This is a genomic window from Pseudomonas fluorescens, assembly GCF_002837185.1.
Taxonomy (GTDB): Bacteria; Pseudomonadota; Gammaproteobacteria; order Pseudomonadales; family Pseudomonadaceae; genus Aquipseudomonas; species Aquipseudomonas fluorescens_AM.
This window is the reverse complement of record NZ_KZ478003.1, coordinates 57,672-104,282: the sequence shown is the minus strand read 5'-3', so window position 1 is coordinate 104,282 and position 46,611 is coordinate 57,672. Positions and strand designations below refer to the sequence as shown.

Here is a 46,611-nt window from a genome sequence, read left to right as displayed (position 1 = left end):
TTTTGGTTACTTTTGGGGCTCTTTTCCAAAAGTGACCCGCTGTAAAAGCGGAACCCATAGCAGCCGTTACCGCAGAAACGGATATGTACTCGGTCTGATCCAGCATCCTGGTCGACCCTGAGACCGCCATCGGGGGGCAAGCCCCCTCCCACATTAGGGCGGTGTACATCCATGGATGGTCATACTCAGGGCTTATGCTTGAAACCCGGCACGCAAATTCCGCCCACTAACCTTTCGATCTGTTCCAAGTGCGGGCACAATGCGTGTCCTTTTTTGGCAGGCACCGCCGCAGGCTCTCAAAAATGATCAAAACGCCGTACTACCTCATCGATAAACAGAAGCTTCTGGTCAACATGCAGAAGATTGCCTACGTGCGCGAGCAGTCCGGCGCCAAGGCTCTGCTGGCACTCAAGTGCTTTGCCACCTGGTCGGTGTTCGACCTGATGCAGCAATACATGGACGGCACCACCTCGTCGTCGCTGTACGAGTTGAAGCTCGGCCGCCAGAAGTTCGAAGGTGAGGCGCATGCCTACAGCGTGGCCTGGGCCGATGATGAAATCGAAGAGATGCTGGACAACTGCGACAAGATCATCTTCAACTCCATCAGCCAGCTGCAGCGCTTTGCCGAGCGCAGCGAAGGCAAGACCCGTGGCCTGCGGGTCAACCCGCAAGTGAGCAGCTCCGATTACCTGCTGGCCGACCCGGCGCGTCCGTTCAGCCGCCTGGGCGAATGGGACCCGGTGAAGATCGAAGGGGTGATCGAGCAGATCTCCGGCTTCATGTTCCACAACAACTGTGAAAACGGCGATTTCAGTCTGTTCGACAAGATGCTCGGCACCATCGAAGAACGCTTCGGCGCGCTGCTGCACAAGGTCCAGTGGGTCAGCCTCGGCGGCGGCATCCATTTCACCGGTGAAGGCTATGCGTTGGACGCGTTTTGCGCACGCTTGAAAGCATTCTCCGAGAAGTACGGCGTGCAGGTGTACCTGGAACCGGGGGAAGCGGCGATCACCAACAGTGCGTCGCTCGAAGTCACCGTGCTCGACACCCTCTACAACGGCAAGAACCTCGCCGTGGTCGACAGTTCCATCGAAGCCCACCTGCTGGACCTGCTGATCTATCGCCTCAACGCCAAGCTGGCGCCAAGCGAGGGCGAACACACCGTAATGGTGTGCGGCAAATCCTGCCTGGCCGGGGACATCTTCGGCGAGTACCAATTTGATCGTCCGCTGGCCATCGGCGATCGGCTGTCGTTCATCGACACCGCAGGCTACACCATGGTCAAGAAAAACTGGTTCAACGGCCTGAAAATGCCGTCCATCGTAGTGAAACAACTCGACGGTACAGTCGAAGTGGTTCGTGAATTTGGTTACGACGACTACCTGTCCAGCCTTTCGTAAGCTGGCGGATAAAGGAGAGATAAAGCAATTGAAAAAGAACGTTCTTATCATTGGTGCAGGAGGTGTCGCCAAGGTGGTGGCCCACAAGTGCGCGCAGCACAACGACGAACTTGGTCGTATTGCTATCGCGTCGCGCAACATCTCCAAATGCCAGGCCATCATCGACAGCGTCAAGGCCAAGGGTAGCCTCAAGGTTCCCGCCGACATCCAGGCCTTCGCGCTGAACGCCCTGGACGTGGAAGCGACCAAGGCCCTGATCCGCGAGACCGACTCGCAGATCGTCATCAACGTGGGTTCCGCGTTCCTCAACATGTCGGTGCTGCGCGCCTGCATCGACACGGGCGTGGCGTACCTCGACACCGCCATCCACGAAGAGCCGGGCAAGGTCTGCGAGACCCCGCCGTGGTACGGCAACTACGAATGGAACCACCTGGAAGAGTGCAAACAGAAGAACATCACCGCCATCCTTGGCGTGGGCTTCGACCCGGGTGTCGTCAACGCATACGCCGCGCTGGCGCAGCAACAGCATTTCGACCGCATTGATTCGATCGATATTCTCGACGTCAATGCCGGCTCCCATGGCAAATACTTCGCCACCAATTTCGACCCGGAAATCAACTTCCGCGAGTTCACCGGACAGGTGTGGAGCTGGCAGAACAGCCAGTGGACCAGCAACACCATGTTCGAAGTCAAACGCACCGACGACCTGCCGGTCGTCGGCTCGCAGAACCTCTACCTCACCGGCCACGATGAAGTGCACTCGCTGTCGAAAAACCTCGACGTGCCCAACGTGCGCTTCTGGATGAGCTTCGGCGAACACTACATCAATGTGTTCACCGTGCTGAAAAACCTCGGCCTGCTCTCCGAGAAACCGGTCAAGACCGCCGAAGGCCTGGAAGTGGTACCGTTGAAAGTGGTCAAGGCCGTCCTGCCCGACCCTTCTTCGCTCGCCCCCGGCTACACCGGCAAGACCTGCATCGGTGACCTGGTCAAAGGCACCAAGGATGGCCAGCCGCGCGAGATGTTCATCTACAACGTGGCCGACCACGAAGAAGCCTTTGCCGAGACCGACAGCCAGGGCATCTCCTACACCGCCGGCGTGCCACCGGTCGCCGCCGCGCTGCTGGTAGCGCGTGGTGAGTGGGATGTGAAACACATGGCCAACGTCGAGGAACTGCCGGCCGAACCGTTCCTGAAAGCGCTGGACGTGATGGGCTTGCCGACCCGTATCAAGGACGCGCACGGTGATCGGACCTGGAATGCGCCTGCCTGACGGGTGATCGCTGGCCGAACAAAGAAATGCGCCCTCAGGGGCGCATTTTTTGTTGGGGCGCGGATACCCAATAAAGCAACGCGATCGCTGTGGGAGGGGGCTTGCCCCCGATAGCGGTACGTCAGATTCAGGTAAGCAGGCTGACCCACCGCTATCGAGGGCAAGCCCTCTCCCACATTGGATCCGGGCCTACCTGCAGGCACCCCGTGTGCTTTTACAGGTAAACTCCCCTCCTTTCCCTCTTCTGCACGGAGTTCGCCTTGCGTCTGTTCCACACCTCCGACTGGCACCTTGGGCAAAACCTGCACGGCCAGGAACGCGACTTCGAACACGCCTGTTTCCTTGAATGGCTGCTGGACCAGTTGAAGGTCCATCGCCCGGATGCGCTGTTGATCGCCGGCGATATTTTCGACACGGTCAACCCGCCGCTCAAGGCACAGGAGCGCCTGTATGACTTCATCATCAGCGCCCACGAACAAAATCCGACACTGACGATTGTGATGATTGCCGGCAACCATGATTCCGGTTCGCGCATCGAACTGCCCGCACCGTTGATGCGCCGCCTGCGCACCCACGCCCTGGGCCGGGTGTTGTGGCTCGATGATGGCCAGTTGGATGCCGAACGCCTGTTGATCCCGTTGCCGGATGCCAAAGGCAAGATCGCCGCCTGGTGCCTGGCGCTGCCGTTCCTGCGCCCGGCGGAAGTCACGGGCGCGCAGTTGGGCGATGATTACCTGCAGGGCATCGGCCAGGTGCATGAATGGCTGATCGCCGCCGCCAATGCCAAACGCAAAAAAGGCCAGGCGCTGATTGCCATCAGCCATGCGCACATGGCCGGTGGGTCGGTGTCGGAAGACTCCGAGCGCAGCCTGATCATCGGCAATGCCGAGGCGCTGCCGGCCAAACTATTCGATAGAAGTGTCGGCTATGTCGCCCTCGGCCATTTGCACAAGCCGCAGAAGGTGAATGGCGAAGAGCGCATCCGCTACAGCGGCTCGCCGATTCCGCTGTCTTTTTCCGAAATCGGCTACAAGCACCAGGTGCTCGACGTGACGTTCCAGGGCGAAAGACTGGTCAGCGTCGAACCGCTGCCGATTCCGCGTTCGGTCAACCTGCAACGCCTGGAAGCCGCGCCTCTGGCAGAGATCCTCAAACAGCTGGCCGACTTGCCCGATGTGGATTTGCTGGCCGAAACCCAACGGCACCCGTGGCTTGAAGTCCGGGTACGCCTTGACGAACCCCAGCCGGACCTGCGCCAGCAGATCGAAACCGCCCTGCAAGGCAAGGCCGTGCGCCTGGTGCGCATCGCCGCCGAATACGCAGGCATTGGCCCGCGCGAAGACGGTGACGAAGAGCGTCTGGTCGAACTCGACCAACTCACCCCTCAGCAATTGTTCAGCCGCGCCTGGCAGGACAGCTATGGCAGCGAAGTGGATGAACAGACCTTGAAGGACTTCGCCGTGCTGCTCCAGGAAGTGCAACAGGAGGCTGAACAGCCATGAAGATCCTCGCCATCCGCCTGAAAAACCTGGCGTCCCTGGCCGGGCCGTTCGAAATCGACTTCACCGCCGAGCCGCTGGCCAGTGCCGGTCTGTTTGCGATCACCGGGCCGACCGGCGCCGGCAAGAGCACCTTGCTCGATGCGCTGTGCCTGGCGCTGTTTGGCGCGGTGCCGCGCCTGGGTGATACCGGCCAGGCCAAGATGCCGGATGCCGACAGCGACATTTCCATCGGCGACCCGCGCACCCTGCTCAGGCGGGGCACCGGCGGCGGCTATGCCGAGGTGGATTTCGTCGGCGTCAGCGGCCGCCGCTACCGTGCACGCTGGGAAGCCAATCGCGCGCGCGACAAGGCCAGCGGCAAGTTGCAGAACAGCCGCCAGAGCCTGATCGACCTGGACAGCGAACAGCTGCTGGCCAGTCAGAAAACCGAATACAAGACCCAGCTGGAACTGGCCCTGGGCCTGAACTTCGAACAATTCACCCGCGCGGTGCTGCTGGCGCAAAGCGAGTTCAGCGCCTTTCTCAAGGCCAACGACAACGAGCGCAGCGAACTGCTGGAAAAACTTACCGACACCGCGCTGTATACCCAACTGGGTCGCCGTGCGTTCGATAAGGCCAAGGATGCCAGGGACGTTCACAAACAGTTGCAGGACCAGGCCAGCGGCGTGGTGCCTCTGTCTGGCGAAGCGCGCGCCGAGCTGGATCAACAGCTGGGCCAGGCACAACAGCAACTCAAAACCCAGCAGGCCCAACTCAAGCAGTTGGAGTTGCAGCACACCTGGCTCAAGGAGTTGCGCGAGTGGCAGGAGCGCCAGCAAAGCGCCGCCGAGCAGCTGCAGCAAGCCCAACAATTGTGGGACAGCCAAGGCCAGCAGCGCCAGGACCTGACGCGCCTGGACCAGCTCGCGCCGCAGCGCCATCACTTCGTGCGGCGCGCTGAACTCGACGCATTGCTGGCCCCGCTCGCCGCGCAGATTCAACAGCACCTTGAGCAACAAACCGCGCTGCACAGTCGCCAGGAACAGGCACAACAACAGCAGGCCGCCGCTCAATCGGCCCTGACCCAAGCCCAGCAGAACCAGGCACACGCCGCGCCCTTGCTGCGCCAGGCCTTCGAAGAACAGACCACCCTCACCCACTTGACCAAAGACCTGGCCAAGCGCACCGAGGACAAACAGCAGCATGAAAGCGCCTGCCGCGAAGGCCAAGCCTTGCTCAAGGGCCTGCAGGACAAGCAGGCCCAGGTCGCCGAGCGTCTGCAAAGCCTGGCCACCGAACTGGAGCGCAGCGCCACCCTCGCGCCATTGAGCGATGCCTGGACGGCCTACCGCGACCGCCTGCAACAACTGATGATAATCGGCAATCGCCTGAAACAGGGCGAGGCCGAACTGCCGCAACTTGAACAGCGCGTCAACGCCGCCGTCGAGCAATTTACCCAGCAACGCGAAGCCCTGGACCTGCTGTACCAGGAGGCCGGCGCCGAACCGCACGCGGTGGCCGAACAGATTCAATTGCTCGCCAGCCTCCTGCAGGACAATCGCAAGCAACAACGCGCCTTCGAAGACCTCGCCCGCTTGTGGGGCAGTCAGCAGCAGCTCGACACACAGGCCGGCGCCCTGGCGCAAAAACTCACCGACGCGGCGCAGCAACGCGAGCAACTGAACCAGACCGGCCTGCAAACCAAAGCCGAACTGACGGTGGCCGAGCAAACCCTGACGGTGACCAAACAACTGCTGGAGCGCCAGCGCCTGGCCCGCAGTGCCAGCGTCGAGGAACTGCGCGAACAGTTGCAGGATGACCAGCCCTGCCCGGTGTGCGGCAGCCACGAACATCCATATCACCAGCCCGAAGCGCTGTTGCAGAGCCTGGGTCGCCACGATGAAAGCGAAGAGGCCGCAGCGCAGCAAGCCGTCGAGCGCCTCAAGGAAACACTCACCGAGCTACGCGGCGAAGTGGGTGGGCTGATCGCTCAACAAAAGGAATTTTTGGCACAACAGGAACAGCTGGCGCTGCAGCAGCAGGCGTTGGCGCCGAGCCTTGAAGCGCACCCACTGTACGCGACGCTGTTGCATCAGGACGCCGTCAAACGCACCGACTGGCTGGCCCAGCAACTGGCCCAACTGACGCAAAGCATCGCCCAGGACGAACAGCGCCAGGGCGCCCTGCTCAACCTGCAACAAAACGCCGGCCGTTTGCAGCAGCAGTTGCAGACCGCCCAGGACGCCAGCCAGCAGGCCCGCCAAGTGTTGCTCGACCAGCAGCGCGCCCTGGCCAGTGACCGCGAGCGCCTCGATACGGAGCTCGCCAGCTTCGCCAGCCTGTTGCCCGCCGCAACCCTGGAAGGCTTGCGCAGTGAGCCGGCGGCGACCTTCCTGCAGCTTGACCAGCAGGTCAGCCAGCGTCTCGAACAACTGGCCCATCAGCGCGATGAACTGGCGGAACAGCAAGCGCGCCAGCAGGCCATTGAAAAACAACAGACCCATCAGCAGCATCGCCAGCAGCAGTTGGAAGCACTGAATCTGCAGGTCGCGCAGCTCTGCACCCAGCAACACGACGCCGAGGCCAAACTCAGCGCCCTGCTCGGCGAGCACAAGAGTGCCGAACAGTGGCAACAGCAGCTGGACCAGGCCGTCACCCAGGCGCGGCAAAGCGAAGCCGACGCCAGCCAGGAGTTGCACGCGGTGCACACGGCGCTGGTGCAACTGGTCGCCGATCTCAAGGCCCTGCTTGAACGTCAGCAAGCGCTCGAGACGGAGCAACAGGCCCTGGACACGCGTATCAATGCGTGGCGCGCCGCGCACCCCGAGCTCGATGATGAAGGCCTGGCCCGTCTGCTGGCCTTCGACGAGGCCCAGGTCACAGACCTGCGCCAGCAGCTGCACACCCGCGAAAAAGCCGTCGAGCAGGCCAAGGTTTTGCTGCAGGAGCGCGAACAGCGCCTCGCCGAGCATCAGGCCTTGCACACCGGCAACCTGGACGCCGAACAGCTGGACACCAGCCTCGCCGCGCTCAACCAGCAACTGGCCGAGGGCGAGAAACACTGCGCCGAACTGCGCGCCCGCCAGGCCGAAGACCAGCGACGCCAGGACGCCAACCACGCCCTGGCCGAACAGATCGCCAAGGCCTATGACCAATGGCAGCGTTGGGCCCGCCTGAATGCGCTGATCGGCTCGGCCACCGGCGACACGTTCCGCAAAATCGCCCAGGCCTACAACCTCGACCTGCTGGTGCACCATGCCAACGTGCAATTGCGCCAACTGGTGCGCCGCTACCGCCTTAAACGCGGCGGCAGCATGCTTGGCCTGCTGGTGATGGACACCGAGATGGGCGACGAGCTGCGCTCGGTGCACTCGCTGTCAGGCGGCGAAACCTTCCTCGTCTCCCTGGCGCTCGCCCTCGGCCTGGCCTCGATGGCTTCCAGTACCTTGAAGATCGAGTCGCTGTTTATCGACGAAGGTTTCGGCAGCCTCGACCCCGAATCCCTGCAACTGGCCATGGATGCCCTGGACGGTTTGCAGGCCCAGGGGCGCAAAGTGGCGGTGATCTCCCACGTGCAGGAAATGCACGAACGCATCCCGGTGCAGATCCAGGTCAAGCGCCAGGGCAACGGCTTGAGCACCCTGGAGGTCAAGTGAGCGAGGCGCTGCTGTATTCGTTCCGGCGCTGCCCCTATGCCATGCGCGCGCGGTTGGCGCTGCGCTATTCAGGCGTACCGGTCGAGATCATCGAGGTGAGCCTCAAGGCCAAACCGGCGCAAATGCTGGCGTTGTCGCCCAAGGGCACCGTGCCGGTGTTGAGCCTTGACGGCCGGGTGATCGAGGAAAGCCTGGAGATCATGCAATGGGCGCTGGCGCAGCACGATCCCGATGATTGGCTGCTGCAAGGCGACCCTGCGGTGCTGGCGTTGATTGCCGAGAATGACCAGGTGTTCAAACATCACTTGAATCGATACAAGTACGCCGAGCGCTACCCCGAACAACCAATGGAACATTATCGGGCCGAGGGTGAGGTGTTCCTGCAGAAGCTGGAGGACTTGCTGGCGGACCGTGAGTACTTGCTCGCCGGGCACCTGAGCCTGGCGGACGCGGCGGTGGTGCCGTTCGTGCGACAGTTCGCTCATGTGGATCGTGAATGGTTTGCGGGGGCGCCGTATCGGCGGCTTCAGGCGTGGCTGCAGCGGATTCTGGAGTCACCGCTGTTTATGGCGGTGATGGCAAAACCCTGAAACCAACATCAATCAACCTGTGGGAGGGGGCTTGCCCCCGATTGCGGTCTATCAGTCATCGGTGCGTTGTCTGACAGATTGCTATCGGGGGCAAGCCCCCTCCCACAGGTTGATCTGTGTCAGCCCTGGGTCTTGTGATCCAGTGCGGCATAGAAGTTGGCGCTTTGTTGCAGGTACTTCTGGGTATAGGCAGTGGTGCCGGATTTTTTGCTGGTGACGTCCACGCTGGCTGCCGCAGGCAGGGCTACGGTCGCGGAAACAGCGGAAGCGGCGATGATCGAGAAAAGATTGAAGTTCATAGCGGTAACCCTCGTGTGCGTTCGTTTTGGTGGCCGGGGAGGCCTTGGAACCCAACTTACGCCCGAGGGTTGAACCTTAGAAATGCTTTGAAACAGTAGCCGTCATCAATAAAATTAATAGTAAAGCTCAGGCCCCGCGTTTTGGGGCCTGTGGCTTATTGACGCACCAGGAACTTGAGGTCACTCGGCGCATCGATCGGCAATTTCTGCACGGTTTTACCCAGCAGGCCGGTCTTGGGGTCGCGCTCGACCACCACGATTTCATTGCTTTTCTGGTTGGCGATCAGCAGGAACTTGCCGCTCGGGTCCAGGCTGAACTCGCGCGGGTGGTCGCCTTCGACCGAGCGACGCTGGATTTCCTTGAGGTGCGCGGTGGCCGGGTCGATGCTGAAGACGACAAGTTGATTGGCCGTGCCACGGTTGCTGACGTAGAGAAACTTGCCATCGCTGGAGGCGTGCAGCGCAGCGCCGGCTTTATCGGACACCGGTTGGCCGGCGGCGAAATCCACCAACTGGGTTTGCGCAAGCTTGCCATCGTTGTAGTCGAAGACCGCCACCTGGGCGCTCATCTCGGTGGTCAGCCAGGCATGCTTGCCATCGGCGCTGAACAGCAAGTGGCGCGGGCCGCTGCCCGGTGGCAGTTGCACGGCGGCCGGCTCGGCCGGGGTCAGCGGCAGCTCGTGGTTGGCCTTGGGGTCGTAGCGGTAGGCAAACACTTTGTCCGCACCCAGGTCCTGCACGAATACATACTTGCCGTCCGGCGACGACACCACCGAATGCACGTGGTTGGAAGCCTGGCGTTCAGGGTTCACACCGCTGGCCGGGTGCCCGCTCAACTGCACCGGCGCCGACAGCTTGCCGCGGGTGTCCAGCGGCAAAATCGCCAGGCTTCCGCCCGGGTCTTCCACCACCGAATAGTTGGCGACAAACAGATAACGCCCGTCGGCGGCCACACTGGAGTGGGTCGGCTCATTGCCCAGGCTCTGCACCTGATTGATCAGGGTAAGCTGATGGTTCTGCGGATCGATGCGGTAGCTGCTGACGCGACCGACCACATCGTCCTGACCCGGACCGTTTTCGTTGACCACAAACAGCTGCGTCTGGTCCTTGGAAAGCGTCAGCCAGGACGGGTTGGCGGTTTTCGCCGCCAGCACCGGCTTGCCGCTGAACTGCCCGGTACGGCTGTCGAATTGCAGGCGATAGATCCCTTCGCTGCTGCCGGCGGTATAGCTGCCGACCAACAGTGCATGGGTATCGGCCGGTGCGGCCTGCACCGACATCGCGCCAACACTGCCGGCCATCAGCAGGGGCCAGAATTTACGCATCATCATCCGCTTCGTCCTCGTCGTTATTGTTGCCGGTGACACCACTCATGCAAACCAGGCGATGCTCGCCCGAGTCACCGGTAAGGGTCCAGCTTTGCAAGGTTTGATCAAACACCGCCGCATTGACTTGCTCCAGACTGAAGCTCCAGCGTTTCTCAGCGCGGCCATCCATGCAGGTGATCAGCAGCAGTTGGTCATCCAGGCTGAAATCAAAGGTATGCAACCCATCAATTTCGACCATCTGGCAATCTTTAAACGCATCGAGCAAAGTAGCGGTGTCGGCAGTCATGACATCAATCATCAAGGGGAAAGACCTCATGATAGGGCAAATTGCTGCATCAACCTAAGCCCCTGACCAGCATGGGGTAACCGTCTACCCCTTCTTCACCGAGAGATCAGCGTTAAGTAGTCGAGCATCACTGTGATGTTTGATCGACAAACGTGGAGTCTCTCTTAATGCAACCGTCCCCCTCCAACGCACCACCCACTGACAGCGCCAGCATGGCCGGCGCCGTCAGCGTTGTGTTTGCAGACAGGCCGAACCTTGAAAGCGTTGTACTGAAAACACTGGCCGCAACTATTGACGAAAAATATCCGGGCCTGGCGCTGAATCTATCCCGTACGCAACTGGCCATGCCCGCTGCCGACGGCAGTTATACGTTCGAGCGGCTCACGACAAAAGCCCTCGACTATTTGGCAACGGGAGCACCGATAGACTTCAGCGACGTTGGCTCACACGCATTTTTCCTCACCGAGAACGTCCCCCACCCCGTCAAGACACCCGCGGGCGAGACGCCGGACATCAAACAAATCGAGAAACTGATTCACGAATTGGCCTGGTCGCTGCCGATCGGGCTACAGGACGCAATGACCGATTACTGGAACCCGATCAGCGAACAACCCAGTCGTTGGAGCTTGCTCAGCGATGCCCTCACGCAAGCGCTGCAAATCAGCACTCTGAGACAACCGGGGCTGACCGATTTCGAGCGCGAGTCTGTGCAACAAATCATCGACCTTCCTGACAATGGTCAGCGCGTTACAAAATACGTAGAAGAAAGAACACGGGTCTACGAGCTGGAAACCTACTTGAGCAGCAGCACCGGCAACGCGGTTCTATTTTCCCCTGAGCTGCTGCTCAGGCGCACCGTCGGGACACGTACCACCGTGCTGTTATGCCATCCCGGAGGGAAAATCGAACCCTTTGCCTCGATGGATGCGTTCAACCAGCACTGGAGCGCCCGGATCAACGACCACTACCTCGTCGACTCAATACGCTGTAAGCGTTACGAATTTCAGAACCATGTGTTCGGGCATCAGGCAGAACTCATCCTGAATCAGCAGTTGAACAACGTCCAAGCCGTGCGCCTGCCCTGTAACCTTGGCCAGACCACTGCGCAAGCGCTTTACCATGAACTCAGCAACCCAGCGTCTTGTTTTACCAGCACAACCCACGTCAATTCGCAGTATCAGCGTTTCCTGAACCCGCAATTACCGCAGTGGCTGCACGGCACCTCCGAGGCTCAGAAAAAAGACTACTGCCGTTATAGTTTCGGGGTAAGCAGCAGCAAATTGCTCAATAAGGGCCGTACCTTTCTCAGCGATATCCTGGATCTTCAGGCCTTTACCGTTGATGCGTTGACAAGGGCCCTGAGTGCAGAACAACAACGCGCACAACCGGGCGCCGAGCAAGCTCCGTCACCCGATGCCTATGCCCCCGACAAAGTGCTGCTCACCTTTACCCACAATGCCACCACCTCCGGCACAACGCAGTCGGTGGCGGGCACGCCAATGAGCCTGACCGAACTGGCCATAACCAATCTGAAGGAATGCCCTCGTGCGCCCTTCACGCTGACACATCGTGACGGTCTGGCCTTACCCGACTGGTTGACGGCGGACTTCATCACCCGCACCGATGGTTTGATCAAAACGATCAACATCGGCAAGACTTACCCCGAATACCTCAAATCGCGCCTGTTGAGCCCCGCCCCGGAAGTGACCGAGCGCAAGCGCCTGTTCGCCGAGCAGTTGCGCTACCAACTACCGTTGGTGGCGCTTGAGCTGCACCTGAAAAATGAGGGCGGTATCAGCGCCTTGGGCGTCCGCTACGTCGCCACGCTATTGCTGGAAGATCAGGGCGAACGCTTTGTAGACAACCAGTCGATCGTCATGCGTAAGTTGGCGCTGTTGCGCCAAGCGGGAGCAGCACCGGACGTGGTCAACGCCATGTTCATCATTGAAGCGTGGGACGTTACGAAAGGCCCGCATGTGCTTTACCGCCCGCTATACGCTGAGTCCTTACGCGAATTTGCGACCCGTGAAGCCCTGTTGGAGGCGATCGCACAACCCACAGACCTGCAACAGAGCGTGCTGGCGTGGCTACCCATCGAAGCACGTGCAATCTATGACAAGGGTGGTTTCCAAACGCCGCACATTCCGCCGGGTGGCCTGGATGACGAGCCTGTCCCGGATGATCCTCCCACCCCCGCACAATTGGCGGTGCCTGCAGGTAACGAGCGGCTGCCCTATTTATATTATGAACAGTTGCTGCCTTACTTTTACGACTGCAACGTCAAGGCCTTGGTCGATGAGGCCGATGGCAACTCAGCGCCCCAGCCAAGCCAGCGCTGGACCGCACTGCTGGAAACCGGCGGTACGCTGTTCAATGCGTTGTTACTGCCGCAGCGGCGAGACCCTGTCTTGCTCACACCTTGGCTGTGCGAGCTGGCAAACCAATTGCGGCCTTATTTGCCCAATCTCGACAGCCAAGACCCCGTTGCACGAGAGACAGCGACCGCCGAGATGATAGTCAACCTGGCCATATTACTCGTCGAAAGGTCCCCAAATGGCACCCCTCACGCGCCTCTGGAAACCACATTGAAGAACCGCGTAATGCGCCCCCTCGCACCTCGCCTGGCACCGGAACACTGGCCACGCAGCCAAGGCGCACCGCTGACCGAGCACAGCGAAGGCTACTATCTTGGCCCCAACAAAAAACTCAATTCTGCCTTAGAGTTTTCATACACCCACGTCAAAAACAAACTGTCGAGGTATGCGTGGTGGAACGTCATGAGGTTAAACGCGGATCGTCCTGACACACTACCCGAACCTATACGTTACGGCCCGCGTCGAGGGCTGTATGTGATAGAAGGCGTCTGGCATGCATTTATCGACCCCTTTCTCTACAGGGTCAACCTGCTGGAGGGCGAGCGGGTGATGATAGTCGACGACAGGGACACGACTCGCCCAGGGCCCCATCTCAAACGGGACGGACAAAACCAGTGGTCGCCAGACCTGCGTTTGCGCCTGAGCGGCGGCACGGTTCTTACACGTATAACCACCGAACGTCGGCGCAGTACCCGGCAAAACACTAGCTTATCGAACAACTCAGAAAGCATCTGACATACCTGAAAGCCAAGGCGCAGCGCGGTGCACGCTACGCCTCATTGCTGGCGGCAGCCGATAGTCCACAGGCTGTGGCGGACGAACAACGTGGCATGCTCGGCAAAAGCCGCTTACCCTCCTGCCCCGCCAGCTTTACACCTTTGATCAGCAACCGCCCCAGCGCTGGCAACAGCCACAAAACCCCAGCGCGCAGCCTGAGGTACCCGGCTACCCCTCCTTCTCCACGAGATCGGCGTTAACTCGTCATCAATCGCATGATGTTCGATCAACCAATCGTGGAGACACCTATATGTTGCTACCACCCACCGACGAGCCACAGACCACCGACGTGACGCTCACGCAATCCCCCAACATGGCAGCTACCGTCGATGCACTTTTCGCCGGCCGCCCCAGTCTTGAGTCCGTGATCCAGCACATATTGGCGACAACCATTACGCAAAAATATCCCGGCGTGGCATTGGACCTTCCTCGCACCCAGTTAGCCATCCCCCAGGCCGATGGAAGCTATACCTACGAATGCCTCACGACAAAAGCGCTGGACTATCTGGCAACAGGGGCCGCCTTGGACTTTCGTGCGGTAGGCTCGTACGCCTTTTTCCTCACTGAGCAGGCACCCACGCCCATCACCACCCCCGCCGGTGACGCGCTTGACATGATGCAGATCGAGGCACTGATTCGCGAACTGACCTGGTCGCTGCCGATCGGCTTGCAACAGGCATTGACCGCCTATTGGAACCCGTCCGGCGAGCAACCCAGCCGCTGGAGTTTACTCACTGACAGCCTTGTGCAAGCGCTGCAGATTTCAGTTCTGACCCAGCCAGGCTTGAGTGATATTGAACGCGAGACGGTACAACAGATCATTGACTTCCCTGAGAGCTATCCTCGCTGGTCGAACAACTACAAAAGCAACACCCTTGCCTACGAGTTGGAAACCTACCTGAACAGCGCCAGCGGCAACTCGGTTCTATTTGCTCCCGAGTTGCTGCTGGAGCGTACCGTCGATACGCGCACGGTCGTTCTGTTATGTCATCCAGGTGGAAAAATCGAGACATTTGCTTCGATGGATGCTTTCAACCAGCATTGGGGCAGCGCCCTCACCGCTCAATACCGCGTCAACTCGCTGAGCTGCAAGCGTTACGAAATTTATGGCGATGCGTTCGGGCATCAAGCCGAACTGGTCCTGAATCAACAATTGCTGGACATTGAAGCGGTGCAACTGCCCTGCGACTTCGGGAAGGCCAAGTTGCAAGCGCTTTACCATGAGCTCAGCGACCCTGCGCTCTACTTTGCCAAGACGACCCAAGTCCAGGCACAGTTTCAAAATGCTCTGCGCCAGCATCTGCCGGATTGGCTCCAAAACGCCTCGCCCATGCCTAAGAAAAACTATTCCCGCTACAGCCTGGGGTTGGCTAACAGCAAGTTGCTAAGCAAAGGCCATACTTTTCTCAGCGGCATCACGGACATCAACGCCTTCACCGCCGCCGCCTTGGCAACGGCGCTCGACGCCGAGCAGCAAAGCATGCCTGCGAGCGACGAAGAGGCTGCGCTACCCCAGACATATGCACCCGACAAAGTGCTTGTCACCGTGACGCTTGTTGCTGACGCCGAAGGCACGTCCCAGAGCGTCTCCACCCAGTCGATGAGCCTGACGGAACTGGTCATCACCTGCCTGAAGGGCCGCCCCGCTGGCACCATCACGCTGGCACACCAAGATGGGCTGGCCCTGCCCGACTGGTTGACGGCGGACTTCATCACCCGCACCGGCGGGCTGATTGAGAGACTGGATATCGGCAAGGCTTATTCCGACTACCTGGAAACACAGTTATTGGATTACACCCCAGAGGTTTTCGAGCGCCGGCGCAAGCTCGTCGCCCAGTTATGTTATCAATTACCGCTGCAGGCGCTGGAGTTACATCTGAAACAACCGAGCAGCGTCAGCGCACTGGGCGCCGAATACCTTGCCACGCTGTTGCAGCACCCCATCAACGAACCCTCCATCGCAAGCGAAGGCTTCGCCGACACCCCGTCGGTGATCATCCAACCGTTGGCCCTGTTGCGCGCGCCTGCAGCTGAGCCTGACGTAGTCAGCGCTATGTTCCTCATCGAAGCGCAGGACCGGACCCAAGGTCCCCACCTGCTGTACCGCCCTTTTTATACACAATCCTTCTGTGAGTTCGCCACACGCGACGCGCTGTTGAATGCCATCTCACAGCCAGGAGACCTGCAAGACAGTGTGCTGGCCTGGTTGCCCGATGAGGCACGGACTGTCTACGAAAACGGTGGCTTCCTGGCGCCCCATCACCTGGATGTTTCTCAGGATGACCCGCTTGTACCCGTTTCACCTCCACCTGCTGCACAACTGGCCGATCAACGCGAGGTAGAGCGCTCGCTGACAGCCATGGGCTTCTCGAACGCACAGTCCTTCCTCTACTACTACCTCGTAGAAGCGCTGATCGATGTGGGGGGCGACAGTGCGTCGCTGAATAAAAAAAGACGCTGGACAGCCTTACTGGAAATGGGCGGCGGCCCCTTCAATACGTTATTGCTGGCGCAACACCGAGCACCTGTTTTGCTGACTACTTGGCTTGGCACGTTGGTGAATCAATTGACGCCTGATCTGCCTGCACTCAACAGCAATGAACCCGTCGCACGAGAAGTGGCCATAGCCGATCTGACACTCAACCTGGCTATCCTGCTCGCCGAAAGCATGCCGGTTGCGACGACCTCCGAGCCCGTGGATTGCCTGCTCAAAGACCGCGCATTACGCCTGCCCGCACCTCGCCAATCCCCGCAGGGCCAGCAGCTCCACAGCAACGTGATACTCACGGAAAACGTGATTGGCTACTACGAAGGAGCCAACAAAAAGCTCGATTCAGCACTGGAATTTGAATACACCTATTTCCGAAACAGAATGCCATATGGGCATTGGGCGAACATAACCAGCTTTTTCGGCGTTGCCTATTTCAAAGAGCTACCTGCAGCATCGCCGGATGGTCCGTACCGCGGGCTATACCTGATCGACAATGCCTGGCACCTGATTATCCATGGGATTCGTTTCAAGGTCGTCATGCTGGACGACGAACGTATGGCGATCGTTCGCGATAATACAAGTACGCGTGGACCTCGCGTGAAAGTGGACGAACAAGGCAATTGGTCGTTCGATATGAGGCTGCGCGTGAAAGGCGGTAGCGTGCTCAAGCGACTGACCAGCGAACGCACTCGCAGGGCCCAGATTTCGCCCACCGTGACCGACGCATAGCCTTCAGAACAAGGCAAGACGCCGCCATCGACAAGTAGAAAGTAAAAACGCCCGACGAGCCAGGTCGGGCGTTTTTTCCACATGGCCTATGGGCAACCGGGCTCAGTGCGCAAACAACGAATTGCCCTTCTGCCCCGCCAGCTTCTCGGGTTTGATCAGGAACCGCGCCAGTGCCGGCAGCAGCCACAACGCGCCGAACATGTTCCACAGCAGCATGAACGTCAGCATCAGGCCCATGTCAGCCTGGAACTTGATCGCCGAGAAGATCCAGGTGCACACGCCGATGGCCAGGCACAGGCCGGTGAACAGCACGGCTTTACCGGTGGACTTGAGCGTCTGGTAATACGCCTCTTGCAGCGGCAGGCCAGCGCGCAGGAAGCTTTCCAGGCGGCTGTAGATGTAGATGCCGTAATCCACGCCGATGCCGACGCCCAGGGCCACCACCGGCAAGGTCGCGACCTTCACGCCAATGCCCATGAACGCCATCAGCGCGTTGCCCAGCACCGAGGTCAGTACCAGCGGCAGCACGATGCACAGGGTCGCCGCCCAGGAGCGGAAGGTGATCATGCACATGGTCGCCACGCACAGGTACACCAGGATCAGGATGATCAGCTCCGATTCCTTGATTACCTCGTTGGTGGCAGCTTCGATCCCGGCGTTACCGGCGGCGAGGATGAATTCCAGGCCATCCTTGTTGTTCTCCCTGGCGAAGTCCTGCACCGCATGCACCGCGCGGTCAAGGGTTTCGGCCTTGTGGTCGTTGAGGAACACCAGCACCGGCGCCAGCGAGCAATTGTTGTTGTAGAGGCCATCGGCACGGGCGATGGAGTTGTTCAGCACGTCCGGGTTGCGCGACAGGGTTTCCCACTTCAGGTTGCCCTCGTTCATGCCCTTGATCATCTGCTTGGACACGGTCACCAGCGAGATCGCCGACTGCACGCCCTCGGTGTTCTGCATCTTCCACATCAACTGGTCGATGGGCGCCATCGCTTCATAGCGCGAGCAGCCTTCGGCGCGGGTCTTGACCATCACCACCAACACGTCGGAGCTGGTGGAGTAGTTGCTGATGATGAAGTTGTTGTCTTTGTTGTAACGCGAATCCGGGCGCAGTTCCGGCGCGCCCTGGTCGAGGTCGCCGATCTTCAGGTTCTGGCTGTACCACAGGCCGCCGCCAAACGCGACCAGGGCCAGCAGCACCGACACCGGGGCGACGGTGGGGCTGGCGAATTTGGCCAGCAGGCGCCAGAACGGATGTTCGCGATTCGCGTCTTTCTTGCTCTTGGCGACAGCGCGCTTGCTGATGCCGACGTAGGAAATCGCCACCGGCAGCAGGATCAGGTTGGTGAACACGATCACCGCCACGCCAATGGAGGCGCCGATGGCCAGTTCGCGGATCACGCCGATGTCGATGATCAGCAGCGTGATAAAGCCCACTGCGTCGGCGAGAATCGCGATCATCCCCGGCAGGAACAGTTGCCGGAAGGTGCGCCGCGCGGCGGTGAGCGCGTTGTCCGCCTCGCTGGATTGCAGGGCGATGCCGTTGATCTTCTGCACGCCATGGGAAATGCCGATGGCGAAGATCAGGAATGGCACCAGCATCGAGTACGGGTCCAGTCCGAAACCGAAGAAGTGCATCAGCCCCAGTTGCCAGACCACCGCCACCAAGGTCGTGCTCAACACCGCAATGGTGCTGCGCAGGCAGTGGGTGAACCACAGCAGCAGAACCAGGGTGATGACGAACGCGACGCCGAAGAACAGCACCACCATGACCAGACCGTCGATCAGGTCGCCAACCTTTTTGGCAAAGCCGACAATATGGATCTTGACGTTGGGGTTCTGGGCTTCGAACTTGTCGCGGATCTTGTCTTCGAGTTCATGGGAAAACTTGCGATAGTCCAGGGCCAGCAACTTGCCCTGGTCCTGCGGGTCCGGATAGGACTCCAGCAGCGGGATATCGACGATGCTCGATTTGAAATCGTTGGCGACCAAACGCCCGACCTGGCCGGACTTGAGCACGTTGTTGCGCAGTTGATCGAGGCTTTGCGGCGAGCCGTTGTAGCTCTGCGGGATCACTTCACCGCCGGCGAAGCCTTCTTCGGTCACTTCGGTCCAGCGTACGCTGGGGCTCCAGAGCGATTTGAGGCCCGAGCGGTCGACGCCGGAGATGTAGAACACCTCGTCGTTGATCTGCCGGAGGGTTTCCATGTACTCCTTGGTGAAGATGTCGCCGTCCTTGGCCTCCACCGAAATGCGCACCGTGTTGCCCAGGTTGGCCAGGTCATTGCGGTGCTCCATCATCTTTTCGATGAAGGGGTGCTTGAGGGGGATCATCTTTTCAAAGCTGGTGGACGGGCGAATCAACGTCGCCTGCCAGAACAGGAAGACACTCACCAGCAGGCAGATCACGATCACTGCCGGGCGGTTGTTGAAGATCAGGCGCTCAAGAAAGGTCGCTTTATCGTTGTGATGACTGCTCATATTTCCCGCCTTCTTCTTATTTTGGCTCTTTATTCAGGAGCGGTTCGGCGCCGGTGGCCGTGGCGACGCGAACGCCGCCCTGCCCAACCAGAATCAAGTTGCCATTACCTGCCGCCGTCACCGCTGACAGCGAAATCCGGTCCGGGCGGTTGAATACGCTGAAGGTCTGGCCATTGTCGTGGCTGACCACCACGCTGCCACCATTGCCCACCACGACGATGGAACCGTCATCGAGCACGGTCGCCCCCGACAGCCCGAATTCGAGGGCACCCCGGGCGGCATTCAACTCGACCGGCTCCCAGGTGCCGCCAAAGTCGGTGGAACGGTAAAGGTTGCCGCGCAGGCCGTAGGCCAGCAGGGTGCGCGGCTGAGCGGTGCCGATCACGCCAAACAACGAGCCCTCGTAGGGACCTTCGAGTTTTTCCCAGGTCTGGCCGTCATCGCTGGAGCGGAACATGCTGCCCTGCTCGCCGACGATGAACAGGCCGGCGTCCTTGATCGAGGCGATGGCGTTGAGGTGGAACTGGTCTTCGTTGTCGAGACGGTCGCTGACGTCTTGCCAGGTCTTGCCGCCATCGGAGGTCTCGATCAGCGCACCATAGGCGCCTACGGCCAGGCCGTGATTGGCATCGTTGAACCACACGTCGAGCAACGGCGCTTCGCGCTTGAGGTCCTGGTATTGCTGGGTCCAGCTGGCGCCGCCGTCGCTGCTGGCAAGGATCTGCGCATCATGGCCAACCGCCCAGCCGCGCTCGGCATCGACGAAGAACACCGCCGTGAGCAGTTGCCGGGTAGGGACTTTGGCTTGAACCCAGGTGCTGCCCTGGTCATCGGAATAGAGGATATGCCCGCGATCACCGACCGCCACCAGGCGCTTGCCGGCGTGGACCACATCGATCATCAGGCCTTTGGCGGCCTTGGGGGATTCAATCGCAAACGCCGCCGCGGCGGGGGTATCGCTGGCGGCCTGGGCAATACCCGGTAATGCGACGGCTCCAAACAGCGAGAGCGCTGTGGCCAGCAACGCAACCTTGCGTGCGGCGCGTGGGCGGCAAACATCCCAACCCATGACAGGCTCACTCATAGACCTTTCTCCCATTTATTATTGTTAGGTCGTGTCGCCTGGCGCAGGGCTCTGAAACCTGCAATCTAGAGCGCCTGGGACAAGCACGAGCCATCCTATCGGGCTTTCGAATCGTCTGACAATCGGCGCTACGTTATCTTTTGTTAACTGACGGCATTTGGCCACAAGCTGAATATCGCTGCATCAGCTGAAATGATGATTCGCCTGCGCCTGGTGATCGCCACCCCCTAATGAATTTTTATTCTATCTATTGAATATTGAGAATATTTATTCCATTAATAGGCCTCCCGAAAACAATAATCCAAAGGACCACGGCGATGCGTGAACTCGGAATCGGCTTGATCGGCACAGGCTTCATGGGGCGCGCCCACGCGCTGGCGTTCAACAACGTCCGGGCGGTCTTCGAATTGCCGGTCACGCTTGCACTGGCGGCGCTGGCCGATGCCGACAGCGAACGCGCACAGCGTTGCGCCAGCGCCTGGGGGTTTGCCCAGGCCCATGCCGACTGGCAGGCCCTGATCGACGACCCCAGGGTCGATGTAGTAGCCATCACCACGCCCAACCACCTGCACTACCCCATGGCCATGGCCGCGATCGCGGCGGGCAAGGCGGTGTATTGCGAGAAGCCGCTGGCGGTCAGCCTGCAACAGGCCGATGCGATGCGTCGAGCGGCCAGCGCGGCCGGAGTGGTGACGCGCGTCGGCTACAACTACCAGCACAACCCGATGATCGTGCTGGCGCGACAGATGATTGCCAGCGGCGAACTGGGCGAGATCATCAGTTTCCAGGGTGAGTTCAGCGAAGACTTCATGGCCGACCCGGCCTCGCCCTGGTCGTGGCGCTGTGAGGTGGAACACGCGGGCGGCGCACTGGCGGACCTCGGCAGCCATTTACTGTCGATGGCCCGTTATCTGGTCGGCGAAGTGGTCAGCGTGTGCGCCGATACCCACACCGTCCACGCGCAACGGCCGGCCTCCCAAGGCAGCAGCGAATTGAAATCCATCGCCGTGGATGACCAGGTGCACGCCCTGCTGCGTTTTGCCAACGGCGCGCGCGGCACGGTGAGCAGCAGTTGGCTCAAGCACGGCTACAAAAACCACTTGAGTTTCGAAATCAGCGGCACCCTCGGCACCCTCGCGTTCGACCAGGAACGCTTGAACGAACTGCGCCTGTGCCGCGTCGGCCAGGACGGTTTCCAGCGTTTGCTCGCCGGCCCTGCCCTGCCCGGCTATGCCGCGTTCAGCCCGGCAGCGGGGCATCAGTTGGGTTACAACGAGCTCAAGACGTTGGAGGTACAGGAGCTGATCATGGCGCTGGCGGGGCAACGTGGCGATGGCACTGATTTTGAGGCGGCGTGGGCGGTGGAGCGGTTGGCGACGGCGATTCGCATTGCGGCCCGTGAGGCGCGCTGGGTAACAGTGGGCACGGTTTGAACATGTGGGAGGGGGCTTGCCCCCGATTGCGGTGGGTCAGTGACTGAATCATTGGCTGACACTCTGCAATCGGGGGCAAGCCCCCTCCCACATTTGGTCCGCGTCACCTTCGCTATCAGCGCAGGGCTCGGCGTAGTACTTTGCCCACCGTGGTTTTGGGCAATTCCGTGGTGCGAAACTCCACATAGCGCGGCACTTTGTACCCGGTCAGGTATTCCCGGCAATGAGCGAGGATCTGCTCCTGGGTCAGGCTCGGGTCCTTGCGGACCACGATGATCTTGACCCTCTCGCCGGTCACGCCATCTTCCACGCCAATCGCCGCCACTTCCGCCACCCCTGGGTGCATCGCCACCACGTCTTCGATTTCGTTGGGGTACACGTTGAAGCCAGAGACCAGGATCATGTCCTTCTTGCGGTCCACCAGGCGAATGTAACCGCGTTCATCCATCACCCCGATATCACCGGTGGACAACCAGCCCTCGGCGTCCAGCACTTCGGCGGTTTCCTTCGGACGCTTCCAGTAGCCCTGCATCACTTGCGGACCGCGCACCTGCAATTCGCCCGGCTCGCCGACTTCGGCCAGTTCACCGTCTTCACGCATAAAGCGCACCCAGGTCGACGGCAAGGGCACGCCGATACTGCCGGTGAATGCCATCTCGCGCATACGATGAATGTCGATAGGGCTGATGCTCACCACCGGTGAGCACTCGGTCAGCCCGTAGCCCTCGACGATCGGTACGCCGGTGACGTCCTTCCAGCGCTTGGCCACCGCCGTGTGCGTGGCCATGCCGCCGGCAATCACCAGGCGCAGGTCGGAAAAGTCCCGCGCACAAAATTCCTTGTTCTCCAGCAGGCCGTTGAACAGCGTGTTGACCCCGGCGATCCCGTTGAAGCGCTCCTTGCGCAGGATCATCTGCACCCGCTTCACGTCCCGTGGGTTGGCGATCAGGATATTGCGCCCGCCCAGGCACATGAACATCAGGCAGTTCACCGTCAGGGAAAAGATGTGGTACAGCGGCAACAAGGTGACGTTGGTTTCCTGCTTGTCCTGGTCCAGTTGGTCGCCGACCCAGGCCTTGGCCTGCAACAGGTTGGCGATGATATTGCGATGGCTGAGCATCACGCCCTTGGCATCGCCGGTGGTGCCGCCGGTGTATTGCACAAAGGCCAGCTCATCGCGGTCCAGGCTGACCGGCAGGTACGTCAGCCCCCGCCCCTGCTTGAGCACTTGGTTGAAACGCACGGAACCATGCAACCTGAAAGCCGGCACCTGTTTTTGCACGCTGCGCAGGATGAAGTTCATCGCCGCGCCCTTGAAGGTGCCGAGCAAGTCGCCGATGGCCGCCACCACCACGCGCTTGACGCTGCTGCCGGACACGACTTTTTCCAGGGTGTGGGCGAAGTTTTCGAAGATCACCACGGTCTCGGCGCCGCTGTCCTTGAGCAGGTGCTTGAGTTCATGGGCGGTGTACAACGGATTGACGTTGACCACCACCGCGCCCGCCAGAATCGTGCCCAGCAGGCAGATCGGGTACTGCAGGCAATTGGGCATCATCAGTGCGACACGGTCGCCCCGTTTCACCCCCTGGCCCTGCAGCCAGGCGGCGAAGGCGTGGCCCTGGATGTTCCAATCGGCGTAGGTCATTGGCGTGCCGATGCTGACATAGGCCACGCGCTCGCGGAATTTTTCCAGGTGCTCCAGGAACACTTCGCGCAATGAGGGGTAATCCTCGATGGCGGCATCGATGTCCGCCGGCACGCCGGGCAGGTAGGCGTTCAACCAGATGCGTTCGGTCTGTTCCAGGCTGATGGCGTTCATGGCAGTGTCCTTATTGTTGTTGTGGATGAGGCTACTTTTCGACGATGGCGGTAATACCCAACCCGCCCGCCGCACAGATCGAGATCAACCCACGACCGCCACCGCGCTCATGGATGGCCTTGGCCAGCGCCGCCAGTTGCCGCCCGCCGGTGGCGGCAAACGGATGGCCGCAGCCCAGCGAGCCGCCGTTGACGTTCATTTTGCTGCGGTCGATAGTGCCCAGCGGCGTGTCCAGGCCCAGCCGCTCGCGGCAGTAGTCCGGGTCTTCCCAGGCCTTGAGCGTGCACAGCACCTGGGCGGCGAAGGCTTCGTGGATCTCGAAAAAATCAAAGTCGGCAAAGCCCAGGCCTTCGCGCTTGAGCAGGCGCGGTACGGCGTAGGCCGGCGCCATCAACAGGCCTTCGGTGCCGTCGACGAAATTCACCGCCGCGGTTTCGCCGGTGCGCAGGTAGGCCAGCACCGGCCAGCCATTGGCGGCGGCCCAGGCTTCACTGGCCAGCAATACCACCGAAGCGCCATCGGTCAGGGGCGTCGAGTTGCCGGCGGTGAGCGTACCGCTCTGGCGGTCGAAGGCCGGCGCCAGGCCGGCGAGCTTTTCCAGGCTGATGTCGGCGCGCAGGTTGTTGTCCCGTGCAAGGCCCCGATGGGGGCTGATCAGATCGTCGAAGAAACCGCGCTGATAGGCCGCGTCCAGGCGTTGGTGACTGGTGAGGGTCAATTCATCCTGGGCCAGGCGTTTGATCTGCCAGCGCCTGGCCATTTCTTCGCAGTGCTCGCCCATCGACAGGCCGGTGCGTGGCTCGCCATTACGCGGCAGCAGCGGCTTGAACAACATCGACGGACGCACCTTCAACAGGGTCTTGAGTTTATCGCCCAGGCCCTTGGCCCGATTGGCCGCGAGCAAGGTGTGGCGCAGGGATTCGTTGATGCCGATGGGCGCGTCGGAGGTGGTATCGGTGCCCCCCGCGATGCCCACTTCGATCTGGCCGAGGGCGATTTTATTGGCCACCAGCAACGCGGCCTCAAGGCCCGTGCCGCAGGCTTGCTGCACATCGTAGGCAGGCGTCTGCGCGGACAATGTGGTCGACAGCAGCGACTCCCGGGCCAGGTTGAAATCGCGCGAATGCTTGATCACCGCACCGGCGGCAAACTCACCCAGGCGCTGGCCGTGCAGGTTGTAGCGGTCCACCAGGCCTTGCAGTGCGGCCACCAGCAAGTCCTGATTGGTCTCATGGGCATAGACGGTGTTGGAACGGGCAAACGGCAGGCGGTTACCGCCGATGATCGCCACGCGTCGGCTCGGGGGCGGATTGAAGCTGTATTCACTCATGCAAGGCACTCACTCCAGGCGGTTGATCCCACATAAACAACCCGCGCATATGCGGTTGGTCACCGGCCACAGTGCGCACTTCGAACTCGCGCAGCGGACCGGTCACAGGGTGACTCCACAGGGCGACCTGGCCGGGCAGAAAGATCGGCAACTTGAAATCGCAATGGGCCTCGGCACGGGCCAGGCCACCCGGTGGCTGCTGTGCGGCCAGTGCCCGGCCCAGGGTCCACATGCCGTGGGCGATGGCGCGGCGAAAGCCGAAAATCTTCGCGCCCATTACCGACGTATGGATCGGATTGAAGTCGCCCGAGACCTGGGCAAAGCGGCGCCCCAGATCGGCGGGCAAGACCCAGCGCTGGGTGCGCAGCAAGCCCTCTTCCTGTAACGGCAAGGCGTCCACCCACAACTCCCCGATGGGATTTTTCACCTCGCGGCGCAGGTACAGGCTGTCGCTTTCCCACACCAGGGTTTCTTCAGCGTAGGCGCGGGTGGCGATGCTCAGCGCCTGCCCCTTGGGATGGGCAACCCAGCGTTCGCAATACACCTCCAGGCGCAGCGCCTGACCTTCATGCAAGCGTTGATGCTGGCGAATGCGATTGGCCAGGTGCACCATGCCGCTGGCCGGGTACGGAAAGCTGGGGCGGGTCAGCAGCATCAAATGCAGCGCAAACGCCAGCACATGGGGATAGGACAGCGGCACGCCCTGCTCGCGGCGAAAGCCACAGGCGCGGCCATAGGCGGCAATGGCGGCGCCCGACAGTTCCACCGCCGGGCGTACCAGGCGTTCCCTGGGCAATGGCGGCACGGCGTCGGGCTTGGGCTTGCGCAAGCCGCGCACCCCGTCGAGCAACAGTCGGGTGCGCGAGGGCGGCGGGTCGATAATCTGCGTCACATAGTCCATGGCTCAGGCTCCCAGCAGGCTTTGGCCGCACACCCGCACTACCTGGCCATTGATTCCGCCCGAGGCGGGATGGGCCAGCCAGGCGATGGTCTCGGCCACGTCGATCGGTTGCCCGCCCTGGGACAGGGAATTCATGCGCCGCCCGGCCTCGCGGATCATCAGCGGGATTTTCGCGGTCATCTGCGTTTCGATAAACCCTGGCGCCACGGCATTCACCGTCACCTGCCGCGCCGCCGCCAGCGGTGCCAGGCCCTGCACCAGGCCGATCACCCCGGCCTTGGAGGTGGCGTAGTTGCTTTGGCCGAGGTTGCCGGCAATCCCGGAAATCGACGACACACAAACGATGCGCCCGCCGGGGTTCAGGCCCTGGTTATCCAGCAGCGCCTGGCTGAGCTGCAACGGCGCTTCAAGGTTGACCGCCAGCACACTGCGCCAGGCAACGTCGCTCATCTTGGCGATGGTCTTGTCGCGGGTAATCCCGGCGTTGTGAACCACCACATCGAAGGCGCCGTATTGGCCGACATGCGCCTGCAATAACGCGACGGCGTCCGGCGCGGTGATGTCCAGGGGCAGCGCCGAGCCGTTCACGCTGTCGGCGGCCTGTTGCAGCGCCAGCTGGGCCTGGGGCACGTCGACACACACCACATGGGCACCGTCGCGCGCCAACACTTGGGCAATGGCCAGGCCAATGCCCCGCGAGGCACCGGTCACCAGGGCGCGCCGGCCGGCGAACGGCCTATCCCAATTAACACTCGGCGCGTCGTCCAGCGGTTGTTCCAGGCGTACCACTTGCCCTGACACATAGGCCGAACGACGCGACAGAAAGAAGCGCAGGCTGCTGTCCAACGCGTCTTCGGCGCCGGGCGCCACGTAGATCAATTGCACGGTAATTGCCCGGCGCAGCTCCTTGGCCAGCGAGCGCACCAAACCTTCGAGCGCGCGCTGGGCGACGGCCTGGGGCAAGTCCCGGCAGTGTTCGGGGGCAGTGCCGAGCACCACCACGCGGGCGTGTTGGCCCAGGCGCCTGGCATTGGCGTGAAAGAACCGGTAGAGCTCATCCAGGTGCTGCAGGTCGGTCACACCGCAGGCATCGAAAACCGCGCCTTGCACCTTCACCGTGGACGGCGCCCTGAGGGTCGCGGGTGTGGCGGCGACGGTATCGGTGCTAGTGAAGATGCGCTGCACCTGCTCCGCCAGTCGCCCTGCCCCGGCGACGATCACCGGGTTGGCCAGACCCTGCTGGCCGCTGCGGTGGCGTTGCAGGGGCAAGGGTTGCGGCAAGCCGACGGCCTGGGCCAGGCGACGGCCCCAGGGAGAGTTGACGAAAGAAAGGTAGCTGTCACTCATAGATAGATCCATTCACAACACAATCCTGCCTTGGAAACCCGGTCACCTGTGGAAGGGAGCTTGCCCCGGATAGCGGTGTGTCTGCCCACCCAGATGCACCTTGTAGCCGCCATCGGGGGCAAGCCCCCTCCCACATTGGGACCGCGTTTGGGTTAATTGACCGAAGCATTTTCACTCTGGCTGGCACGTCGCTTGGCGGCGGGCTCCAATGCTTGCTTGCGCTGCTGCAGGGCCTCCAGCAAACCGAAGTCCTGCGGGAAATCGTCGACCTGGATAGCGTGGTCGGCGTATTCCACGTAGCGTGCGAGCAACGCGTCTTCGTCGTCGCTGATCAGGTCCTGCGCCCGTGCCTTGACGCGCCAGCCGGTAAACGCCGTGGTCGAGATCGGCATTGGCTCGAGCAGGCCTTGCTTGATAGCGGGCTTGAGCCGTGCCTCGATCAGCTCAACCTGGGGCAACAGGCGCAATCCCAGCTCGCCGTAGGCCAGCTTGTCGATTTCCGGGCGGGGGATGTAGGAATTGGCCAGCAGCCGATCGCGGGTTTCACCGGGCGTCTGCACCACATCGGCGACCTGGGCCAGCAGGCGATCCGACGGTTTATGCAAGGGAATGCCGAACGGAAAACTTAAACCCCGCAGCACCGCGGCAGCGAGTTTCGAGGGGTAATTGTCGAGCACTTCAGCCAAGGCTTCATGGGCGCGCAGCAGTGCATCCTGGGCCGCCCAATGCACCAGCGGCAGGTCCGCCTGGGGCCGACCGTCATCCTCGAAGCGCTTGAGCACGCAGGACAGGATGTATAACTGCGAAAGAATATCGCCCAGGCGCCCGGTGATACTTTCCTTGCGCTTGAGGGCACCGCCCAGCACGCCCATGGAAATGTCCGAGACCAGCGCCAGCACCACCGACAGACGATTGGCCTGACGATAGTAGGACGCCAGCGCAGGGTAGGTCTTGGCCGGGGCAGACAGCAACCGGCCACCGGTCAGCGCATGCACCGCCGCACGCACGGTGTTGGCCAGGACAAAACTCACATGGCCGAACATCGCGCTGTCGAACGCCTCCAGTGCCTTGCGCCGATCCGGGTGGCGCGCCGCTTCCATCTCGCGGAACACATAGGGATGGCAGCGGATCAGGCCCTGGCCGTAGATGATCAGGCAGCGGGTCATGATGTTGGCGCCTTCCACGGTGATGGCGATCGGGCTTTGCTGATAGGCACGGGCCAGGAAGTTGTTGGGCCCCATGCAGATGCCCTTGCCGGCGACGATGTCCATGCCATCGTTGACGATCATGCGTGCACGCTCGGTGACGTGGTATTTGGCAATGGCCGAGATCACCGAAGGTTTCTCACCGGCATCCAGGGACGCCACCGACACCTTGCGCACCGCGTCACAGGCATACAGGTGCCCGGCCATGCGCGCCAAGGGCGCCTGCACCCCTTCGAACTTGCCGATGGGCAGGCCGAACTGCTTACGCATCGCCGCGTAGGCGGTGGTGCCACGCACCGCGACTTTGCCCAGGCCGACATTGGCCGACGGCAGCGAAATCGCCCTGCCCGCCGCCAGGCATTCCATCAGCATGCGCCAGCCGTTGCCGACTTGTTCGCGGCCGCCGATCACCCACTCCAGCGGAATGAACACGTCCTTGCCGGTGGTCGGTCCGTTCTGGAATACCGCGTTCAACGGCCAATGGCGACGACCGCTGTTCACACCCGGATGGGAGGTGGGAATCAACGCGCAGGTAATGCCCAGAGAACCGGCGGCACCGAGCAGGCCGTCCGGGTCTTCGGCACGGAACGCCAGGCCCAGCACCGTGGCAATCGGGCCGAGGGTGATGTAGCGCTTGTCCCAGGTCACCTTGAACCCCAGCACTTGCTCACCTTCGTGCAGGCCTTTGCACACGATGCCCACATCGGGAATTGCCCCGGCGTCGGAGCCGGCATACGGGCTGGTCAGCGCAAAGCACGGGATGTCCTCGCCCCGCGCCAGACGCGGCAGGTAGTAGTTGCGCTGGGCGTCGGTGCCGTAATGCAGCAACAGTTCGGCGGGGCCCAGGGAGTTGGGCACCATCACCGAAATGGCCGCCGCCGAGCAGCGGGTCGACAATTTCATCACCACCTGGGAGTGCGCATAGTGGGAGAAGCCCTTGCCGCCGTACTGCTTGGGAATGATCATGCCGAGAAAGCCCGCGTCCTTGGTGTACTGCCAGCCCTCGGGGGACATGTCCTGCCACACCTGCGTGGTTTCCCAGTCATTGGCGATGTCGCACAGGGTTTCTACTTCGTTGTCGAGGAACGCCTGCTCTTCGGCACTCAGGCTGGCCGGCGCGGCTTGCAGCAGGCGCTGCCAGTCAGGCTTGCCGCTGAACAGCTCGGCGTCCCACCACACCGTGCCGGACTCGATGGCCGCACGTTCGGTATCGGACATCGCCGGCATGATCGTACGAAACAGCACCAGGGCCTTGCTGGTCAACAGCACACGGCGCAGGGGTTTGATCGCCAGCACCACAGCCGGGAGCAGCACCAGCACCGCCGCGACGGTGACGCCGAATGCGGCCACCACGTTGAACAGATAACCGGCCGCCAACCAGACCAGGCCAGCACCCAGCCAGTGGGGGGCGCAGGCTTGTCGATACGCCAGGGCAATCGCTGCGGCGAAACCCACCAATAACCAGATAACCATGGGGATACCTCTACTTGATTCAGGGTGCGGCACCTGCGGCCGCTCGGATTGAGCGACGGCTTAGCGCCACACTACAAACTCGCAAAGACAAATTCAAATTTTGTTTTGAAATTTTTATTTAATTCTTTGGCGAAAAAATAACGGGCCGAGCGGGTCAGCCTGTCAAGTCATTAACGGGTTGCATCGGCACGCCTGCGCGACCTGTCAGCACAGGTCGCGCGCCATCAACGGTTCAGAACGCGTAAGTCGCTGAAAGGCTGACCACTTCACCCTTGGCGTCGGCTTTACCGTCAAGGGTTGCGCCACCCAGGCGATCCTGGTTGTGCGTCCTGAGCTTGGCCTTCTCGACGAATTGCCGCGAGTACGCGCCGTCGATGCTCAAACCGGGAACCGCGCGGATGTTGTAGCCAAAGCCCAGGGAGGCGAACACCCGATCCCCGTCTGGGATACGCGGGTCACGCGTAGAGTTGCGGGTCGGCGTCTGGTCGGTGGCGACACCGGCGCGGAACGTGAAGTCGTCGGTAAATTTGTAGTCGCCACCCAGTGACACCATCCAGGCGTCCTTGTAGTTATAGGGAATCGACACGAGCTGCGTGCCCTCGGACTTCAATGTCAGTGCCTTGAACGACGACCATTGAGTCCAGGTGACGCTGGCGCCCAGCGTGAGGCGATCATTGAACTGGTGGACCCAGTCGACGGAGGCGTTGGCGGGAACGTCCAATTGGGTGGAAGCCTTGGCGCCGTTGACGTTAAGGTCCAACCCCGGATAAGCCAGCGCCGGCAAGCCGCCTTCGATAAGTGACTTGTTCGCCTCGTCGGCATACAGGCTGTACTTGCCTTCGAGTTTATTTTTGATTTTCGCGTGGTAATTCAGGCCCAGGGTATCGAATTCGGTAGGCTTCCAGACCACCCCGGCAAACCAGCCGACCGAGGTGTTGTCCACCTTGACCCGCATCAGCGAGGAGCCGACGCCGGAAGGGAACGGGATACCGATTTCCGGCGACAAGGCTGCGGCGGAATACAAGTCCAGATTCTGGCTTACAAAGCCTTTGGTGTGCTGGACGATGGCGCCGGCACCTACCGAAAACTGGTCATTGACCTTGAACGACAGCGAGCCTGTGACACCTACCGTTTCAATGCGCGTATCAACGGCAAAGTCGCGACCGATCCAGTCTTCATCCCAGGTGGTGCGCGCACCCATCGGCACCACCTGACTCAGCCCGAACGCAAAACGGTCGTTGATCGGTACCACCATGAAGCCGGTTGGCAACCAGGCGGTAAAGCCCCCTTGCCCACCATCGCCGGTGCGCGGCGTGGAACTCAAATCCGTAGGGTCGACCGCCGCAGGCGCGTTGCCTGCATAGTCCGTGGCCGTGCCTTTGTATTTAACGTTGATGCGCGCGTAATCGACGGTAAATTGAGAAATTGTATGATCGATGAAAGCCATGCCGGCCGGGTTATTGTAGGCCGCGGAAGGATCATTCTGGAACAGTGAGCCACCCCCGAAGGCACGTCCCCATCCGGGAGCGCCGAAGGTCGGCGTGGTGAACCCACCGGCATGTGCGGGTCCCGTTGCCGTGATCAGGCCGCCGAGAATTGCCAGGCTCAACAACGTACGTGTCTGATGCTTCTTATTATTCATGCTCCACTCCTTATTGTTCTTATCCTCCGAGATCGGTTGTCCCGACCTGGCCTCCCGCAGCCAGTGCCCCTTGCGAGACACTGGCGTGTTTTAACGTGTGATCATCACGTCAAACGCTCACGGCATTTATGGGGTAACGGTAAAGGCCGGGCTTGGTGTAGCGGTCAGAGCAGTAATTTTGCAGGAGCCGACGGTTTGTGTGCTTGGCACCTTCAGCTGGTTGGTGGAGTTGTTGAAGCCGACATTGATGGTCACAGGCGAAGCGGAGCAATTGTTGAGAATCTGGAAATTCACGCCCGACACCGTACCGTTGAAGGCATCAGGGCCACCGCTTGCCACATTCAATGTCCACGGCAGGCCCAACAACTTGGGTACGCCACACAGCGAGTTGGAACCGTTGACCGTTGCGCCGGTGATCGAAGCGCTCGAGCCATCAGCCGCGACGGAACCAGTGAAGGCGATGTTGCAAGTCACTGGGAAGTTCAACGACGCGGGCGAAGTTACGGTGATCGAACCCGATGTAGAGAACGCCGTGCCGGCAGGCGCGATAGTGGCAGCGTTGGCCATCGACACTGCACCAAGGCTCAGGGCGAACGAAGTTGCACAAACGAGGGTTTTCAAGCTTTTCATTATTTTGCCTCACATATAATGGCGAGTTATTTCGCCTGGGATAATGGCCATGAACACGAAGTCACGATGAAACTGCAGAACTTCGCACCCCTGCCAAATTCAATTAAGTCCGACAAACTTATTCAACCACTTTGAAACCAGGCGGCATCTTGATCGACACCGTTTTAATCGTGCAGTCATCACCAATCGGTACATTGGCAGCCTCCAACTTGCCGGTGGCGTTATCCCACGTACCTACTGCGGTAGAAGGACCGCACTTGCCGCCCAGGCCGAAGGCATGCACATCCACGCTGATCTTCGACATCGCGCCGCTTTTTGTATCCTTCGCAATCAAGAGCCATGGCAAATTAATAGCTTCGACCCGACTGCACTTGAGCCCGCCGTCGAATGTCACCTTGTCGATATTGACCGACGTCCCATCGGCCGCCACCTTGCCCGCGACCTTGATGGTGCAGTCGGCACTGATCAACGCGCCCTTGGAAAAACTGATTGGGCCCTGGGCGGTAAATGCACTACCGGCTGGTTCGATACGGGCGGCCTGTGCCTGGTGACAGGCGATCAGGCCCAGCGCGGCCAAAACGACATTAACGGTGAACTTGATAGTGACACGAATTACTTGCATGTTTACGCCCTTCCCTTGAATTTATTTTCGTTGGGTAAACAACCGTCTTGCAAATAAGCTAACAAATAATCGACGTAGAAATCCTTATCGAAACACACTCGAAAAAGCGTTTTCTATTTCAAATTAAAACGGCTTGGCGTCGCCACTGTACTTAGCCAGATACTTCACGCGCTGTGACGGCTGAAGATTGGCCAGGGTTATATCGCCGGCATAATGATTCAATACACGATGGTCCATCCGTCGGCGCCACAAGTAAGGCACATACGCCCAGACAATCATACTGGCGTAGCCGTAAGGAAGTTGCGGTGATTCATCAAAGTGGCGCAGCGACTGATAACTACGGGTTGGATTGGCATGGTGATCGGAATGCCGTTGTAACTGGAACAAAAAGATATTCGTCACAATCCGGTTGCTGTTCCAGGAGTGACGCGGCGAACACCGTTCATAACGACCGTTGGGCAACTTCTGCCGTTTGAGGCCGTAGTGCTCGACGTAATTGACCACTTCTAACAGTGAGAAACCGTAGATGCCCTGGATAATCAAAAACGGGATCACTGCCGCCCCCAGCCAGGCAATCATTGCGCCCCAGAGCAGCACGCTGTACATCCAGGCGCTGAGCACGGCGTTCTTCCAGTGCCAGGCCGGCAGCCCGAGTTTGCGCAGGCGTTCACGCTCCAGGTTCCATGCCGAGCGTGCGCTGAACCACACCGAACGCGGCAGGAAAGCCCAGAAGCTTTCACCCAGGCGCGAGCTGGCCGGATCTTCCGGTGTGGCGACGCGCACGTGGTGGCCCCGGTTGTGTTCGGTGTAGAAGTGGCCGTAGAAGGTCGGCGCCAGGGTTACCTTGGCCAGGAACACTTCCAGAGGCTTGGGCTTGTGGCCCAGCTCATGGGCGGTGTTGATCGCAATACCGGTGGCAGCCCCGGTGGACATCGCCATGCCCAGATACGTGAACCCACTGACTTGACCGTGCAACTCGGTGCGCGCGGTCATGAAGGCGGCGGTTTTTGCCAGCCAGTTGGAAGGATCCAGCGTGGCGGTTGCCTGCACAAGCCCGCCGCGAATGATCCAGTCAATGCCGCCGGCGGCGAGCCAACCGGTGATGACCACCGAGGCGATCACAAACAGCACGCCGGTGTAGACGATCCAACGGTAATAGCGTTGGGATTCGAGATGGCTGACGGCAGACTCGGGCGGGTTGCTGACATCCTCACCCAGCAGGCCGTCGATCAAGGGGATCAAGCCGAAGATGACCAGTACACCGACCCACCACAGTTGCTGGATACCGGTGCCGATCGCCAAGGCACCCGAGAGCAAGGGGGTCGCCAGCGGCATGATGCCCAGCCACCACAGGTACCGCTTGCCGTCGGCCCACACGCCTGGAACAGTCAGAGCGGGGTTCATGGCAACCTCCGAGTGCATCCGAAGGCAGAAAAGGCAGTGACGCAGCGCTGAGCGCTGCGAGAAATCGACCATGCGATAAAAGGCGTTCTTTTCATTATTTTATTCGCTCTTAGGCATTTCAAAAACTGTTTCAAATTGGACATTGAAATAATTTTTTTAAATAAATAGCGCGGAATCGTTAGGTCGTCAACTAGTTTATCCAGGCCTTTTTTCCGTGACCGAGCAGTCTCTTTTTCAGACCGTTGGCCAGGTGTCTAGGGCAAGCGTTGACGCGCTGGAACCGCGAACGAAATGGCACGATTATTTGCTCGCCACGGCGAACGGAGGATGCAACACAGTGGCGGCCTGTACAGGTCGAACCCGCCTGGCGACCTGCTCGACCAACGCCACCACGCGCTCGGTGGCGGTAATTGGCAGCATGTGCCCACGGTCTTCCACGACCTGCAGCTTCAGCCCAGACACCTTGCTGGCCAGGCCCTGGCCATGTTTTTGAAAGTCGAGCACTTTGTCACGCGTGCCGTAGATAAGGCCGATGGGCAGCGTCAGCTGCGGGTAGCGCGTGACCATGTCCGGCAAGTGATCATTGACCCGGTTGATCTCGGTGGACGCTGCGTAGAAGTTGTCGGGCCGCATCCCCAGCAGGCCACCGCCGCGCGTGGCGAAGTCCGGCGGGGCGGCATCGGGGGCGAACACGCCCTTGACCACCGCCCCCTGGGTCAACAGGCCGACGGGCATCGTCAAGGTGCGCGACATCCAGCGACACAGCCAGGCAGGGCGCACCGCCAATGACAGGAAGACCAACGGCAGCATGCGCTGGGGATGGGTCAAGGGCGCCACCAGGATCAAGCCCGATACTGCGTGGGGATGATCAAGGGCCAAGGCCAGGGCAATCGCCCCCCCCAGGGAATGCCCAAGCACCAGCGGCTTATCCAGGTCGAGGGTCTTGATGAAGGCGGCAATCTGGCGAGCCTGGGCCGGCAGATCCGCCGCCGTGCCACGCTGCCGAGTGGAGTAGCCCGAGCCTGGCCGGTCCACGCTGATAACGCGAAAATGCTCACGTAACTGACCGGATAACGCGTAGGTCAGGTTACGGCTGCTGCCCATCAGCCCGTGGACCATCACCAGCGCCGGGCCTTCGCCTTCTTCTACATAGTGAAAGCGCTCGCCATCCACCTCGACAAAGCGCCCATTGATCGGAACAGCCGTTTCGATGCGCCGTGTCATCCAGGCACTGAACACCCACAACACAGCGCTCGCGCCTATCACCACACCCGCAGCGACAACCCACTCGACAGCCATAGCTCGGTCCTCTGCTTCCCTGCTGCTGACGACCTGACCGGGATTGATCGAGGCCTCAACTTTCGCGCTTACCTTGGCCCCAACCTCTATGCGCGTCTGTCGGACAAGTCGCATGTATCGAACAAGACCCTGGCGCAGGCGAAATTTTCAGGTAGATTATTTAAAATCTTTTTTAAAATAATTAATTCAATTTTTCTTTGCAATGGTGTTCTATCTAAAACACACAACAAAAAAACGGGAGCACATCCGATGCCCAGAAAGGACAACCTATGAATGCCCACAGTGACAACGTCGACATCGCGATCATCGGCTCAGGCTTCGCCGGCCTGTGCATGGCGATCAAACTCAAGGGAGCCGGGTTCACCGATTTCTTTGTCGCCGAGCAGGCCGACAGCCTGGGCGGCACGTGGCGTGACAACCACTACCCCGGCTGTGCCTGTGATGTGCAGTCCCACGTGTATTCGTTTTCCTTCGCACCCAACCCGGACTGGACGCGCCAATTTGCTCCCCAGGCGGAGATTCGCGCTTACCTGGAGCACTGCGCGCAGCGTTTCGAGCTGGCGCCGTACCTGCGCTTCGGCATGGGCTTGCAGCGGGCGGTGTTCGATGATCAGCAACAGCGCTGGCGACTGACGTTCAGCGATGGCCGCCAGGTCAGCGCGCGCGTGCTGGTGTCGGGCATGGGCGGGCTGTCGCGCCCGGCACTGCCGGACATCCCCGGGCTGGACAGTTTCAAGGGCAAGCGTTTCCATTCGCAGCTGTGGGACCATGACTACAGCCTGAAGGGCAAGCGCGTGGCGGTGATCGGTACCGGCGCCAGCGCCATTCAGTTCGTGCCGCAGATTGCGCCGCACGTCGCGCACCTGGACCTGTTCCAGCGCACACCGCCCTGGATCATGCCCAAACCCGACCGACCTGTCTCAGGTGTCGAACGCTGGCTGTTCAAGCATCTGCCGTTTACCCAGAGGCTGGTGCGCGGCGCCTTTTATTGGGCGCTCGAAGGCCGCGTGGTGGGCTTTGCCCTGCACCCGCGTTTGATGAAGATGGTGCAGAAAATCGCCCTGCGCCACCTGCGCAAACAGGTGGCCCGCCCTTCCCTGCGCAAAGTCCTGACACCGGACTACACCATTGGCTGCAAGCGTGTGTTGATCTCCAACGACTACTACCCGGCGTTGTCACGCAGTAACGTCGCGGTGGTGACCGATAACGTGCTGCGCATCGAAGCCGATGGCGTGATCACCGCCGACGGCATCAAGCACCCCGCCGATTGCCTGATCTTCGGCACCGGGTTCCAGGCCGCCGATCCTCTGCCCCGTGACTGCATCATCGGGCGCAACGGCGTCGACCTGATGGACACCTGGCATGACGGCGCCCACGCCTACAAAGGCACCACGGTGCCGGGCTATCCCAACCTGTTCCTGATCGTCGGGCCTAACACCGGCCTGGGGCACAACTCGATGATCCTGATGATCGAGGCCCAGGTCACGTACATCCTTGACGCGTTGCAACAGATGCAGCGACAGCGCATCACCATGGTGGAGGTCAACCCCGCCGTGGAGCAGGCCTACAACGAGCACTTGCAAGGCAAGCTCAAGCGCACCATCTGGAACACCGGCGGGTGCCGCAGCTGGTACCTCGACCCGCGCACGGGCAGGAACACCACGCTGTGGCCCGCCTCGACGTGGCGCTTCAAGCAGATCACCCGGCATTTTGCGCTCAAGGACTACCTGGTCAGCCGGGCGCCGGTTGCATCGGTGCCGCGTCCGGAGCCAACCCCTCATTGCGCCACAGAAGGCAGCCTGTCATGAAGTCATTCAACGGCCGCGTGGCGGCGATCACGGGAGCGGCCTCTGGCATGGGCCGCGCATTGGCCCTGGCCCTGGCACGGGAAGGTTGCCACCTGGCCCTGGCCGACAAGAACAGCCAGGGGCTGGAGCGCACCCTGGACTTGATCAGGGCTTCGACCCTGTCACCGGTGACCGTCACCCTCCAGGTACTGGATGTAGCAGACCGCCAAGCCATGCTGGAGTGGGCGGCGCGTTGTGCGGCCGAGCACGGCCAGGTCAACCTGGTCTTCAACAATGCCGGCGTGGCGCTGTCGAGCACCGTGGAAGGCGTGGACTATGCCGACCTGGAGTGGATCGTCGGCATCAATTTCTGGGGAGTGGTGCATGGCACCAAGGCGTTCCTGCCTTACCTGAAGGCCAGTGGCGACGGGCATATCGTCAACACCTCGAGCGTGTTCGGCCTGTTCGCCCAGCCTGGCATGAGCGGCTACAACGCCAGCAAGTTCGCGGTACGCGGCTTTACCGAAGCGCTGCGCCAGGAGCTGGACCTGCAACGCTGCGGCGTCTCCGCCACCTGCGTGCATCCCGGCGGTATTCGCACTGATATCTGCCGCAGCAGCCGTATCGACGCGAACATGACCGGCTTTCTGATCCACAGCGAACAACAGGCGCGCACCGATTTCGAAAAGCTGTTTATCACCGACGCCGATCAGGCCGCCAAGGTGATCCTGCAAGGTGTGCGCAAAAACAGGCGCCGCGTTCTGATCGGCCGCGATGCCTATTTCCTCGACCTGCTCGCCCGTTGCCTGCCGGCGGCTTATCAAGCGCTGGTGGTGTTTGCCAGCAAGCGCATGGCCCCCAAGCCACGCACGCCCGAGTTTGAAACCAACGACGAGCCTCGCCTCTGAACAGGAGTACGCCCCATGTTGCCGATTCGCCGTGATATCCGCTTCGCCCTGCCCGCCGGGCGCATCACCAACTGGCATGAGCAAGGCCCGTTCGTAACGCACTTTTTCAATGCCCTGTCGCTGCTGTTTCCCCAGGGCGAGCTGTTTTTCATGGACAGCGTGCGCCATTACCGCACCCGCATCGACGATCCGGATCTGAAGAAGGAAATCCAGGGCTTCATCGGCCAGGAGGCCATGCACAGCCGCGAACACGTGGCCTACAACGAGCTGCTGCAAGCAGCGGGCCTGCCTGCGCACCGCCTCGACCGGCGCCTGAAATTCTTCCTGGACCTGCAGAAGAAACACCTGCCACCGTCATTCAATCTGGCGGTGACCATCGCCCTTGAGCACTACACCGCGATGCTCGCGGAGATCCTGCTGAGCGACCCGTCGCGCTTTGGCGATTCACTCAAAGGCTACCGGCAGATGTGGTATTGGCACGCCCTGGAAGAAACCGAACATAAGGCAGTGGCCTACGATGTGTGGAACACGGTGATCAAGCCTGGGCCCGGGCGCTACCTGTTGCGCACCGGCACCATGCTGTTTACCACGGTGCTTTTTTGGCTGGTGGTGTTCGACTTCCACGTGCGCCTGCTGATTGCCGACCGCAAGTCGGGTGGGCATCTGAAGGGGTTCTGGCGCATGCTCAAGTTTCTGTACGGCCCCAAGGGCGTGTTTCCACGCATGCTGCGGCCCTGGCTGCATTATTTCAAACCCGGATTTCATCCCTGGGATCATGACAATCGCGCCCGGCTGCAGGGGATAGATGGGCTGGTCGAGGAGATTGAACAGACCAATCGAGCCTACGAGGCCGCCTAGGCGGCCTAGGCGGCCTAGGCGGCCTGAAAATGTGGGAGCCCACCCGCTTCCACACTCACACCGGGGCCGCCTTGCCCGCTTGATCAAGCCAACGCGGCCCGCTCACGCACAAACTGCGGCATCTCATCCCCCGGCAACGCCCTGCTGAAATACCATCCCTGAATAAACAACTCGGCGCCCGTATTCAGGAACGCCAATTGCTCGGCGGTCTCGACCCCTTCCACCACCACGCCCAGGTTCAATGCCTCGCAGAAACGCAGCATGCCCGTCAGCACCTGCGCGCCCTTGGGATCGTGCTGGGCGACCACGAAGCTGCGATCGATCTTGATGAAATCGACCGGAAACTGGTGCAGGTAGCTCAACGCCGAAAATCCGGTGCCAAAATCATCGATATACACCTTGGCCCCCAACGCCTGCAGTTTGCCAATGGTCTGACGGGTGGCCTGGATATCGCTGACCAGCGCATCTTCAGTGATCTCCACCGACACCCAGCCGTGGGCCTGGGCGAGGATCTCCACCAGGCGATCACCATAGGCCGCGTCCTTGAGCGTGAAGCTGGACACATTAATGGTGATGGGCAATTCAAACCCGGCCTTCTTCCACTTTTGATGTTGGCGCACGGCCTGGGACGCCACCCACACGTCCACGTCCGGCATCAACCGCGCCTGCGCCAGCCATTGCAGGAACTCCCAGGGCGAATGCACCGTGCCATGAGCGTCCCGGGCCCGCATCAAGGCTTCGCAGCCGGTGCACAGGCCGGTGCGGGTGGAGACTTGTGGCTGAAATTCAAGATAGAAATCGTAATCGCTGATCTGCTGGATGCGGCTCAACTCAACCGCCTGGCGGGCCAGGGTGCGATGGGACGCCAGGATCGGGTCGAACTCCAGCAACCGGCCTTTCTCCTCAAGGCCGCGAAAGGTCATGTCCAGTGACTTGAGGTACACCGTGCCGCCCTCACTGGCCTGGCGATGAATCGCCCGTACATAAGGCGCATACACCAGCGTGCCCAGGCCCAGCAGCACCACCTGCAGCACCACGGCAGCGATATCGCCATGGGTGCTGAGGTAAGCATTGAGCAACACCGGCGCGGTAAACGGCACGCTGGCCACTGCGGGTGACACCCAGCCCAGTTGCACCACTGCCAACGCCGCCATCCCATTCAACGCCGGCACCAGCAGAAACGGGATGAACAACCGCGGGTTGAGGATGATCGGCAAACCGAACAACAGCACTTCGCTGACATTGAATAACGAGAGCGGCAAGCTGGCCATCGCCAGCAACCGCATGGACCGGCTCCTGGAAAACAGCAGGATTGCCAGGAGCAGGCACAATGCGCTGCCCGACCCGCCGATAAACGCGAAGCTGCCCAACAGGCCACTGTTGAGCAGGTAGCGGACCGGCTCGCCCGCAGCCAGCGCCGCACCGTTGAGCGTCACGGCCTGATCCAGCACATCGAACAGCGGCTGCAGGGCGTACACGCCGTGAATGCCAAAAAACCACAACAGCGAGTTCATCAAGGTCACGAACAACCCGCTGCCGTAGGGCGCCTGTAACGCATTGAGCACCTGCGGCCCCTGCAGCTGCGCCACGTAGGGGATCTGCAGCAGCAACGACAGCACCACCACCAGTGCCAACGCGCTGATCACGCCGGGCAACACCATGTTGATCGTGCCTTTGAGGTTGTGTCCGATCAGGTCTTCATGGACCAGGCGTGTCCAACGAAAACGGTGCAGCCAGGCAACGGCAGGCACATTGATCAGCGGCGAAGCGATGGCAATGAACAGCAGAAAGGTGGCTGAAGCCCGAGGGTAGTCACGCAAGAGAAACGTGGCCACCACCACATGGGTCAGGCACAAAAAAGCGATCGGCAGCTGTGGCAAGCGGTGCTGAATGGCTAACATATAACCGATGGAGGCTGCGACGAGCAGCGGGATGACCGAGCTGATGCGGTCATGCAGACCCGCCAGGAAGCTGACGGTCTGAGGGCTGAACCCGAGCATCCTGGCGCACTCGGACAGGATAAGGAAACCGGCGGAGACCAGCAGGCAGGGCAGGATCCACAACAAGCCCTCCCGAATCGCACGCAACGACTCGATACTGGCCAGGGCCGCCAAGCGCTGGGTCAGGAATAGTTTGAACAGCGTTTGCGCCATGAGCCGCCCTCTGCCCGTATTCACGGGTTCTGGAGATCAGCGCCGGAATACGCGTCAACGCTACACGCCCTGATGCTCGGAGCGAAAGCTTTTTGCCATCGCCACTGGCGCTTTCGGCGAAAAACTCGGAGACATCGGAAAATACCCACATAAAAAATCGAACTTTCTGATGTATTCCGCTCCCTAATCCTGCCTGAGTCGGTATCATCCCCGCCTTTCCGAGTGTTGAAGGATGTAAAACCTGGATAACACCGGGTGTCTACTCAGGGAATATGGCCTGGATGAAAGCAGGCACAAAGGAGAGAGCTTTACCATGCACGATAAGCAGTCCAGCACCATGCGTCCCCTGTTCGTCACCATCCTGTTGTGGTTGTGCAGTGTGGTGCTGTTATTTGTTATCAAGAATGTCATCGAACTGTTTACCGGGCCCGTCGCGGAAACCTGGATAGACCTGGCGTTGGTGCTCGTCGCCTACCTGATGTTCTTTTTATTGGCACCGGTGCAACGCTGGATCCAGCGCAGGTCGCGTAAGCGCGCTCGGCGTCACGTCGGTGGGCACGCGCCCGACGTCGACACCCATCCCTCTCACTGAGGGGCCTGGCGTTGTCAGCACCTGGCGATAACTACCAACGCGCATTGGACCGATTCCTGCGCGAACACCCGGATGTGGCCACCGAGCTGGACAGCCTCAACCCCCTGGCGGCCCAGGCCAGGGGGGAAAGCGTGGCGCAGTATCGTACCGAGCGTCTATACGAAGCATTCGAAGCGCAGGCCGAGCGCGAAGGCCTGTTCGCCTGGGAGCTGACCCTCAAGCTGACGACAGAGTCCAGCGAAGCCTTCGAAACCCAGCGCCTTGAGGTGCACAAGGAAGTCGCACAGATGGCCGGCATGAATTGGGCCGACTACTGCCAACTGCATGACTTGAGCGGCTGACCCTGCGGCCAGCCGTACCAGCGAGACCGCTTGCAACCGATGGCCTCGCGCAATTCGGCCACCGTCAGGGTCCGCCGTTGCGGGTCCGCCGCCAACGCCGTACGGAGGGCCGGCCAGCAGCGCCGGGGCAACTGCCAGGGCCGTGGCAGTCTGTGGCCCGGAGGGTGATTGTCACGGCGACGCCCCTGGGCCAGCTCATACAGAACACACGCCACGCCATACAGGTCGGCCGCGGGCGTCAACGTGCCACCGGCGAGTAATTCAGGCGCAGCATAGGCGCGAGTCCAGGCATTCAAGCGGCTGCGACTCACACTCGGCAAATCCGCCGTGGTCAGCGCAATGGACTGCCCCAGGCCGAAATCGAACAAGCGCACGCCCTCTTCTCCCACCATGACATTGGCCGGTTTGATATCGCCATGCAGCACGTTATGTTGATGGGCGTAAGCCAGCGCATCCAGCAGTTGCAGGGCAATCGGTTGCAGCTCGGCCCAGGGCAGTCCGTCGGGACATTCCAGCAGCAACCGGTCAAGCGTCATGCCATGCAGCAGTTCCATGGTGAAAAAAGCGATCTGGCTGCAGGTATCCACCTCGAACGAATACACCCTCACTACATGTTCATGTCGCAGACGACGAGACAACGCAAACTCGCTGTGCAGCAACACATGGGCATCCGGGCACGCCGATAAAGACTCGTCCAACAGCTTGAGCGCCACACCAGAACAAGGTTCACCGAACTGCTCCTGCAACAGGTCGCGTGCGCGGTACACCACGCCCATTCCGCCCCGGCCCAATACCTGCTCAAGGTGGTAGCGCCCGACGAGCAACACCGGAGTCGATCCTGTCTTCATGACTGCACCACCACTGCGGTCAGGTCGTCGCGCGCCGGGGTGTGCAGCGCGCTGGCAAACAATCTGTCCACCACCTGTCGCGGCCCGCCCGCACTCAACGCCAGACCCAGGTCGGCATGGCTGAGTGCCTGGTAGAGACCATCGCTGCACAGTAAAAATACATCGCCAGGGCGGGTACTGAGTTCCAGCACCTCGAGCCGCAAGGTAGAGTGCCCGCCAACTGCACGGGTCAAGGCTCTGGCATCAGGGTGAGCGCCAGCTTGCGTCGCACTCAACTGACGCTCGTCCATAAGACGCTGCAACAGCGAATGATCCCGGGAGAGCTGGTACAGGTTCTGCTCGCGCCACAGATAACAGCGGCTGTCCCCCGCCCACACACACGCCGCACGCCCGTGCTCCAGCAATAGCGTCACCACCGTGCTGCCTATCACGCCACTGCCGGGTGCCCCTGGCGCCTGCCGCGCATTCGCCAGCCGCTGGTTGACACCCTGCAAGCTCTGCCGGACCGCATTGACCCGATGATCGAGACTGCCCCGTGCGGGCAACGAAGCCAGGCTGCTGATCACCCACTGGCTGGCGACATCGCCATGCCGGTGCCCGCCCATGCCGTCCGCCACGGCCCAACAGCCCAGTTGCGGGCAATCGAGCAAGGCATCCTCATTACGCGGCCGTGACTGCCCGCGCTGTGTACGCCCGGCACTGCGCCATGTGGGGCGCAGCGAGTTCACAGTTGCTCCGGCAGGCGAAAGGTGCGCCATGTGTCCATTTCAAATGGGCTGGGTGTTCGCTGGCTCGCCAGCAGGTAATGGGCGCGCAGCCCGGCCAGGTCGGCCTTGACCATTTGCGCGTTGCCACCACTGGCAGGCTCTCGGTGCAGCAGGTCGAAAAACCGGAACAACGACCAGGCGCCGGTGTTCTTCTCGATACCCAGCGGGCGCAGTTCGGCGCCTCTGTCCAGCACGAGGCTGGCACGACCGTTGTCCGCTTCGATGGGCCAGCGGAACGCCATGGGGATGATCGGGCCGTGCCGGTATTCCAGCTGCTGTTCACCCAATCGCAAAGTCGCCCGGTTGACCGACTGATCCAGGCTGTAGGGCGCCAGGGTAAAACGCACGGCCAGCTCGCCCTGCTCTTCGGTGAAAAAGCCACGTCGGATAACCTGGGCTTTCGTCAGTTGATCCAGCAGCGAGCGCGAGATGGGTAAACCCTGCCCGTCCATTCCGCGTAACCGGTAGCGCGTGCCATCCGCGCTGACAAAAGAGCGCAGGTAAGCCTCGTAAAAACGCGCCAGGACACCTTGGGGTTTGAAAAACTCACGAAAATCCTCAAGGGCCACATCACTCGAGGCGTGGGCAGCGAACGGATACCGTTGGCGAATCGTCCTGGCGTAAAGACCCTGCACCTCGCTCTGATAGTGCTGATTGACGTGGGCATAGGCCTGGTCCAGCACATGGCGCCAGGTTTCTTCAGCAATCCCTTCGAACCAGCCGGCCAGCGGAAGCGGCAGACGGGTGGCCGTTTCACGCAGGTCGCCCAGCACGTCCTGCTGGCCGTCCATGCGCCGTTTTGCCCGTAAGAAAGCCGCCTGCTCAGGCGAACCCTCACGGTTCAGCGCCGCCAGTTGCAGGTGCAATTGGTCGAGCAGGCCCAACCCCCGGGTCAGCTCGGCGCCGGGGTTCTGCTGCTCGTCCAGCAATTGATGCAGCGGTTCAAAACGCCGCTGCAAGGCCCGGCGAGCCGAGTCGCCCAGGCTCGCCTGCCCCTGCGCCAACGCGGCCTTGGCGATAGTGCCCAACGCACCTGACGGCTGGGCCACCGTGGCCGGCAGCTCAAGGCCAGGCAGCAAGCGGGTGTTCTCGCGAAGCTGCTGCAATAACAGCAGTACCGGCGATTGCGCCGAGGTCAGCCCCGCGAGCCGTTCGGCATCCTCGCGAAGACTGTCGGTTGGCAACAGCCTGACACGCCCCAAGGCGTCGCTCCAGGCCTGGGCGTATTCGCTGAAGTAGCGCTGTTGCAGTTGGGTCATCAAGCGCTGCAAATCCTGGCCGCTCAAGTCAGTGCCTTCCCCCAGTACCCAGTTATCCTGGGCGATGGCGTTCACCAGCCTGGGGCCCTGGGTCTCGAAGTACTGCACGTACCTTCTGGTGTAGAAACCGGGAACAGATGGCTCGATGGCGGCAAATACCTTGCCCTCGGCCAGGCGCAACGGCTCCAGGTCGCGCGATTGTTCGCGCAGCACCCGATACACCACATCGGCCAATGACTCTCCCCGCAGCGCGGCACGCGCCTGAGCCACCAGGTCGTCATTGAGGGGGGCTGAGAACGGCTGTTGGAGCAGTCGCGCCCAATGCTCATTCAGGCGCGTCTGTACCGGCATATCACCGGCAAACCGCAGCGACCAATAACTCGCCACATGCTGCGCCAGCCACGCGGCATCACGCCGTTCACGCAGATTGAGCATCAGGTACGCACGCAAGTTGTCGAGCAGGCGTTCTCTATCGCCGAGGCTGGCGCGTACCTGCTCTTCGAGCAGGGCAGCGGTTCGGCCCAGCAGTCGCTGCTGTAACGCTTGCTCATAGGCGCGCGACACCCGTGGACGGCTGACCTCGCCCTGATACAGGCCGGCACGCTCAATCAGCGGAGTGTCGGCTGCAGGCGCAAACACCTGGGTTGCCGCCCAGCGCGCGTCCAGCAGCGCCAGGGTCGTCAAGGTTTCATCGCTACCCGGCGCAACGGGCGCACTGAGTGCAGCGATGTGAGCCAAACGGTGTTGGTTGATCGCGTAACTGTGCATCCACAGCCCTGCGGCACACGCCAGAACCAGCGCAGCGGCGATTCCCAGCCCCCCGTTGCGCCGCCAGATGCGCTGTCGCTCGCGGCTCTGCAATGTGGCGAGATCCGCCTCGGCAAAGATCACCCGGCTGAACAGCCCCTGCACGAAATGGCTGCGCCTGTCACTGGCACAGGTCAGGTAGAACCCGCGTAAACCGTTGCTGCGCTGGTAGCGATGGGCACAGAACACCCCCTCGATGAACAGGCACAAACGCTCGCCCATTCGCGCCGCCTGCTGGGGAAGCTCAAGCATCTGCCTGCGACGCTCGACATCGCGTTCCTGGTGTAATCGCTCGATCAATTCATTGTGCAGACGTTGCAGTAACTGCTCGAACGCCTGGCGAACCTGGGTAATGTCATTGCCCGCCTTGTCAGCCTCCAGCGGCTGGCCCAGCACCGCATCGACATCGTCCGCCGAGGGTGAGTCGAAGTACTCGATGAACCCCGACAGTCGATCAGCCTGGGTCAACACCAGGTAGACGGGTACCTCCACATGCAGCATCTGCTGGATCTCCTGCAGGCGCGAACGCACATGGCGGGCCGATTGCTCCAGGTCGTGCTCGTTACCGCTCAGAAGCCTGTCTGCCGAGAGTGTCACCACCACGCCGTTGAGCGGACGCACTCGGTGCCGCCACCTCAGCCTGTTCAACAGTGTGGTCCAGCCGGCGACGTCCACCGAACGGTCGGGTTGAACCAGATAGCGCCCTGGCGTGTCGATGAGCACAGCTTCGTCGGCAAAGTACCATTCACACTGTGTGCTGCTGCCCGTCGACCCTGTGTCCATCTGATCGCGCGGTGACTGCAAGCCGGCTGCTTCCAACAGCTGGGTCTTGCCACTGCGCGATTCTCCGATCAGCAGGTACCAGGGCAAATCATGGCGCCAACGCGCATTGCGCTCTCCATAGCGAGGGGACGTGTTCAACCGGTGCAACGCTTGCTT

General features: G+C 61.1%; 32 protein-coding genes (1 of these 32 cut by a window edge). 13 read left to right on the top strand and 19 right to left on the bottom strand.

Annotation, left to right across the window (positions count from 1 at the left end; translation table 11 throughout):
• Positions 1-302 precede the first annotated feature (302 nt).
• The 5 genes from CIB54_RS18090 (at position 303) to CIB54_RS18070 (ending at position 8,400) form a co-directional block, all read left to right on the top strand.
• On the top strand, positions 303-1,400 hold the full coding sequence (locus CIB54_RS18090; protein ID WP_065887408.1) for a carboxynorspermidine decarboxylase: 1,098 nt from the start codon (positions 303-305) through the stop codon (positions 1,398-1,400).
• A gap of 28 nt (positions 1,401-1,428) precedes the next feature.
• Positions 1,429-2,673: a saccharopine dehydrogenase family protein gene (locus tag CIB54_RS18085; RefSeq protein ID WP_101220536.1), complete on the top strand. Its 1,245-nt coding sequence runs from the start codon at positions 1,429-1,431 to the stop codon at positions 2,671-2,673.
• 260 nt (positions 2,674-2,933) lie between these two features.
• Complete coding sequence (locus tag CIB54_RS18080) at positions 2,934-4,175, top strand: exonuclease SbcCD subunit D C-terminal domain-containing protein (protein WP_101220535.1); 1,242 nt, start codon at positions 2,934-2,936, stop codon at positions 4,173-4,175.
• Positions 4,172-7,810: an SbcC/MukB-like Walker B domain-containing protein gene (locus CIB54_RS18075; protein ID WP_101220534.1), complete on the top strand. Its 3,639-nt coding sequence runs from the start codon at positions 4,172-4,174 to the stop codon at positions 7,808-7,810. Before CIB54_RS18080 ends, CIB54_RS18075 begins: the two co-directional genes overlap by 4 nt.
• Positions 7,807-8,400, top strand: coding sequence for a glutathione S-transferase (locus tag CIB54_RS18070; RefSeq protein ID WP_101220533.1), 594 nt, complete (start codon positions 7,807-7,809; stop codon positions 8,398-8,400). The genes CIB54_RS18075 and CIB54_RS18070 overlap by 4 nt, the downstream gene beginning before the upstream one ends.
• Positions 8,401-8,519: 119 nt before the next feature.
• Here CIB54_RS18070 and CIB54_RS18065 read toward each other — a convergent pair whose 3' ends face one another.
• The 3 genes from CIB54_RS18065 to CIB54_RS18055 form a co-directional block, all read right to left on the bottom strand.
• Positions 8,520-8,699 (bottom strand): hypothetical protein, encoded by a 180-nt coding sequence (locus tag CIB54_RS18065; protein ID WP_065887413.1) that lies wholly within the window; start codon positions 8,697-8,699, stop codon positions 8,520-8,522.
• A 155-nt stretch (positions 8,700-8,854) separates the two neighbouring features.
• On the bottom strand, positions 8,855-10,030 hold the full coding sequence (locus tag CIB54_RS18060) for a lactonase family protein (protein ID WP_065952501.1): 1,176 nt from the start codon (positions 10,028-10,030) through the stop codon (positions 8,855-8,857).
• The gene (locus CIB54_RS18055) at positions 10,017-10,313 is read right to left on the bottom strand and encodes a DUF5629 family protein (protein ID WP_065952719.1); all 297 of its coding nucleotides are present in this window, start codon (positions 10,311-10,313) and stop codon (positions 10,017-10,019) included. The genes CIB54_RS18060 and CIB54_RS18055 overlap by 14 nt, the downstream gene beginning before the upstream one ends.
• A gap of 167 nt (positions 10,314-10,480) precedes the next feature.
• On the opposite strand from CIB54_RS18055, the gene CIB54_RS18050 reads away from it, so the two are divergent.
• Positions 10,481-13,423: a dermonecrotic toxin domain-containing protein gene (locus CIB54_RS18050; RefSeq protein ID WP_101220532.1), complete on the top strand. Its 2,943-nt coding sequence runs from the start codon at positions 10,481-10,483 to the stop codon at positions 13,421-13,423.
• Positions 13,424-13,715: 292 nt separating this feature from the next.
• Entirely contained in the window at positions 13,716-16,685 is a 2,970-nt protein-coding gene (locus CIB54_RS18045; RefSeq protein ID WP_101220531.1) for a dermonecrotic toxin domain-containing protein, read from the top strand.
• 102 nt (positions 16,686-16,787) lie between these two features.
• Here the strand turns inward: CIB54_RS18045 and CIB54_RS18040 are convergent, their stop codons facing one another.
• Together CIB54_RS18040 and CIB54_RS18035 are read right to left on the bottom strand one after the other, a co-directional pair.
• Positions 16,788-19,163 carry an efflux RND transporter permease subunit gene (locus tag CIB54_RS18040; RefSeq protein WP_101220530.1) on the bottom strand — a complete coding sequence of 792 codons (2,376 nt, stop codon included), beginning with the start codon at positions 19,161-19,163 and terminating at the stop codon, positions 16,788-16,790.
• Positions 19,164-19,179: 16 nt separating this feature from the next.
• On the bottom strand, positions 19,180-20,247 hold the full coding sequence (locus tag CIB54_RS18035; protein WP_101220529.1) for a WD40/YVTN/BNR-like repeat-containing protein: 1,068 nt from the start codon (positions 20,245-20,247) through the stop codon (positions 19,180-19,182).
• 317 nt (positions 20,248-20,564) lie between these two features.
• Between CIB54_RS18035 and CIB54_RS18030 the strand changes: the two genes are divergently transcribed.
• Positions 20,565-21,680: a Gfo/Idh/MocA family protein gene (locus tag CIB54_RS18030; protein WP_101220528.1), complete on the top strand. Its 1,116-nt coding sequence runs from the start codon at positions 20,565-20,567 to the stop codon at positions 21,678-21,680.
• 115 nt (positions 21,681-21,795) lie between these two features.
• Here CIB54_RS18030 and CIB54_RS18025 read toward each other — a convergent pair whose 3' ends face one another.
• The 10 genes from CIB54_RS18025 to CIB54_RS17975 form a co-directional block, all read right to left on the bottom strand.
• Positions 21,796-23,499 carry an AMP-binding protein gene (locus tag CIB54_RS18025; protein ID WP_101220527.1) on the bottom strand — a complete coding sequence of 568 codons (1,704 nt, stop codon included), beginning with the start codon at positions 23,497-23,499 and terminating at the stop codon, positions 21,796-21,798.
• 31 nt (positions 23,500-23,530) lie between these two features.
• Complete coding sequence (locus CIB54_RS18020; protein ID WP_101220526.1) at positions 23,531-24,829, bottom strand: acetyl-CoA C-acetyltransferase; 1,299 nt, start codon at positions 24,827-24,829, stop codon at positions 23,531-23,533.
• Positions 24,822-25,730, bottom strand: coding sequence for a MaoC/PaaZ C-terminal domain-containing protein (locus tag CIB54_RS18015; RefSeq protein WP_101220525.1), 909 nt, complete (start codon positions 25,728-25,730; stop codon positions 24,822-24,824). The genes CIB54_RS18020 and CIB54_RS18015 overlap by 8 nt, the downstream gene beginning before the upstream one ends.
• A gap of 3 nt (positions 25,731-25,733) precedes the next feature.
• Complete coding sequence (locus CIB54_RS18010; protein ID WP_101220524.1) at positions 25,734-27,077, bottom strand: 3-oxoacyl-ACP reductase; 1,344 nt, start codon at positions 27,075-27,077, stop codon at positions 25,734-25,736.
• Between the two features lie 152 nt (positions 27,078-27,229).
• Complete coding sequence (locus CIB54_RS18005) at positions 27,230-29,755, bottom strand: acyl-CoA dehydrogenase (protein ID WP_101220523.1); 2,526 nt, start codon at positions 29,753-29,755, stop codon at positions 27,230-27,232.
• Positions 29,756-29,987: 232 nt separating this feature from the next.
• Positions 29,988-31,397 (bottom strand): outer membrane protein transport protein, encoded by a 1,410-nt coding sequence (locus tag CIB54_RS18000; RefSeq protein ID WP_101220522.1) that lies wholly within the window; start codon positions 31,395-31,397, stop codon positions 29,988-29,990.
• A gap of 126 nt (positions 31,398-31,523) precedes the next feature.
• Positions 31,524-32,027: an alkane oxidation protein activator PraB gene (praB, locus tag CIB54_RS17995; protein ID WP_198557199.1), complete on the bottom strand. Its 504-nt coding sequence runs from the start codon at positions 32,025-32,027 to the stop codon at positions 31,524-31,526.
• Between the two features lie 118 nt (positions 32,028-32,145).
• Positions 32,146-32,649: an alkane oxidation protein activator PraA gene (praA, locus tag CIB54_RS17985; protein WP_420094161.1), complete on the bottom strand. Its 504-nt coding sequence runs from the start codon at positions 32,647-32,649 to the stop codon at positions 32,146-32,148.
• 123 nt (positions 32,650-32,772) lie between these two features.
• Positions 32,773-34,053, bottom strand: coding sequence for an alkane 1-monooxygenase (locus CIB54_RS17980; RefSeq protein ID WP_101220520.1), 1,281 nt, complete (start codon positions 34,051-34,053; stop codon positions 32,773-32,775).
• Between the two features lie 300 nt (positions 34,054-34,353).
• Positions 34,354-35,352, bottom strand: coding sequence for an alpha/beta fold hydrolase (locus CIB54_RS17975; RefSeq protein WP_101220519.1), 999 nt, complete (start codon positions 35,350-35,352; stop codon positions 34,354-34,356).
• 269 nt (positions 35,353-35,621) lie between these two features.
• Between CIB54_RS17975 and CIB54_RS17970 the strand changes: the two genes are divergently transcribed.
• From CIB54_RS17970 to CIB54_RS17960, 3 genes are read left to right on the top strand one after another with little or no spacing between them, the layout of a single operon-like run.
• Positions 35,622-37,160 carry a flavin-containing monooxygenase gene (locus tag CIB54_RS17970; protein WP_101220518.1) on the top strand — a complete coding sequence of 513 codons (1,539 nt, stop codon included), beginning with the start codon at positions 35,622-35,624 and terminating at the stop codon, positions 37,158-37,160.
• Positions 37,157-38,047, top strand: a complete 891-nt coding sequence (locus tag CIB54_RS17965) for an SDR family NAD(P)-dependent oxidoreductase (protein WP_101220517.1) — start codon at positions 37,157-37,159, stop codon at positions 38,045-38,047. The genes CIB54_RS17970 and CIB54_RS17965 overlap by 4 nt, the downstream gene beginning before the upstream one ends.
• A 15-nt stretch (positions 38,048-38,062) precedes the next feature.
• Entirely contained in the window at positions 38,063-38,905 is an 843-nt protein-coding gene (locus tag CIB54_RS17960; RefSeq protein ID WP_101220516.1) for a metal-dependent hydrolase, read from the top strand.
• 83 nt (positions 38,906-38,988) lie between these two features.
• Here the strand turns inward: CIB54_RS17960 and CIB54_RS17955 are convergent, their stop codons facing one another.
• A complete protein-coding gene (locus CIB54_RS17955; protein WP_101220515.1) occupies positions 38,989-41,058 on the bottom strand; it encodes an EAL domain-containing protein in 2,070 nt (689 codons plus the stop codon).
• Positions 41,059-41,371: 313 nt separating this feature from the next.
• Between CIB54_RS17955 and CIB54_RS17950 the strand changes: the two genes are divergently transcribed.
• Positions 41,372-41,650, top strand: a complete 279-nt coding sequence (locus CIB54_RS17950; RefSeq protein ID WP_057722127.1) for a hypothetical protein — start codon at positions 41,372-41,374, stop codon at positions 41,648-41,650.
• An 11-nt stretch (positions 41,651-41,661) separates the two neighbouring features.
• Positions 41,662-41,991, top strand: a complete 330-nt coding sequence (locus CIB54_RS17945; RefSeq protein ID WP_101220514.1) for a DUF6388 family protein — start codon at positions 41,662-41,664, stop codon at positions 41,989-41,991.
• Here CIB54_RS17945 and CIB54_RS17940 read toward each other — a convergent pair.
• The 3 genes in view from CIB54_RS17940 to tssM are tightly spaced (each overlapping or abutting the next) and all read right to left on the bottom strand, a layout consistent with a single transcriptional unit that may run on beyond the window.
• On the bottom strand, positions 41,961-42,839 hold the full coding sequence (locus tag CIB54_RS17940; protein WP_101220513.1) for a serine/threonine-protein kinase: 879 nt from the start codon (positions 42,837-42,839) through the stop codon (positions 41,961-41,963). The two genes, CIB54_RS17945 and CIB54_RS17940, sit on opposite strands and share 31 nt — an antisense overlap.
• Positions 42,836-43,597, bottom strand: a complete 762-nt coding sequence (locus CIB54_RS17935) for a PP2C family protein-serine/threonine phosphatase (protein WP_101220512.1) — start codon at positions 43,595-43,597, stop codon at positions 42,836-42,838. Before CIB54_RS17935 ends, CIB54_RS17940 begins: the two co-directional genes overlap by 4 nt.
• On the bottom strand, positions 43,564-46,611 hold the 3' portion of the coding sequence (gene tssM / locus CIB54_RS17930; protein ID WP_101220511.1) for a type VI secretion system membrane subunit TssM. The gene runs 309 nt beyond the window's last position; 3,048 of the gene's 3,357 nt are visible here — the last part of the coding sequence; the start codon falls outside the window, past its right edge — the gene reads right to left on this strand; its stop codon occupies positions 43,564-43,566. Before tssM ends, CIB54_RS17935 begins: the two co-directional genes overlap by 34 nt.

Excerpts from the sequence above, each read along its gene's own strand:
- CIB54_RS18090 (WP_065887408.1), top strand. The coding sequence starts at position 303 with ATGATCAAAACGCCGTACTACCTCATCGATAAACAGAAGCTTCTGGTC.
- CIB54_RS18075 (WP_101220534.1), top strand. The coding sequence starts at position 4,172 with ATGAAGATCCTCGCCATCCGCCTGAAAAACCTGGCGTCCCTGGCCGGG.
- CIB54_RS18065 (WP_065887413.1), bottom strand. The coding sequence starts at position 8,699 with ATGAACTTCAATCTTTTCTCGATCATCGCCGCTTCCGCTGTTTCCGCG.
- CIB54_RS18060 (WP_065952501.1), bottom strand. The coding sequence starts at position 10,030 with ATGATGATGCGTAAATTCTGGCCCCTGCTGATGGCCGGCAGTGTTGGC.
- CIB54_RS18055 (WP_065952719.1), bottom strand. The coding sequence starts at position 10,313 with ATGACTGCCGACACCGCTACTTTGCTCGATGCGTTTAAAGATTGCCAG.
- CIB54_RS18050 (WP_101220532.1), top strand. The coding sequence starts at position 10,481 with ATGCAACCGTCCCCCTCCAACGCACCACCCACTGACAGCGCCAGCATG.
- CIB54_RS18045 (WP_101220531.1), top strand. The coding sequence starts at position 13,716 with ATGTTGCTACCACCCACCGACGAGCCACAGACCACCGACGTGACGCTC.
- CIB54_RS18040 (WP_101220530.1), bottom strand. The coding sequence starts at position 19,163 with ATGAGCAGTCATCACAACGATAAAGCGACCTTTCTTGAGCGCCTGATC.
- CIB54_RS18035 (WP_101220529.1), bottom strand. The coding sequence starts at position 20,247 with ATGAGTGAGCCTGTCATGGGTTGGGATGTTTGCCGCCCACGCGCCGCA.
- CIB54_RS18030 (WP_101220528.1), top strand. The coding sequence starts at position 20,565 with ATGCGTGAACTCGGAATCGGCTTGATCGGCACAGGCTTCATGGGGCGC.
- CIB54_RS18025 (WP_101220527.1), bottom strand. The coding sequence starts at position 23,499 with ATGAACGCCATCAGCCTGGAACAGACCGAACGCATCTGGTTGAACGCC.
- CIB54_RS18020 (WP_101220526.1), bottom strand. The coding sequence starts at position 24,829 with ATGAGTGAATACAGCTTCAATCCGCCCCCGAGCCGACGCGTGGCGATC.
- CIB54_RS18015 (WP_101220525.1), bottom strand. The coding sequence starts at position 25,730 with ATGGACTATGTGACGCAGATTATCGACCCGCCGCCCTCGCGCACCCGA.
- CIB54_RS18010 (WP_101220524.1), bottom strand. The coding sequence starts at position 27,077 with ATGAGTGACAGCTACCTTTCTTTCGTCAACTCTCCCTGGGGCCGTCGC.
- CIB54_RS18005 (WP_101220523.1), bottom strand. The coding sequence starts at position 29,755 with ATGGTTATCTGGTTATTGGTGGGTTTCGCCGCAGCGATTGCCCTGGCG.
- CIB54_RS18000 (WP_101220522.1), bottom strand. The coding sequence starts at position 31,397 with ATGAATAATAAGAAGCATCAGACACGTACGTTGTTGAGCCTGGCAATT.
- praB (WP_198557199.1), bottom strand. The coding sequence starts at position 32,027 with ATGAAAAGCTTGAAAACCCTCGTTTGTGCAACTTCGTTCGCCCTGAGC.
- praA (WP_420094161.1), bottom strand. The coding sequence starts at position 32,649 with ATGCAAGTAATTCGTGTCACTATCAAGTTCACCGTTAATGTCGTTTTG.
- CIB54_RS17980 (WP_101220520.1), bottom strand. The coding sequence starts at position 34,053 with ATGAACCCCGCTCTGACTGTTCCAGGCGTGTGGGCCGACGGCAAGCGG.
- CIB54_RS17975 (WP_101220519.1), bottom strand. The coding sequence starts at position 35,352 with ATGGCTGTCGAGTGGGTTGTCGCTGCGGGTGTGGTGATAGGCGCGAGC.
- CIB54_RS17970 (WP_101220518.1), top strand. The coding sequence starts at position 35,622 with ATGAATGCCCACAGTGACAACGTCGACATCGCGATCATCGGCTCAGGC.
- CIB54_RS17965 (WP_101220517.1), top strand. The coding sequence starts at position 37,157 with ATGAAGTCATTCAACGGCCGCGTGGCGGCGATCACGGGAGCGGCCTCT.
- CIB54_RS17960 (WP_101220516.1), top strand. The coding sequence starts at position 38,063 with ATGTTGCCGATTCGCCGTGATATCCGCTTCGCCCTGCCCGCCGGGCGC.
- CIB54_RS17955 (WP_101220515.1), bottom strand. The coding sequence starts at position 41,058 with ATGGCGCAAACGCTGTTCAAACTATTCCTGACCCAGCGCTTGGCGGCC.
- CIB54_RS17950 (WP_057722127.1), top strand. The coding sequence starts at position 41,372 with ATGCACGATAAGCAGTCCAGCACCATGCGTCCCCTGTTCGTCACCATC.
- CIB54_RS17940 (WP_101220513.1), bottom strand. The coding sequence starts at position 42,839 with ATGAAGACAGGATCGACTCCGGTGTTGCTCGTCGGGCGCTACCACCTT.
- CIB54_RS17935 (WP_101220512.1), bottom strand. The coding sequence starts at position 43,597 with ATGGCGCACCTTTCGCCTGCCGGAGCAACTGTGAACTCGCTGCGCCCC.